Genomic DNA, 52,106 nt, shown 5'->3' on the forward strand with positions numbered 1-52,106 from the left:
GCAGGTTACTAAGGTTGTAATTATATGCACTCGCCAGTCTTGGAATAACAATTTTATTCAACCGTTTAGAACGCATGATCACTTGCCCGGCCGCTACGCTAATATACAGGTCATTCAATGAAATGATTTGCTCTTTTGGTAAATCAGCATGTACCAGAACCGGAATTTCAAAATCCCGGAGGTGCGCCCTGCTGTTGATGTTATCTGAAACGGAATCATCCATAGCGGCGATCTCTGCGAACACAACCTCAGCATTTTTTGCTTGTTCCATTGCAGTGATCATTCTCAGCTCATTGTGAATTTGCTGATGATGAGAAAACCTACCCGCGATGCTCACCGCACTATTGCCGCCTGCATTTTCAATAAATAGATAAGATCCTGCTTGCCGGAACATAACCCATAATGAGGGGGGAAAGTGTTTTACGCTGTCGGGTATGGGCAGTCGCTCAATGTCATTCACCGAAAGGGAGATAGCCCTCTTCTTATCAGCATCAGACATTTTCTGTAAAAGCAACGCACTTACCGCAGTCCAGTTCTTTTTAAAATTTTTCTGACTTTTATCATCTGAAGGGCGTGTTAAGTTACCTTCTTCCATAGCCGATCTCTCCGTTCCCAGGTAACTTATTCCGTATTGAGGATCTAAGGCCAATAGCAATGGGATCTCCGCAGTTTCAAACCTTTTCATAAATTTTTTAGCAAAATTTGACAAGGCACCCTCCTGATCAAGCGCTAATCTATCGAGRACTTTTAATCCTTCCAGGATGTCATCTTGAAAGCTGACTGAAAGGCTTCCCCGTTGCTTGTGAAAAGCAATTGAATAGGATTTCTGATTGTTGGCAGTTGGATCAATTGTTTTTTGTAAAAAACTTCCGGTAATATGTGGCAATGCAGAATGATATAACACTTGCGCCTTGATTAATGTTGCGATTAAAGCTGGACCGTCTTCCTGTTGAAGGCCTTCCCTCAGGAAATTAAGCACTGCCTTGTAATTGCTTGGTTGCTCAAGGAATTTCAATAGTTTTGCAAGTAGTCTTGATTTATAAACCTTCATGAGCTTAAAGGTGGATCTCTCCTCCCCGGAGCTGCACTGGCGAAATAAATAACGGAATTGACTCCCAAGCTTATAAATGGATGGGTTTACATAAATGAGTGTTTCCTCAGTCCAGGCACCAATAGGATCTGCTCCTCCAAAATTAGGAAAAGTGATCAAAAGTTGCTCTGTGTCACGCAGCATAGGTTTGTCGTGCACCTCCCAGTTTAACAGCGATACAGACGCAAATGCACCAAATGGCGTTGCCCTATAGGACATCCTGTTGTAATATTTATATGCAGCCATACGATGTTCAACAGCCAATAATTCATAGGCAAACCCATGTTTCTTCAACTCGATGTACAAGTCAGGACTAGCCATGAACAATGCCTGCTGAAAATCTTTGTCCAGGAGCACCCTTGAAAGGCTTTCAGGACTGAAATTGGAAAATGGCTTCGCAGGCGTTCTGATCAGCAATTTAGGATAAAAAGAATACTTCATTTGACGCATCATACATCCAAGATGCCGAATAAAATCCTCAAAATAAAATAACAAACACCTGAAATACAGGTATTTAAAAATATTAATAGTCAAAAAAGCCAACCTTATCCCTATCAAGTAATCGCTTCATATAAATTTCGGACCAATCGATATAATAATTAAAAAGTTGCAAAAAACAAGATCATAATATTCTTTTCTATTAGTTCAGTTTACAAGCGATTTATTTGAATTAAATCGTTCAACTGCTCAGAATTTCAAAATTGACGAGTTGAATCCCGGGGCTTTGTTTTGCAGTATGCCTTCTATGAAGACGCACGAACCTGGAGATACTAATTTTAGGATCAGTGCCCCGCTCAGTTTCACAGTTTGCTGGTATGCTTTTAAATACAATGACATTCGGGAAGGCTAATTTCCACGGAGATCTCTCCATTTTGAAAAGGAAGGTCTGTTTCCAGACACCTCCTGAAAGCCCTAAATATTGGTTCAACGCCGCCCGAGATCTATTAATTTTCGATCGGATCAGCCTGATGAACTACCTTACCTTTGAGACCTTAACATCATCTAATATTACCGTTGAGCTACCTGTATTTAAAAACCTCACTTTTACTGTCTTCATATGATTCAGGTATTCCGATCCTGTTTTAAACTTTAATGTTTTAACACTAAAGTTATTGGCACCGCTGACTTCAAACTTACTGCCTTTATCCAGCACTCCGGACACTTGCGTAACGTTTTGTACCGTTGCCTCAAGATGGCTTTTCCCCTTCATCCAAAGCTCCAGCTGATAGGCTGTACTATGATTGAGGTATACATATTGTTCTATGTACTGACCCGGATTTAAAAGCAGCGCATGATCTCCATTTCGCTTCACATCTGAAGTCAATTCACCAGTTCCTTCCCAGGGCGACAAATTCTTATTTGCATCAAACCCTGGGTTTGGCAATTCATTTCCTTTCAATAAAGGCCATTGGTATCCCCGGATGTAATCCACCTCCATATCAACTGATCCCCCTGCACCGTAACTTCCCAAAAAGACATTCATAAAATGGTTGGGCGAATAAATCTGGTTTTTATTGTCGTAAGCTTTAATCAGCTTGCCATTAATGTAATGCTTAATGCTCGAGGGCGTCCATAGGACACCATGTGTTACCCATTGGTCAACATGGGTAAAGCCTTCGGCAATATCTGTAGCGAGGTTATGCTGAAAAGCCCCATGCTCATCTACATGTCCGTGCAATACAAACTGGGCGTCCAGGTTCTCAAACACATCAATTTCAAAAACCTGCCCTGCAGGTCTGATGCCTGAGATGCCATCCAATAGGGTCCCCTGCTGAAGATAATATTTCAGATCAGGGCCAGGTGAATCAAACCAAAAGGCTGTATTTACCCCTTGTGGCTTACCCGAGCTGCTCCTTTTAACCCGTACCTCAAAATAACCACCTCTGCTGTTGTCCAGGTAGTTCTCATTTTTCCGCCAATCGTATGTCTGAATGGAAGAGATTTTCCTTCCGCTAGCGGGATAAAAACTGCGAACAGGCACAACGTCATTGGTAAACAAATGAATGCTCCTGCCATTAAAACTCATTCCAGGCTGAGGCAGACTATCGTGAAGCATTAGCGATAGATTGTCTTTTTTGAGAAAATCAATGTTGGAATAATAGTTTGTTGACCACTTATTCCTATTCAGCAAATCGTCATTGAACTCATCATTCCAGAAAACCTCCATCCCGTCAGGAACAGCACTGGAGCTGGCTATGTCCAGGTTCCTAAGTTCATCCCTATCCAGTTGCCATTTTTTCGTTGTCGTTACTTTAGCACAAAGAGGTTTACTGGAACCCGTCTTATTATAGGCTTCCAGCCACACATAATACTGGGTTTCTTCCTTCACATCCTGTATATAATAGCGCTGCAGATTGGACCCTATCGTTGCGCCCGGCAATGCCGGTTTTCGGTTTTGCTCAGACCAATAGACCTTAAAACCCAGCTGATCAGCAGCCCGGCCTGTCCATTCTAGCCGGATCCAGCTCCTGGTACCCAGGGTTTTTAAATTTAAAGGAACTGCAGGGGTCTGTGCAATAGCCCCTGCAGTGATAAAAAGTAAAAAGAATAGAATCCTCATTTTAATTATATCCTGGATTTTGTTTAATCACTCCGTTGCTTTGATTGATCACCACCCTTGGAAGTGGGAGCAATACTTTAAAAGTTTCAGCTGTCCCGGAACCATCGTTTGCTGCACGCTGGATAAACAGGTTCCATCTGATCAGATCGTCCTTTCTCCAACCTTCTGCCCATAACTCAAATAAACGCTCATCCTGAACTTTGGCCAGGAACTGTGCCTTCGACAAACCAGAGGTCAGATTGGCCAATCCGGCTCTGTTTCTAACCGCATTGATATCACTATATGCCTCATCATTAGGTCCACCATTGACTTCGTTAATGCTTTCAGCCAGCATAAGCAACACATCAGCGTACCGGTATACCGGAAAATCAACACCACTGTTCTGTGCGTTTGCTTTAGAGGGATCAGGTGCAAACTTCATCGGTACCGCCCCAATATCACCTGCAGCCCTGGCATCCTTATAGATCACATTACCAGCCGCATCTTTTCCTGTTGGGTATTTACTTAACAGCACTTTAAGTCTCTTATCTGCGTGGTCAAATTTATCATAGGTTTTCCAGGGCATTTTATATCCACCCCAGGCGGTTAAGTTAACCCCCGATGGATCTTTATAGTCTGCTGGCAAAGAATGTGCAAGCCACATATTGGTATACTGATCACCGCCAGTTGGTGTACAAACAATAGCCAAGATGATCTCTGTTGAAGCCCCTCCTTTATTGGCTATACTAAAATTATCCTCGTAATTCGCCTGCAATGAATAACCCATCGTTTTGATCCGCATACCCGTTGATACAGCTTTCTGCCAGTCTTTTTCATGCATATACAGCTTCATCAGGCCCGTTAGTGCCGCTGCCTTAGAGAAGCGCCCGTAATCACCACCGGTAAAACGATCGGGTAAAACGTCAATGGCTTCCAGATAGTCTTTTTCAATCTGTGCTACCGTAACAGAACTTGCCGGTCTGGGCAGAACCGGGGCATTTGGATCTGCTGCAATTTTTGGATCAGTAACAATGTTCACCGGTCCGTAATTGAAATAAATCAACTCAGCATAATGTGCACGGAGCGCCTTTAATTCGGCAATGTAACGTTTTTTCAAAGCTTCATCCATGCTGATATTCTGTATATCTTCCAGGTTAATAGCAATCCTGGAGATGTACGGCATGTAGTTTTTATAATTATGGGTAACCCAATCAAAGTCTGGATTATAATTCAGGCTATTCAGTTTTATCCAATCGCCTCCCCAGGCGCAAACGCCTTCATCCGTGGTCATCATGGCTTGTGTTCTCCAGGCATAGGTGCCGGCAGTCCATCCACCTTGCCAGTCTCCACCCCCTGCAAGCCCCGTATAGGCTGCACTGGTCACCGCTCCGGCCCCTGCTGCCGTTTTAACTACAGAATTCAGATCTCCATAACTGACATAATCTAAATTTTTCTTACAAGAGCCTAAAAAAAGAGCAGCTCCCATTAAACAGGCTGACAATAATGATTTAGACAATTTTGTATTTATATGATTTTTCATGACGATTTTATTATTAAAATGAAGCATTAACACCAAACACATAACTTTTTACCATCGGATAAAAATTCGATGTATCCAGTTCCGGATCAAGTCCAGGGTAATTGGTAATCGTAAAAGGATTCTGAACATCAAAGGAAAGCCTGATCTTAGAGAATACATGCTGTCTTGCCATCAATCGCTCAGGGAGTGAATAACCAAGCGTAATATTTCTGCAGCGCAAGAATGTTGCATTGACTAGCCAGTAATCAGAACCATCCTGGTAACCTCCGTAACTGGCATCATGCAACGAAGTTGGAAAATTGCCTCCTGTATTTTGAAAGCTCCATCTGCTTGTAGAAATGGGCATTGCATTAAAGCCATAAGCATTAGTGGTTCTTTCATTTGCCCGGCCGTTTAGATAAGGTGACCATTTTTTCTGTTTAAGTCCCGACATAAAAATATTCAAGTCAAAGTTCTTATAGCTAAATTTGTTGCCTATTCCAAAATTAAACTGAGGATCCTCGTTACCGATATACATTTGGTCTGCCGCAGTGATCTTTCCGTCAGGACCTGTAAGATTACCTGCAGCATCATAACCATGAATATCTTTAAGAATCACGCCTCCTGGAAGCATTCCCGGCATCTGGCTTGGTGCAGTTCCGTACTGACCTGTAAACAGCCCGACAGATTGGTAACCCAAGAAGGGATTAAATAAAGCACCGCTACCAGATGGCACCTCATATTTTTCTAATACCGACAGGGCTTGAGGAGACCTTTGCACCCAATAGTTCAAATAGTGAGAAAAAGTCAGGTTCGTAGACCAGGTTAAACCATCTCCGGATTCAGAGACAATATTCTTAGTTTGTAAGGATATATCATAGCCCTTAGACCTGGTTTTACCGGCATTGGTATATACACCATTAATCACAAACCCTGTTGGATAAGTTACATAAGCAATTAGGTTTCGGATCGTCTTGCTGTAATAATCAAATGATCCGGTAATTCTGTCATTAAACAAACCATAATCCAATCCAATATTAATTTCGGCAGCAGTTTCCCAGGTTAGGTTTGGATTAGCAGCTCTGGTCAAAGAAACACCGGTATTCAGGCTACCGGAACCAAAATAGGCACTTCGGTCTGGACCGTATTTCGGGAAAGCCGCCCCCTCAAAAGAACTATTTCCGGTCTCCCCGTACCCTGCACGCAATTTCAGGAAAGAGATTTGCTTAACAGCACTTAAAAGCGCTTCATCAGACAATACCGGTGATGTTGCCGTTGTAGGTATAAATCGCCCTTGCAAAATATGATGCCCAGGTTAATTGTCCTTTACTCGACCCTACCGTAGGCTTATCGGCTTGTCCGGATTGAAGCGAATAGTATTGCGTAACATCAGAAAGAAAATTCTGGTTACCAGCATTAAAACCTTCAGTATCTGTCCTTTGATAGGTATAACCCGCCACTGCATTCAGGTTGTGTTTTTCGGAAAGATTCTTGTTGTAAGACAAAGTATATTCAAACAATTTAGACTGACTATCTGATTGAGAGATACTTGCAGACCCATTGGCTTGAGCGCCGTATAAAAAGGTTGTCGGAAAGTAAGATGACCGCTTAGCATTAGACTGATCCAGACTAAAGCTTCCCTTCGCTTTCAATCCTTCAACAATCGTCCATTCTCCATATGCACTGGTTAATAAGCGCGTAGATTTTGTTTTGTCTGTAACAGTTGCATAAGATAAAGGATTGGGAATATTGGGGTAGTAAGGACTTAATGGATAGCTACCATCTGGTCCCCTCAAAGGCACAGAAGGCGCCCAATAAATTGCAGCCGTTACAATTCCCCCATTCTCATTTTGGCCACCAGTTACGGTATTATCAGCCTCTGAATTGGAAGCAATAATGTTTGCACCAATCTTAATTTTATCAGAAACGATCTGATCTATATTTAACCGGCCATTGTATCTTTTATAATCGGTGCCAATGATTACACCTTTCTGGTCAAAGTAATTTCCAGACGCAAAATAAGAGGTTTTACCATTACCACCGGAAAGAGACAGGTTGTGCTGTTGTGTATAGCCCGTTCTTACAATTGCATCCATAGCAGATGGATTGTTGTTGGATGCCCCATCAATCTGCGACGGTGTAAAAACAGGAGTATACGGTGTTACTGTACCTGTCTGTACATTTCCATAGTAAGGGGCAATTTTATTATCTCTGTACCAAATCTCCTGCTTAAGCAGGTTGCGTTGTGTCATGTAATCCTGTTCACCAAAAACCGGGTACATTTTATCTGCCTGCTGACTGCCATAAGACCCTGTGTATTCAATTTTCGCCTTACCTTCTGCACCTCTTTTGGTGGTAATTAAAACCACTCCGGCACCAGCTCTGGCGCCATAAATAGAAGCTGCACTCGCATCTTTCAAAAACTGGACCGATTCAATATCATTTGGATTGATGAAGTTCAAAGGTGATTTATCCACCCCATCTTCTACATATCTCGCGCCACCAACGCTCCCGCCCAGATGGGGTTGTCCCGCAGCATCATTAACAGGAACACCATCCACTACATATAAAACACCAGCATTGGCAAAAGATGGATTACTCCTGATTTTCACGGTAACACCCGCACCTGGTTGTCCTGTAGGCTGTATCACTTCAACCCCAGCAGCCTTTCCTTGCAAAGTCTGCTGGAAACTGGAAGCCACACTGGAATTCAAATCCTTACCTTTCACCTGTACTACCGCACCGGTCAGGTTTTTCTGTTTTACCGCTCCATAACCAATCACCACTACCTCTCCAAGCGCGTTGTTGGTTTGTTCCATGATCACCTCAATGGTTGATTGTCCATCGTAAACAAGCTCCTTTGTCTGAAACCCCACATAGCTCATCACCAGGACATCTCCTTTGATCAGACTCAGCTGAAACTTACCATCGGCGTCGGTAACCGTCCCTCTCTGCGTATTCTTGATCTTTACACTTACTCCCGGAATGGCTACACCAGCCTGATCGGTAATTCTGCCGCCCACATCCACGGATTTAAATACAGGGGTCAATGCTGGGATCAGGGCTCTTGGTTTTGTTTTGATCACCACTACCCGGTCTTTCAGTTCATATCCCAGGGGTTGGTTTGCAAATATGGCCTTAAGCGCTTCTTCAACCGAGACGCCATTCAATTGAATGTCGACGGGTTTTGCCGACTTCAGATTATCCTTGATATAGAAAAAATCATAATTGCTTTGCTGGCGGATCTTTTCGATCACCTTTTTCAAAGAAGCATTTTTTTCGGACAATGTAATTCTCTGGGCACGGCCTGATGCACTGACCTGCATGAGCATTACAAATAATAAAAACGTGGTGATTCGCATAACGAATAAAATTTTCGACAGCAGGCCAGGCATGGGCCCTGCCATCTTGTGAAAAGCATTTAAATTCATACTTTTGTTCTGTTTGGGTTTAACACTAGATTCTAATCAATTTTTCCAGGATGAAAATCCGGATAAGGGTGACCCTGACAATTGGCGTGGAAGTGCTCTAACACTTTCACGTTTTGTTTTTACGGGGCCCTTCTGCATTTGGTTAATGCGGCTGTCGTAGTTTTCTTTTCATGTTTTATTTGGTTAATGGTTAGGTTATTTGCGGAAATATGCCTTGCCTGGCCTAAGTCCTATATTTTACTGACGTATATTTTCCGGCCTTCAATTCTAAACTTGACCAGGCCGGTACTTTGCATGATATCCAATATTTTTGAGACATTCTGGAACCGGGACATGGTACCTTCCATCGTACTGAGCGGGATCTCTCCTTCATAAATGACCTGTACATCATACCATCTGGCAACCTTCCGCATGATCTGATATACATTTTCATTATTAAATTCAAAATTGCCTTTCTTCCAGGCAATGGCCTCATTCACATCCACCACGCTTACCGTTGCAGGACTGGCTTTGCGAATGGCGGACTGTTGTCCTGGCGCAAGCCTGATGTCTTTTTGTCCTTCCAGGTGCACTAGAACAGCGCCTTCCAGCAAGGTCGTTTTTATGGCATCTTCATCGCTGTATGTATTCACATTGAAATGGGTCCCCAATACTTCAACCTCTTGCTGTGGTGTTTTTACAATAAATGGATGCTTTTTATCCTTGGCTACTTCAAGATAGGCCTCGCCGTTCAGCTCCACCTTTCTGCTGGCCAAACCTGAAAAGCTCGCCGGAAATTTGAGGCTTGAAGCTGCATTGAGCCAAACCTTTGTGCCATCAGGCAATACGATCTGGTACTGTCCACCTCTTGGCGTTTCAATGGTATTAAATACAGGATTTTTACCCGCAGTACCCACGTCATCTACCCTGTAAACCAATTGTCCGTCTGCTGTCTTTTTAATACTGATACCAGCTTGATTGGCCAGTTCTCCATCCTTGGCATCTGTAATGCTGATCTTTTTGCCATTGCCCAGTGTGAGAACAGCCTTGTTCGCACCTGGAGACACATCCTGCATTTTAGCTACAGCAGTAGTTATAGTTAACTGCTCAGGGCGGAAAAAATAATAGCCCAATCCTGCCACCAGAAGAATTGCAGCGGCGGAACCCACGCGTTTCCACAATTGATATTCAGGCTTTTGGTATTTTAAAGGAAGGCCGGTGGCGATATGCTCCAGGTTATGGTTCAGGTCATCATCGCTGATCTCATGCGGACTGTTGTCCGCCTGCTGAAGATACCAGCTTTCGAGTATTGCCTTTTCCCGGTCATCCAGTAGTCCGTTCTTATATTTTTCTAACAGCTCGGTAATTTGCTTTTCTTCCATAATCAGCAAGAGGCTGTTTACCCCTTTATAACCTTAAGACGGGGAACCACCTGAAAGGTATTAGAAGAAAAATAAAAAAATTATAAAAAAGGGAAAAGTGAGAGGTAAGAATTGATCTTTAGCTTGAGAATTTTTACTGCATTATAAGCTTGCTGCTTTACTGTTTTATCAGAAATATTCAGTTGTCTGCCAATCTCTTTATAAGACAGTTCCCCCTGGCGGCTCAATTCGAAGACTTTTCTCATCTTTGGGGGAAGAGAAGCAATTTCCTTTTCGATAATCCTGGACAGTTCATTTCCACGAACCTGTTCATCGGTAATGTAATCGCCCTGCTCGACAAAAACTTTGATGGAATCCAGATATTTAGAAGCTACTTTCTGATGGCTGATCAGGTCAAATATCCTATTGCGCACTGCGCTGTAGAGGTAGGAAGACAATGAAGTTCTGAAATTAAGTTCAGCCTTCTTTTGCCAAAGCGTCAAAAAAAGATCCTGAATGATGTCGTTAGCCTCTTCCTGATCATTGAGCAAACGAAATGCATGTTTGTAAAGCAAGCCTTTATATCTCTCAAATATTTCGGTATATGCATACTGATTCCCTTCCTTCAGCAGGTTAGCTAGCTCAGAATCATTAAATTCGCTATAATCAGTCATGAATTGGTCCCTGCCTATAAAGTTATTGAAATATTCAGGCAATTATATAGAACTAAATGAAATATATCAACAACCAGATGGTTTTGTCTCTCATTTTTTCAGCTACCCATCGGAAGCCAACAAAATAACCCTAAGATTTATATACATATACTTGTTGAGAGATTAGCTGTGTCCTCTCTTTCAAAAACAGCGTCAGCCCTTTATCGCTTGATTGCGGCACCAAGTTCCCTGTAACGCTTAAGCAATAAATGACGTGTAATTTATAGACTTGAATACCAGCAGATACAGGGATACAGCTTTTCTTATGTATCCCTGGTACTTCTCCAGCCTGCCCACCTTTGTTTCATCAGCCCGCTGCAAGACCAATGATCTTGCAGCAGGGACGAAAAACAGAAACTAAAAATTACAGACATGTTAAACCTCGTTACCTGGACACAGTACCTTAGCGGACTCCTTATTCTGACACTTGTTTACTATACCTGGATTGCCATCCGGTTTTATCCACAAGCGCTCAGGGCGCTGCTCAGCGGCAAAAAAAACATTCCTTCCCAACCATCTGAGCCTGCTACAGGTGAGCAGCAACTGCCGGCCAATCAAATCCTCCCTGATCAACCAATCACCCCAGCTCAAAACAACGAGGAAACTTTTGACAGGATCGAAAGCCTGATTGCCGGACTCAAATCACAGATCCACCAGAAGGGGCCAGGAACCATGGAAACCAGCTTAACAGAAAAACTCAGAAAGGTGATCCATGACTACCCTGACCTGAAAGATTCGCCATTTCGTCCATCCATCAATGAGATGATCATCAGAGAATGCCAGTTAGCAGAAATCTCCCCACCTGATGAAACCGAACTCCAGCAGCTATGGTAGCGCTGAGCTGGAATTCCCCATGCCCGCTCTGGCCATTGGCGGGCATAGGGGAATAAAGTCTGGCCGCCGCCCCTGCCAAGCGCATTAGCAAAAAAACAGGAAAACAGGGCAGCGTGACGGCCGCCATTTCTGCACCCGGTACGGTGAAGTACCGGGCGACAGAAATTCCATTCCATGAACAAGAAAAAATGATATGAAAGCAATACCCAAACCACATAAAGCCCTGAACTTAAAGAAATACGGGGCAATACTCCTACTCTGTTTAATCCACCTGTACAGTAGTGCCCAGGATGGCAATGCCGGCATTCAAAAGGCAAACGCCGAAGTCAGAAGTTATTTCCAATCCGGGGTCCAGCTGATGTACGCTGTAGGAGCCCTGCTCGGGCTCATCGGTGCAGTTAAAGTCTATCAGAAATGGAGCAACGGTGACCAGGACACCTCCAAAATTGCAGCCGCCTGGTTTGGCAGCTGCATCTTCCTGGTCGTTGTAGCGACCATCATCAAATCTTTCTTCGGCGTTTAATTCCATTCCCATGAAAGAGCAGTTAAAAAAGCAACTCGAGAACTATCTGGTACAGCACAATCCTGAGCTGATCATCAGTCTGCAACATAGGGCCCTGGATCAATACCTCGAAGAAAGGCTAGCGAAGCATCTCCCCTCATTCAACTCCCTTACCATCACCGAAGAGGAGCCTGAGTTGGTTGCCCGGGTCTTGATGAAAGTGCTTACTGCCGACTTAAGGCCTTCTAAATACCAGTACCTGCGCAATCTTTTGAAAGAAGAATTTACAGGAGATTACCTGCAGCTTCGGGAGAACGGCACCCTAACCCAGGAAATTGTCCACCTGATCGCAGTATGCACACCCATTTTCAATTCCATGCATTTCAGTGAGGCAAAACTTAACGACACACTGATTCGCTATGTGGTTTGCCGGCAGATCAACAAATACCTGAATACGACCAAATCTTAACATCAAAGTCATGAACAACAGCGTTTATTCCATCAACAAGGGCATCAATAAAAGCATTGAGTTTAAAGGGCTCAAGGCGCAATACATCGGATATTTTGCCGGTGGCATGCTGATGCTGCTAATCCTTCTTGTCCTGCTGTACCTGATCGGGCTCAATACCTATTTCTGTATGGCCTTTATTCTGGTAACCGGGGCCATCCTGATGATCAAAGTTTACCAATGGAGCAATACCTATGGCGAGCATGGCATGATGAAGGCCATCGCCAGACGAAAAATGCCCAAACTGATCAAAAATCATAGTCGGATTACCTTTCAACACTTAAATCCTACCCGCTCATGAAAGCCAATATCAGCATTATCCTGGACGGCTCACTGTTCCATGTCGACAGTGAAAAACAGCAATTTGTGCAGGCAGCCTACCCAGAAAACAAGATTCCCTTTTCCCAGCTCAAAGAAGAAGGGGGATTTTATTCGATGATCTATGCGATCGTTGAAAAAGTAGCCAAATCCCATTTGCAGCTCATGCGGGAACTCAGCCCCCAGCTCCGGCGCATCATCATTCCCAAAGAGGTATTGCAAAAAGAATTCGGCAAAGACAGCAGCCTGCCGGCACTTTTCAATCAAACCAGTTACCGCCACAACTGGGGCATCCTGATGATTGATGAGGCGATCGACCGGAGGCTTAAAGGTGAATTGCCCACAATCACATTGATGGGAAAACCTTACATCATTGATGTCCGCATGCGGGAACTGCGTCCGGTAGCCCAACCTGCAGCGCGCATCGGGATCAAGGAACTGGAGCTGAGCGCCGACGGGGAGAAACTGCGCTTATTCTTTGATACCAAACAGGGACAACAGATCAGCAAAGAATCGGTTTTAACGCCCTTTCGGGAAGGAATCGTCCTACTGGAAATGCCTAATGAGATCCTGCTGGATCCCGTGGGCGCAGCAAGGCTTTACAAGCTGGAAGACACCGAGTTGTTATCACGCTTTCCCATGAAAATGAGTCACCAGGCCATGGCCACTCCCCTGACCAAACTTGCACATCAGGAAATGGTCGACCTGCAAAAAAAGAAAAACCTAGCCCCTCAGGCACCCAAATTAAAATCCTACATCCAACCCCGTAGGAAAGGAAAAAGCATATGAACACCAAGACACCAAACCTTTTCGACATGCTGCCCATTATGGGTATAGAAAATGACTGTATTCTCTCCAGCCAGGGAGACCTCACCCTGGTCTTCCAGGCGGAGCTTCCGGAGATCTTCAGTCTTTCAGATGCAGAATATGAGGCTTTCCACCAGAGCTGGGTCAAAGCCATTAAAGTATTGCCCAAACACAGCCTGATGCACAAGCAAGACTGGTTCCTGCAAAGTGCCCATCAGGTGCAGGAGCATCTTCCAGGATTTTTAGCTGAAAGCAGTGCCAGACATTTCCAGGGCAGGCCATTCCTGCAGCATGAATGCTACCTCATGCTCTGCAAAAAACCCGCAGGCAGGAAAACCAGCAGCTCGCTGTTCTGCAACCTGCTTAAAAAAACCATTGTGCCCGGCGAGTTTTTGAAACCGGCAGCATTTGACACCTTTCTGGACCAGGTCAGTCAGTTCAAGCGCATCATGGAGGACTGTGGCCTCATTAAACTCAAAAGGCTCAAAGCCCCGGAGCTGGAAAGTTACCGGCGCAAATCAGGCTTAATTGAAAGGTACTGCAGCCTGTGTGAACGTCCCCGGGACTTTCTCTATAAAGACATCTCTTTTGAGGACGGCATACAAATTGGCGACCAGTTTGCACAGCTATATACTTTGGGTGATGCAGCCGACCTGCCTCATCTGTGCGGACCAAGAATCACTTATGATAAATTCTCGACTGACAAAACCAAATTTCCTATCGGTTTCGCCGGATCGCTGGGGATGCTGTTGCCCTGCAACCACATTTATAATCAGTACCTGTTTGTTGATGATCCCCAGGCAAGCTTAAAAAAAATTGAAAATAAACGACTGCGCCTGCAATCCCTGTCGGCTTACTCCCGGGAAAACACCATTGCCAGGGATGCCAGTAATGAATTCTTAAATGAGGCCATCGCTCAGCAGCGCCTGCCAGTAAAAGCACATTTCAATGTACTGCTCTGGACCGGCAACAAAGCAGAACTCCCTGAGCTGAAAAATAAGGTCTGCTCTGCGCTCAATCAGATGGATGCGGCAGCCAAACCTGAGCTGGTTGGTGCCGGACAGATCTGGTGGGCTGGTATTCCTGGAAATGCGGCAGATTTTCCGATGAATGATACCTTTGACACCTTTGCCGAGCAGGCATGCTGCTTTTTAAATCTGGAAAGCAATTACCGAAGTGTAAGCCCCGGTCAGGGCATCCGTTTCAGTGACCGGTTAAACGGCAAACCCGTCTATGTAGACCTGTTTGATGAGCCAAGGACATCGGGTATCGCCTCCAATATGGGCATGCTAGTCTGTGGAAGCTCAGGGGGCGGCAAAAGCATGACCATCAACCATATCCTCAGCACCTTGTACCAGCAGGGAGCACATTGCGTGACGGTGGACATCGGTGGCAGTTATAAAGGGTTATGTGAATTGGTCGGAGGTTATTATTTCACTTACACCGAGGATAACCCCATCCGGTTCAATCCCTTTTTCCTGGCGGAAGGAAACGTACTGGATACCGAAAAAAAAGAAAGTTTAAAGGCGCTGCTCATCTCCTTATGGAAACAGGAACACGATCCTTTCAACCGCAGTGAATATGTGGCCTTATCTAATGCCCTGCAGGGATATTATGACGAATTGAAAAAAGACCAGAAAATATTCCCATGCTTCAACACCTTTTATGATTTCCTGCAAAACCAATATGGCGTTTTACTCAGGCAACACAAGGTAAAAGATAAGGATTTTGACCTGGACAATTTCCTGTATGTCTTGCGTCCCTACTATCAGGGCGGTGAATTTGATTATTTGCTCAATGCCTGGGAAAACCTGGACCTGTTGCAACAGCCTTTCATTGTCATTGAACTGGACAACATCAAGGATCATCCCATCCTGTTCCCCGTAGTCACCCTGATTGTCATGGAGCTGTTCATCTCAAAGATGCGCAAGCTACCGGGTGTCCGCAAAGTACTCACCATAGACGAGGCATGGAAAGCCATCGCCAAGTCCGGGATGGCCGAATTCCTGAAGTATGCCTTTAAGACCATCCGCAAATTCAACGGGGTACCCATTGTCATTACCCAGGAACTGGATGATTTGATCAGTTCACCGGTCATCAAAGATGCCATCATTAACAATGCTGACATCAAAATCCTGATGGACATGCGCAAGTTCCTCCACAAGTTTGACCAACTCCAAAATGCCCTGGGACTATCCGATAAGGCCAAAACGATCCTGCTCTCGGTGAATAAGGACAACAGGGAGATTTTCATTGAGATTGGCGGACAAAGGGCTAAGGTCTACAAAAATGAGCTCTGTCCCGAAGAATATTATGCCTACACCACCGAAGGAAGGGAAAGGGTTCTGGTCAGCACTTCCGCAGAAAAACACGGTAGTATGGAAGCGGGAATAACAGCGCTGCTGAAAGACAAAAACAACAATTAAACTTATGAAAACATTACTGATCACCATTGTTTTGCTGGCAGGCTTGCTGCAACCAAAACCTGTCCAGGCTCAGCTGGTCATTGCCGAAGTCATCAAAACCGGCGTTAAAAAAGTCATCAGAGCCATTGACCTGAAAGTCCAGCGTATGCAAAATCAAACCATCTGGTTACAAAATGCGCAGAAGACATTGGAAAATGCGATGAGTAAAGTCAAGCTGGGAGAGATTTCCGACTGGACCCAGAGGCAGCGGGACCTTTACCAGGACTACTTTGCAGAGCTGAGTAAAGTGAAACAGATCATCAGCGCTTACCACCAGGTCAAAGCGATTGGCGCTGGCCAGATTCGTTTGGTGCAGGCTTATCGCAAAGCCTGGCAACTGTTGAAAAAGGATCCACATTTTTCTCCCGGCGAGCTGGAATATATGGCAAAAGTATATGCAGGAATTCTGCAGCAAAGCGTCCGGCAAATGGATCAGCTCCTATTGGTGGTAGATTCCTTTCAAACCCAGATGAGTGACGCGGCCAGGCTGGAACTCATCAGGCAGGCCTCAGACCAGGCAGATCAGGCCTATTTCGACCTGCTGCACTTCAACCAGCAAAACATCAGCCTCTCCCTTAGCCGGGCAGCGGACCAGAATGACCTGCGCCAGATACAGCGCTTATACGGACTGCAATGATCATCGAAGCCCATCAACGGATCAAAAGGCATGTCGCAGACCTGGAAAATCTGCTTGCTCAGAAAGGCTACCCCGGACCGTTCCTGGCAACCTTTCAACAAGACGGCAAAACGTTTTCAGACAGTCTGAAATACCTGATGCTGACCCATGAAGTGCTCGGCAAAAAACCATCTGAGCTTTCCTTAGTCAGCCAGGACATCAGACTGAAAGCAGGATACCGCGTCAGCTGTATTTTCAGCCTGGATTATACCCGGCAAAGGGGATTCCTGATCAAAAGCATGGACATCATCTGCCTGAATCAAAATGGCCTGACACGGGACTACGACTATCAGCAGATCAACAGCCATTCGGAGTTACCGCAATGCAGCTGGGCCGCGGCCTGGGTGGCCCCAGCTGGTTTAAAAACAAAGCAAAAACACAAAAAAAACCTAACCCGTTAAACATATGAAATCCATATTTTTCACCTTTTCCCTCTTGCTGCTGATTGGATCGGCCGGCAAAGCCCAGACCTGGGCAGAGTTCTTTAAACAGAAAAAAACCCAGCGGCGATACCTGGCGCAACAGGTCGCAGGCCTGCAAGTTTACCTCAGTTTTGCCAGGCAGGGCTATAACATCATTAAAGTTGGGACCAACACCATCAGTGCATTAAAAAAAGGAGACTTTAACCTTCACAGCCTATATTTTTCGGGGTTAAAAAATCCACGTACCAACATAAAAAGCCTAAGCCTGCTCGCTGACATGGTCCAGCTCCAGGATCATATATTCCGCCTCAGCGCCAGCTACCTGAAAGAAGCGGTACAGAAAGAAAGTTTTTCTCCCGATGAGCTGTCCTATCAGCAAAGGGTCTTTCAAAAACTCCGTAGCTCCTGTGCGCAGGCAATGGAAGAATCTTACCAGCTGACCGAAGACCATCAACTGGAACTCAGCGATGCCCAGCGGATCAACCGGCTCAGGGAGCTGCATCACCAGCTGTTGTCGCATCTAAATTTCTGCGAAAGCTTTGTGCAACAAGGTATGTCCCTGGACCAACAAAGGACATCCGAATTAAGGAATATCAATTTGGAACTAAGGTTAAGCAACCTCAATACGGTGTTATGAAAATCCTGCTACTCATATTCCTGCTTCAGCTGACCTGTTATTATGGAAAAGGGCAAAGTCAGGAAGTGCAGCAATTGCTGCTGAATGTTGAAAAACTTGACCAGTTTAAAAAAATACTTAAAGACATGAAAAAAGGTTATACCCTCATCAGCAACGGCTACAATACCGTCCGGAACCTTTCCCAGGGGAACTTCAACCTGCATCGGATCTTTTTAGACGGGCTGATGCAGGTTAGCCCGGCGGTCAGAAAGTATAAAAAGGTGGCCGATATTGTTTCCGGTCAGATGATCCTGGTTGGCCAGTACAAAACCGCTTACCGGCGTTTCCTCCATAGTGGCAGTTTCAGTCCGGATGAGCTGCAGTATATCGCCAGAATCTATGACCGCCTCCTAAAGCAAAGTGTGGACAACCTTAATGACCTGCTGGCGGTCGTCACTGCCGGACGGCTACGAATGTCAGACCAGGAGCGGCTCGCTGCCATTGACCAGATCTATCTGGAGCTGCAGCAAAAGCTAGTTTTTTTGAACAAATTCAATACTTCGACCAGTCTTCTTTCCCTGCAGCGCAGCGCATCGAATCAAGACATTCAATCCAGCCGTGAGCTTTATGGCATCCGGCCCTAGACTTATCCACATGAAAAAAACGACAAAACGAATAGCCCCATTATTTTTTTTACTACTGCCGGCATTTTGCCAGGCACAGGGGCTTGCCCAGGAGATGAACAGCCTGCATGGTGTCCTCGACCAGCTGTATCTGGAAATGATGCCCTTATGCAGTAAACTCATCGGCGTTGCCCAGGGCATTGCCGGTTTCGCAGCCCTTTGGTACATCGGCTCCAGGGTATGGAAACACATTGCCAACGCAGAACCCATCAACTTCTATCCCCTGTTTCGCCCTTTTGTGCTGGGCTTTGCCATTATGATCTACCCTTCGGTACTGAGCATGATCAATGGGGTAATGAAACCTACGGTAACCGCTACTGCTGAAATGATGAGCGGCTCCAATCAGGCGATTGCCAGGCTCCTTAAAGCCAAGGAAAAGCAGGTCAAGGCAAGCGATGCCTGGAAAATGTACATCGGATCGACCGGTGAGGGTGACCGGGACAAATGGTATAAATACACTTATGACAACCAGGATCCCGCAGAAGAAGGAATTCTGGAGGGCCTGGGCAATGAAGTCCGCTTTGCCATGTCAAAGGCCTCCTACAATTTCAGGAATTCAGTGAAAGAATGGATGAGTGAAATCCTGCGGGTCGTGTATGAAGCAGCTGCGCTGTGCATCAACACCCTTCGGACTTTCAACCTGGTGGTCATGGCTATTCTAGGACCGCTGGTATTCGGCATCGCGGTATTTGACGGGTTTCAAAGTACACTGAGTTCCTGGCTGGCACGCTACCTGAATATCTTTCTGTGGTTGCCTGTGGCCAATATCTTCGGCAGCATCATCGCAAAAGTACAGGAGAAAATGCTCATTCTGGATATCAGTGAGATTCAGCAAAATGGAGATACGCTGTTTAGCGCTACGGACACCGCTTACCTGATCTTCCTGCTGATTGGTATTGTCGGTTACTTTACCGTTCCCAGTGTTGCTGGTTACATTGTCAATGCCGGCGGGGCTGGCGCCATGACCCAGCAAATTACCAGCATGGTCTCAGGGGCAGCGGCAGGTACTACCGCTGTTGCCTCCGCGGGCGCCGTTAAAGCAGCCAGCGGGGCGCAGCACCTGATGGGTACAGCACTCGGTCTCAGCGCCGGCGGCTCAGGTACCGATCGGGGCACTGGCGGATCATCCAGAAACACCGGCAGTTACATGCAAGATAAAATACTTGGCTCTTAATTAATCCCAGCGATATGTTTCAGCAAATAAAAAATATTGATACCGCCTTCAGACAAATCCGGACCTTCAGCCTGGTGGTTGTCTTGGCAAACCTGGCTTTCACTTGTTTCTATACTTACCACTCAGACCAGCGGGTCGCCCGGGCGGAGGATCGTGTACTGATTTTGCTCAACGGCAAGGTGGTCAGCGCCATGAGTTCCAACAGAAAAGACAACTTGGAGGTAGAAGCCAGGGATCATGTCGCCACCTTTCACCAGCTTTTTTTCAGCCTCAGCCCTGACGATAAAGTCATCAAGGAGCACATCACCAAGTCCCTGTATCTGGCTGATCAAAGTGCCAAACATGCCTACGACAATCTCGAGGAGAAGGGCTACTATGCAGGTTTGATAGCTGGCAATATCAGCCAATCACTCCAGGTGGATAGCGTTAAAATTGATACCAGGAGCTACCCTTACCCCTTTCGCTGCTATGCTACCCAACAGATTATCCGCCAGACCGGTCAGCTCCGCAGAACACTCATTACTTCGGGCTATCTCCGGGAGGTGATTCGTAGTGACAACAATCCCCATGGCTTTCTAATCGAACGCTGGAACACCCTGGAAAACAAAGACCTGAAAACCACACAACCCTAATCATGAAAAACAACAACGAAGGACAGCGCAAAGCAATGCTGCAAGAGGTTATCGCCAGAAACATCAGCACGGTAATTCTGAAGCTGCAAACGCATTGGGCCAATGGAATGAACCGCTTGTTCAATTGCCTGCCGAGGAAAATAAAAATCGTCACGTTGCTGCTTGCGGCCATTCTCCTCACCGCATGGAACATTACACTGCTTGGTAACACTGGGCTAAAGGCTCAGCCCATTCCTCCTGTTCAAACAAAAAGTGCCCCCATCACCCAGACCCAGCCTTCGGACAGTCTGTTACTGATGGAAAAAATTTATGAATCACGTAAAAAACCACAGAAATGAATCAACTACTCAAATCCCCGGAATTTCTCAACAAACGCAGGTTCTTTACTTTCCTGCCTGTTATCATCGTGCCATTTGCCACACTCCTTTTCGTACTGCTAGGTGGCGGAAAAGGCATTACAAATCATGGAATTTCCACTACTGGCATCAATACCGAACTGCCCGACGCCAAAAACGACACGATAAAGCCGCTCAATAAGATGAGCTTTTATGAAAAGGCAACCGCCGATTCCAATCGACTCGCCCAGCAGTCTAAAACAGATCCTTATTATTCGTCAAATGGTTCAGCCGCCCCGCAGACATTTGACCAGGACCCTTTGCTGCTGAATGGGCATCGTCCTGAGCCTGGCGAGCTACAAGTCTATCAAAAGCTGGAACAGCTTAACAAGGTACTGAATCAGCCAGAGAAAAAATTTTCGGATACTACCTTAAAAAGCAATCCGGTTCCCGTAGCTGAAAACACTCATCAGCTCCAGCAACTGAGCGCGATGATGGACGCTGTGGAAGAAGAAAAACAAGAGGATCCCGAGCTCAGTCAACTCCAGCAACTACTGGAAAAGATCCAGGAGATTCAGCATCCGGAATTGCTGAAGGAGAAAACCCACCCAATTCTGCCCGAAGGCACTAAAATGACCTACACCGCCATTCCTGCCATCATTGCGAAAGACCAGAAGGTCAAACAAGGTACCGTGGTGGCCTTAAGGCTATTGGATTCAGCAGTATTGAATGGACAACACATCCCTAAAGGACATCAGGTTTATGGCAGCTGCGAAATCAGCAACCAGCGAATCAGCCTGCACATTAAAAGCATCGGGCTTGGCTATGCCATCATCCCTGTTGACCTGGTGGTATATGACCTGCAAGACAGTATGGAAGGCATCAATGCACCCGAAGCCGTAATTACGGATGCGCTCAAAGAGGGTTCCGATAATGCCATCCAGGGCCTGCAGCTCATGGGGATGGAGCAGAATCTAAGTACACAGATTGCCGGGGCAGGCATCACTACTGCCAAGGGATTGTTCGGAAAAAAAATAAAGCGCATCAAAGCAAGGCTCAAAGCCGGCTACCAGGTACTGTTAAAAGACAATCAATCACATTAATTAATTAAATCCAAAAATCATGAACAAGAAAAATGTAGAATTCCTGAAAGACCAGATCAAATACACTGGATTTGGTGAAGGCTATGAAAGCCAGCTGAATGAGAAGATCGGCAAAGAACTCAAAGAATTTCAACTCTTAAACCGCACAGAATTCGGCAATGATGTGGTGGTCTCCAGGTTGGATTTCAGTCGTTCAGAGTCAAGCGACCTGTACTTTTTTAACCGTTATGAACTCACATTCAGACCTCCGCACTCCCAAGAGCTGATGAGCCAAACCTTTCAAATCGGCAAGGAGAACAACATCACCCAGAAAGAGGCCTATAACCTGCTAAGCGGGAGATCCGTTTTCAAGGAGTACAGCAAAATGGAGAAAGACCTGATCCAGGACAAATACGTCACTACAGGTGAGAAATACAATGCCTGGACACAGCYGAACTTTAAGGAAACCGATAAATACGGAAACTACAAATTCCAGACTTTTGGGGACAATTATGGCTTTGATCTGCAGCAAGCATTGGAAAAATTGCCCATTGCAGAACTTGGGGACGAAACAACAGCTGCAAGACTGCTGCAATCGCTCCAAAAAGGTAACCTGCAATCGGTAAACTTCGTTGAAGATGGTCAATTGCAGCAGCATTTCCTGGCCGCCAATCCCCGATTTAAAAGTGTTGACGTATACGATATGAACCTGAATAAATTGTACCTCAACCAGCAACAGGGGAAAGAACAAATAAATTCCCAGGCAACATCCCTGGAAAACAAGACACCCAGACCCAGGGTAAAAAAGTCCGGTCCCACCATGTCTTAGCAAACAAGAATTCCAAACCGCTCACGCCAACACTGGCGTCAGCAAATCACAATATCCAAGAAAGAATGGAAGCAACAGTTATTTTAAAGCAATTTCTGGAAAAAATCGAACACGACCCACGAATCAGGACCACACACATTGCCGTTTACATGGCGCTTTATCGGCACTGGATTCAAAGCGATCACCCCGCTTTCATCCGGGTAAAAAGCAAGCAGCTCATGCCGCAGGCAAAAGTATCCAGCAGTGCAACCTGGCATAGCGCCATCAGGGCTCTGGATGAATATGGGTATATACTCTACCAGCCCAACTTCAATAGAATGAGTTGCAGCAAAGTAATGATGCTGGATTTCTCCACCGCACCCTAGTTTGAGATACATTTAGCGCAATTGTCCTCAGACTGTAAACGAGCCAAGCTGCTGTGACGGCCTCTGGAGCCGGGCTATGTCCTCTTAAAAAAGATATCAAAATGGTTTATTCCGTCAGCGCACACTTTTTATTGTTTCCGGTCCAGGACATCTTTGATTTTATTCGCATGTTCCATCAGCTCGGTAAGGTATGCCCAATTCTCCTTCTCAATGCAGGATTTGAATTTCCTGAGCTGAGTAATGTGTTCATTTAACACATCAAGTACGTTTTCCTTATTTTGTTTAAATATGGGCATCCACATGGCAGGACTACTTTTGGCCAGCCTTACTGTACTTTCGAAACCCGCACTGGCCAGTTCAAATATGGCATTTTCTTCTTTCTCTTTTTCCAGCACCGTATTGGCCAGGGCAAAGGAAGTAATATGGGAAATATGACTGACATAGGCCACATGTACATCATGATCCTTTCCGCCCATGTATACATTGTACATGCCAAGTAATTTATACAACCGTTCTACTGTTTCAAGAGCATCCTTATCGCTTTCCCCTGCATCACAAATGACGTTGGCCCGACCGTCGAACGCATCCAATGTTGCCGCTTCCGGGCCACTGAATTCTGTTCCCCACATGGGGTGCGTGGCGATATACCTTCCCCTATTCGCATGCCCCTTTACGGCCTCCAGAAGAGAGGTTTTAGTGGAACCGGTATCCAGTACAACCTGGTGTGTTACAAGATCTAAGATATGAGGTAGTAATTTCTCACATACGCTTACCGGAGCACTAAGTATAACCAGGTCGCTGCTTGCTATTGCGCTGTCCAGATCAGCCACTTCATCGACAATCCCAAGTTCCAGTGCCTTCTGCGTATGTGTCTGCTGATTATCCACTCCTATCACTTTTGAAGCGAAGCCCCTATGCTTTAACACCATGGCCATGGAACCGCCGATAAGTCCAAGACCTACAACTGCTATTTTCATCTGTTTAGGTATTTTTTTTATTGTGAGTATATGCGTTATTTATACGAGTTACTGATCCGGCCTATCGCCTGCTCAAACCTGGAAAGATCGCCACAAAGACTGATCCGGATGTACCGATTTCCCTGACTGCCAAATATGCCTCCCGGGGTCAGAAAAACATTTGCTCCGTAAAGGATTTCATCGCTAAGGGCATAAGCATCCGGGTAATGATCAGGTATTTTTGCCCAAACAAATAAACCAACCTGTTTAAGCTCATAGCTGCAGCCCAGAATATCAAGTATACGATATACCTTATCTCTCCTTTGCGAATAGATGCTGTTGATAGAATTGTACCAGTCAGTCCCAAGACTTAAAGCCTTTGCTGCCGCCATTTGCAGCGGCTGGAACATTCCGCTATCCATATTACTTTTAAACCTCAACACCTCTTCAACCCGTTCTTTTGATCCGCAAAGCATACCGATGCGCCAACCCGCCATATTATGAGATTTACTCAAGGAGTTCAGTTCCAGTACCACTTCTTTAGCACCAGGCACCTCCAAAAGGCTTACAGGATGATCATTTAGAATGAAGCTGTATGGATTATCATGTATCAGCAGGATTTGATTTTCTTTTGCAAAGCGTATCAGGTTTTCAAACATCCCGGCATTTACCTGCTGCCCGGTAGGCATGTGCGGATAATTCACGAACATTAGCTTCACCTTGCTCAAATCCGTAGCGGCCAGTGCCTGGAGATCGGGATACCAGTTTCGCTCCTCCTGTAAGAGATAAGTTACAGCTTTGCCTCCTGCCAGTTTAACTGCACTGGCATAAGTAGGGTAACCGGGATCCGGGATCAATGCTTCCTCACCCTCATTCAAATAAGTCATACAGATGTGCATGATCCCTTCTTTAGAGCCAATCAGGGGCAATACTTCGGTGTCAGGATCAAGCGTTACCCGATACCACTTTTGATACCAATCTGCAAAGGCCTGTCGCAATGCAGGTATGCCTTTGTATCCCTGATAACCATGTACACCTGGCTTTGCAGCCTCTTCCTGCAATGTCCTGATCACATCCGGATGTGGTGGGAGATCGGGACTCCCGATGCCTAAGTTAATGATGTTTTTGCCTTCTTTATTCAGGGATTCTATCTCCCTAAGTTTTTGGGAGAAGTAGTATTCACTAACCCCCTCCATTCTTTTTGCAATCATGATTAAAAATTACTTTTACCCCGAAACAGTGATAACCGAATTAATTCAGACAGTAAATATCTATAGATTCGTTTTGATGTTGATCTGTAAAAAACTGTTTTCTTTCAAGCCATAAAAATAGGTTTTTAATCGAGAAAATTAAGTCATAATTTTTACATAAGAAATTTCATATGAGTAAATTTAGTTGTATAGCTTTATCATAAAATTCAGCTACCCAATATTTCGATGAAAATCAATGCGAAGCCCTTATTGATCACGTTAACTTTAGGTATTTTAACTGCAATAGGCTCGATCTCCATTGACATCTATTTACCGGCATTTGGTGTAATGGCCAATTACTTTAAAGTACCAATTGTTCGTATTGAAGGTACCGTAACATTGTTTCTGTTCGGCATGTCCTTTGGCCAATTGTTTATTGGTCCCATGTCTGATGTGTGGGGCAGAAAAACCCCTTTAAGAGTGGGGTTAGCAGCGTATGTCCTTTGCAGCATTTGCTGCGTAATTACCAGTTCTTTCCCTGTATTTCTGACACTAAGGTTTATCCAGGGGCTTGCAGGAAGCGCTTGTCAGGTCATCTGCAGGGCATTGGTAGGTGATATTTATAAGGACAAAAATGCAGCCCATGTATTCACTGTTTTACAGATCATAATGGGGGTTTCGCCAATATTGTCGCCAATAGCCGGCGGGATGTTAGCCGAAGCATCCACCTGGAAATACCTATTTCTAATTATGGCAGTTGTTTCGGGAGCAGGACTAATAGGATGTTTAACTATTTTACCCGCAGGAAAACCTCCGGCTGCTGATAAAAAATTCTACCTTCCTGTCATATTCAAAAACTATATCTATTGCATAAAACATCCCGCATTTATTAATTATGCAATAGTAAGAGCCATTAGCAATAGCGCAGCATTCTCCTTTATTACGGCTTCGCCATTTATATTTACACAGATTTATGGGTTAAGCAAAAAGCAGTTCGGCTTTGTGTTTTCCGGTTTTGCGATAGGAATAATTGCTACCGGAATACTCAACACCAGACTGCTGAAACATTTTGAGGTTCAAAAAATCACAAAACTTGCAATGATGTGCCAATTGGTTACAGGTTTAATAATGATAATCGTATTATATTTTAATGGGCCTTTCGCTGTTTTATTGGCATTGATCTTTATATTTTTAGCTATGCTTGGCTTGATTCTACCCAACACTACTTCTTTATATATCGGAGCCATTCCATCATTCAGCGGATCAGCTTCTGCACTGGTAGGAGCCGTAAGTTACCTATCTGCTTTTTTGATCACATCAATACTAAGTATACTTTACAATGGTACAGCCTACCCCATGATCTTAATGATGTATTGTTGTGCCGTTGTGGCTTATTTATGTTTGCAGCATAAGCATCTGGAAAGGTAGTGACCTTAGGCAGTTCTATATTTCGATGGTGACAACTCGGTATGTTTCCGGAAAAAATTATTGAAATGCGAGGGTTCTTCAAAACCCAGACAATAGCTGATTTCAGAAATGTTCCAGTCTGTATGTTTCAACAACGCTTTAGCTTCGCTTGCAATCCTGTTTGCAATATAGTAGCTGGTCGTCTTCCCGGTCGTCTCTTTTATGGCCCTGTTAAGGTGGTTAACGTGAACGAACAGCCTTTCAGCAAAGTCTTTGGCCGAACGCATATTAAATCGTTGTTCAGCCGATACAATCGGAAACTGACGTTCCAGAAGCTCCGAAAATACAGCAGTAATTCTGGCATTGGCATCATTGGTATGATACAGGTTTTCGGTAGGCTCCAACTTTAGCGCATAATGGATCATTTCGGTTACATAATTCAACAACAGGTCCCGTTTGTATTTATAATCAGATTCCATTTCCTTGATGATCTTTTTAAAGATCACTGAAACTTCCTCTTTTTGCTGCTCATCAAGAATATAGCATGGTTTTCCACCAATGGTAAACATGGGGAGGTCATTTAAGCTACCTCTCAATTTTTCACTATAAAAGGCTTCTTTGAAAATACAAAAGAAGCCTCTATTTTCCTTCGATGCACATTCCATTTTATAGGGTACCTGCGGGTTGAAAAAGATGAGTGCAGTACCATCGATCTTTATCGTTTTGTCGGCATAATGATAAAGGTTGGATCCGGTAACCAGGCTGATCTTGAAAAAATCCCTACGTGCATATTCAACAGTTGAATTTCCTTCCGGAGTACTGATGTCTTCCAATACAAAGGCATTAAAATCGCCAATTGCTTTTTGTGCATCGCTGGCAACGCCTGCGAATTTGTGCCTGTAAAAATCTTCTAAAGTTTCTATTTCAGCCATATGTTTTTTACCTGATCAAAAATAAAGATATTCCTGCAATTAATAACCTGTTGTCAACCTGCTATTCAAAGCCGGTGGCCTTACCAATATATGCCAGCTGTTCCATTTCTTTTTGTACAAATGCTATCTTAGCGTTGGCAAATTCGTAGGCATCCTCACCAAGAAACAAATGAACCGGAGGGTTTTCCATGTCTGCTACGCTGATAAAGGCTGCAGCAGCTTTTTTCGGATCACCAGGTTGATTCCCGTTAATATCCTGTTCGTGGGCAGCCTGAACCGCTCGTACCTCAGCATACTCCTGCATTTGATTTGATGGTACATTTAGCGAGGAATCACTTAGAAAATTGGTCCTGAAATATCCTGGTGATACTACCGTTACTTTTACACCAAAATTTTTCACTTCTTCTCTCAATGATTCTGAGAAACCGTGAACTGCAAATTTTGTAGCACAGTAAATTCCAAAGCCTGGGAAAGCCCCTGTAAAACCCCCAATAGATGCGATGTTAAATATGTGCCCGGAACCTTGTTTACGCAGATATGGCATTGCTTTTCTAATCACATTTAAAGAACCAAAAACGTTAACATCAAAGTTTTGCCTGCTTTCCGCATCTGTCAATTCCTCAAGTGCGCCCGCTAAGCCATAGCCTGCATTGTTAACAATAACATCCACCGTCCCGAAGCGCGCAACCACCTGTTCGATTGCAGATGAAACATTTTCTTCATTCCTGATATCAACCGATAAGGGAAGAAAATTGTCATTTTCCTCACCTATCGCATTTTTTAAATCCTCAATGCTTCTTGAAGTTGCAGCTACTTTTTGTCCTTGTTCCAATAACTGTATTGCAAGTGCTAATCCTAACCCCTTCGAAGCTCCTGTAATGAACCATACTTTTTGAATTGTTTTATCCATGATTATTGCTTTTTAATTTATGTAAACAAAGGTAAGCCCTCATGGAAACGCAATGATTGCAGAGAACAAATGAATACTTGCAAAATTCAAACAATCGTCCTGTTACAAAATGAGATGGTGGAAGCACTCGGAATACTTAAAAAGGTAATCCAATAATGTTTATTGGATTACCTCATTTTCGGATTTAGTTAGGCAAAAGCAGTCTTCAGCTCATTACTCACCCGTACCTTTCTGTATCGGTTAAAAGCAATAAACAGTATGCCCATAACCAGAATCAAAGAAATGTTTGCTATCCCCAGTAAAGTCTGGCTTTTAACAGCATATAAATTTGCAAACCCATAGCTAAATACCGAGCTAACCATATACATGGCACCACCGGTAAGTCCGCTTGCAACACCTGCATTTTTTGAAAAGCGGCTAAGGCAATAACCATAAATGATGTTGAAAATAAAACCACCGCACATATGTATACAGATCGTGAAGCCTATCAATGTATAAATATTACTACCAAAAGGAACTGTCAATATCATAAGGAACACTAAACTCACCTGTACGATAAGAGCGGTAACAACCTTTTTAGCCAGGGGCTGTTTAATAAGCGATTTGGCAATGATCCCACCAGTCATGATAGAAAAACCAGATAACAATGAACTATAGCCCGTAGTAACAGCAGAATAACCAAATACACTTTCTATAATAAAGGGGCTCGACAAACTGTAAATAACCACCATGCCAAAGCAAATGCCAATAATCGCCAAACCAAGGATAAAATCGGGTGTTTTTAGCATGCCACTATAAGTCTGTGCAATTGACCTGATCTTAAACGGATAAAAATGTTTTAAAGATTCGCCGCTGTAGATGAGTTCCAAAATTAAAAATAGAAGCGACAACACACCAAGGAAATAGAAGTTAGATTGCCAGCCAAAGACACTTTGCAAGTATCCCCCTAAAAATGGCGCCATAATGGGAGCACATGCCCAGATAATGGCAAACAAGCTGATGTAATGCTTTAATTTATCTCCCGAATAGATATCAACAAAATAGGCACGCTTTCCTACTACAATAAAGGCAATGGTGATACCCTGAATAATACGCATTGCATAAATAACATAAATATTGGGTACAATGGCAATAACAAAACTGGTCAGCGAAAACAGTGCGAGTGATACAATACCGATCCTAAAACGTCCGAAGCTATCCAATATGCTTCCAATAAAAATCTGGCTTACGCCTATACTAAACATAAATAGTACCAACGAAAGCTGAATAGCGGATGCTGAAACATGCAAGTCTTTTGCCATCGCCGGAAGTGAAGGCAAATAAATATCTGTAGCAAATCCCGACAATGGAATCAACGACAGGGCTAGCACAGTACTAAATCCCTGGTGATTTTCTTTTAAAGTTTTCATTGTTTTCTGCTATCAATTGCTTCCGTGTGCGGCTTCAGAAACAGCTTTCCACTCTTCAAAGCTGGCCAGGCGTTCCTCATAAACTTTTCTTACCGAAGGATATGCAAATGACCCTAACAATAACCTCAGTGGTGGATGAGGTGCATCTACTAATTTAATTATGGCTTCTGCAGTGGCTGCTGGTTGTCCAAAAAAACCAGGAACGGACACCGCTTTCTGAAATGCATCTTTTACCGGACCATATATCTCCATTGGTTTTGCCTGAAAAGCCGACTCGCCGGACCAGTCTGTTGCATAGCCATTAGGCTCTACCAAAGAAACGTTAATGCCAAAGGCTTTCACTTCCAAAGCAAGTGTTTCAGTTAAACCTTCTACAGCAAATTTGGAAGCATTGTAAATCCCCAATACCGGAGCTGCTATTAAACCTAAATAACTTGATACCTGAATAATGTGTCCGGCCTTCTGCGCGCGCATAATCGGTAACACCGCTTGTGTTACCCAAAGCACGCCAAAGAAATTTGTTTCCATTTGGCTCCTTGCTTCTTGTTCAGAAGTTTCCTCAACGGCTCCAAACAGTCCATACCCAGCATTATTGATCAGTACATCAATTCTTCCAAAATGTTCCTTCGCCCTATTTACGGCTTCAACGCAGGCCTGGCGATCGTTAACATCCAATTGAACAGGCAATACCTGATCCCCAAATTGATCGCTCAGGCCCTGAAGCGCTTCGATGTTCCTTCCTGTAGCTACTACCCGATCACCACGTTTTAGAAATGCCTCTGCCCAGATTTTTCCAAATCCCCTGGAGGCTCCTGTGATTAAAATTACTTTTGACATTGTTTCTTATATTAATTGTTAAAACTCAGCACACAAAATAGACCAATCGGTCTTTAATTTGACAAAAAAATTATATTAAATACGACTCAAATTCAAGTTTGATGGCCTCGTGGATAATTCGCATTTGCTCATCACTTTCTAATACCCTTCTGAACAAAATAGCACCTTCAATCATGGCAAAAACTTTTATGCTAAAGTTCTTCGGATTCACCGTGGCTGATATTTCATGATGGGCAATACCATCAGATATGATATCAAAAAATCTTTTTTGCGAGGACCGGATTGCTTTCTTTACATATTCTTTCATATTAGGATGGGTATCATCAGACTCAACGCCAAAGTTCAGAATAGGGCAACCTCCCTCGGTGTTTTGAATCTCTGTATAGGCATCCAATAAATTTAAAAATTTTTCTTTCGCGGTTCCTCCACGCAACACAGCTCTATTCAATTGATCGGCAAGCTTCTCTGTCAGGTATAAAAAGGACGCTACACATATTTCATCCTTACTTTCGAAGTTTCCATAAATACCACCTTTGGCCAGTTTTGTTGCCTCCATGATGTCACTAAGCGAAGTACCGGCCATTCCTTTTCTGTTGATAATGGAAGCCGATTTCTCGATAATAAATTTCCTTGTCCGCTCTGCCTTATTCATTACTTAAATATTAGAGGAAGCAAAAATAAACCATTCGGTCTATTTTAACAAATGTTTTCATCTTTCTATTGTAAAATTGCTCATAAAATGGGTAATCCAGTAGTCTACGGACCATGCGCCACTCCCCTTAATGATAATGATAAGCAGGATTGATAAGAGCAATATAAAATATTCAATGCCTTCCCCCTTTTTCCTGCCAGTCCAGTTCATCGCCCAGCCATCAGGGGCGTGCACCACAATGGCCGCAGCAAAGATGATAAAATTACCTAGCGCGGCTACCCTGCCAAGGCATCCAATAATCAGTCCTATACTCCCCAATGTCTGGGCAACAATGACCAGACAGGCTATTAATACAGGAACCTTCTTAGCTTTAAAATCTGCTAGCGTTCCTTTAATGCCTATTCCTCCTCCCAATGGCGGAAACCATCCAAAGAGCTTTTGCATGCCATAAGGCAAAATGATTACGCCGGCCACCACCCTAAGGATGAGGGGAACATAATCATTGCCGGTATAAAAGATGCTGTCTATCATAAGGAGAGAATAAGCTAAAGTTAGCATATTAATTAATTTTCATTCGTTTCTCAAGATCATTTCCAAATGAATTATGATCTTGACTATTCTTGCTACCTTTAGTGTAAGATTGTTAAAACTACCCCTTCCAGAAATTATGTTGTCGAGTACGCTTATAGAAAAAGAGATTAAGGATTCCTTCTCTATCCATTTTTTTGCAGATAGACAATATGAACACCCATCGGCATCTCGGCTTGCTTATAACCGGATAATTCTTGTCAGTACCGGGCTTGGCACGCTAAAAATAGATGACCATACGTTTAAAATTTCATCGTCCGAACTTTTTCTAATTTCAAAAGGGCAGGTCGTAAATTTTAAAAAAGGCAGCAAATTTACTGGTTACGAGCTCAGTTTTGGTGATTGCTTTTGGGAAAAAGCTCCTTCAAGCGCCAATAATTGTAAGGCTGTACTGTTCAACAATGCCTCTGCAAACCAAATGCTCCCACTCATAAAAGAAGACCATGAAGAACTTAGTTCGCTGTTCAAATCTTTATGGAATGAATTCGCAAGAGAAGAATATATCAATAAGTTGGATGCAATGGCTGCCTATCTAAAAATTATCATGATAAAAATAGCTAACGTAAACGCATCCCTTGCAAGTGGAATCGACAATTATGAGAATCAGCTCTACAGACAGTTTATTGAATTGATAAGTGCACATTATCAAAGCTCACATGAGGTAGCAGAATACTCGAAACTTTTAGGTATTTCTGCCCGAAAACTGGCCGATCTATCAAAACGTTGCAGTGGTAGAGGAGCCAAGGAACTCATAAATGGACAGCTTATTGCAGAAGCAAAAAGGTCTTTACAGTTCTCCTCTATGCCAATTAAAGAAATTGCACTTCAATTGAACTTTGCAACGCCGGACCAGTTCAGTCATTTTTTTAAGAAGAACGTACAGGTATCGCCCAAAGATTACCGGATGCTTTTTACAAACCTTGGTAGGTGATCATCTAACCAATTACACATTTGCAGCTTTTAACATGTGATTAACGGATTTTAACATTCCCTATGCCATAAGACGGCGGTAACTTTGGGAAAACAAAAAGACGATGTCAGTTAATAAATTAAAAACGGTTGCAGGTATAAGCATTCCCGATAGCAGCATTGCCAATCAGGCAACAGAACTTTTATTAGAACATGGAACAGAATTCATCTACAATCACTCTTTAAGGGTATTTCTTTTTTCTTCTTTAAATGGAAAAAGAAACCAGCTAAAATATGATCAGGAGTTGTTATATGTGAGCTCGGTATTCCACGATTTAGGTTTAACACAACACTACAGCAGCCCTGATCTGCGTTTCGAAGTAGACGGAGCTAACGCCGCGCGCGATTTTCTTAAAAGTCATGGCCTACCGAAAGAATCTTTGCAGTTGGTTTGGGATACTATTGCTTTACATACTACGATAGGTATTGCAGAACACAAGGAACCCGAAGTAGCGCTGATGTATTCAGGCGTCGGCTTAGATGTAATGGGAGAAGGATATGAGCACCTCAGCGAAGAGAACAGAATTGAGATCATAAGTGCCTTTCCACGTAATGATTTCAAGAAAAACATCATCCCAACTTTTTTTAGTGGGTTTGAACATAAAACAGAGACCACTTTTGGTAATATCAAAGCTGATGTTTGTGCGTATATGACCCCAAATTTCCATCGTAAAAATTTCTGCGATTGCATTTTACATTCGCCATGGAATGATTAATAAGGGTCAATAATTATTGCTTTCACAATTGTGAAAGCAATAATATAACTAGTTGATATGCACGCTAGCTATTCCTTTTTCCAATGCATGATCCTGTATGCCTGGCAATGAGGTTCCTTCTGCACGAATTACGGTGATATCTGTCATCCCCAAAAAGCCCAGAATAGTTCTCATGTAAGGTTCAACATAGTCGATTGATTTTAGTGGCCCTTCTGAGTAAATCGCTCCTGAGGACAGGGCTATATAAACTTTTTTGTTCTTGACCAATCCCTCAGGGCCATTTTCATCGTATTTGAAAGTGAGGCCGGATCTGGCAATATGATCTATCCATGCTTTTAAAGAAGAGTGAATACTGTAATTGTAAATCGGAGCACCGATCACAATCACATCCGCTTCCATGATTTCTTTAATTGCTTCATCTGAATGTTTAACGGCTGCTAAGAGCTCTGGTGTTCTATTTTCAGCCGGCGTAAAAAAGGAAGCTAAATGCGATTCTTCCAGGTGTGGAAAGTGTTTTTCAAGGAGATTGCTTTCCTGAACGGTACTGTCTGGGTAAGCTGCCTTAATCTTTTCAACAATGGCGTTTCCTAATTTAATGCTAAAAGAGGCATCGCCTCTTGGACTTGATATAACATGCAATATCTTTTTCATGAATTTATGATTTATTGTTGTCAAATCTATATACATTTGCTTACAAAAGATTAGTAGTATACAAAAGGTTAGCACTAATATTTTGTTTAGTAAACTGTAAATCAATTAATTATGCACGAAACACTGCAGCCAACTTCAAATGAATGCACAAGCAGACTGGCTTCTATCTCTGACGCACTTTATGTGATTGGAGGGAAGTGGAAGCTTAGGGTTATAGTCTCACTTCGTGAGAACAATAAGCGGTTTAACGAGATCCAGCGAAGTGTTGAGGGGATATCTGCACGGGTGTTATCAGCTGAACTTAAAGAACTGGAAATAAATGGTTTTGTAAAAAGAGTGGTTCATCCGCAAACTCCAGTGGTGGTTGAATATCAGTTGACACCATATGCTGATACTTTAAGCGGTGTATTGGAAACCCTGTCCGATTGGGGGGCAATGCACCGAAATAAATTGAGAAGCGAACGCTAGAAAAGGAAGAACTGAAAAATTCTCCCTTTTCGTACTCCTTAAGTTGTCTGTCAGATATTATATTTTGATGCTATTCTTTTGGAAGACAGTTATCGATTCGGGTCGCTTTTTTATAAATCTCTTCTGCCGAGCTCTTCATAATTTCCTGACAGGTCAATTTTCCTGCCCTATTAAATTGAATATAGTTTATTTTTCCCTCCTCTACAGTAAATTTCAACGGTTGAGATTTCTTTCCAGTGGAGATTCCACCACTGGCTACAGAGACCGTATGATCACCAACAGCAATATCGTGAATAGAAAACTGTTTGTTCTTTATTTTACAAACCAGTTTATCATCAATATATACCCTATAGTTGATTAAGGAACCCTCATATCCCGTAGATCTTATAATATAGACCTGTCCCATTTTTTCCTGAGCCATGGCTTTTTGAGAGATTGAAAAAAAGAAAATCAGATAGATTAATACTTTAATTGTTTTCATAACGCAGCATTAAGATGTTAATAGATCTTATAAAATTACAAAAAACTATAATTAAAATCGTAGTTTGCTTTATAAACGCTAAGTGATATTAAATGAAAATAATCATTACCAATATTCTATTCCTGCTTGTTCCAACCTTCATTTTCAGTAACCAGTTAGCACCCAATATTGAAAAACTCGAATGCGAACAGCTTTCAAATCCAATAGCTATTGAGCATCAACATCCTGGGCTAAGCTGGCAAATGGCATCGGAGTATCGAGCAAATAGTCAAACGGCATACCGGATAATAGTGGCAAGCAGTATCTCTTTATTACAGCAAAATAAAGGTGATTATTGGGATAGTGGCAAGATAAATTCTGTAAACTCAACCCAGGTTTTCTACAAGGGTAAGCCCTTAGCGTCCAGAAAAAAGTTGTACTGGAAAGTGATGATTTGGGATGAAAAAAATATGGCCTCTAATTGGAGCCAGACAGCTTCGTGGTCTATGGGATTATTAAAAGCCGCAGACTGGCAAGGGAAATGGATTGGCGCCTTCGAAAATCCATTTCCCGATTCGGCGATTACTTATCCCTCTCCCTTTTTTCGTAAAGAATTCACAGCCGAAAAAAAAATAAAACAAGCTATAGTTCACATCAGTGGCCTGGGGTTTTATGAATTGTTTTTAAATGGAAGGAAAGTTGGGGACCAGGTGCTGGCTCCTGCGGTTACCAATTATGATAAAAGACCACTCAAGAAATTACTTTATCCTTATGATGATCAGTCTACCCAACGTGTGCTATATAACAGTTTCGATGTTACCAATTATCTGCTTCAAAAAAACAACGCGATTGGAATACAACTTGGCAATGGATGGTACAATCAACGAGATCGAAGGGTTGAAGGCGATATGTGGTACGATGCGCCAAGGTTAATTTTTCAACTTGAAATAGAATATGCAGACGGAAGTCGCAAAATCATCGGATCCGATAAAACCTGGAAAACAGCAAACGGGCCCTTATTGAAGGATGGTATTTTTACCGGGGAAAAATACGATGCACGATTAGAATTAGGAGAATGGAATAAAATCGGTTATTCCGATGTGCAGTGGAAACCGGCAATCTTAGTGCGTTCACCTACCGGTACTTTACACCCACAGCTAGCACCTTTTGATAAAATTACCAGAACGCTGATACCTGCTTTTGAGGGTAAAACAAAAGACTCTGTTTATTCCTATCATTTAGATGAAACGATATCAGGCTGGGCAGCAATAACTGTTCAAGGAAAAGCAGGCAGTCGGATTAAAATCAGGTATATCAGCGAGGAAGGTGATGATTATGGTCAGTTCGACAGCTACGTCTTGAAAGGGAAAGGGATAGAAAACTGGGAGCCAAAATTTACATGGCATGCTTTCAGAAGAATTGAATTAATTACCCAGGATGTAAGCCTTGACAAGGAGAGTTTAAAAATAAAAGAAGTCCACACGGATGTAAAATCAAATGGAAACTTCGAATGTTCAAACCCATTTTTAAATAAGATAAATACAGCCTATATCAAAACACAAAATGCAAACTTCCATGGAAGTATCAGCAGCGATTGTCCTCATAGAGAAAGACTAGGCTATACAGGAGATGGGCAGGTGATCATAGAAAGTTCCATTCTCACCTATGATATGCGTCAGTTTTATCGCAAATGGTTCAACGATATGGACGATGCCAGAAATAAAAAAACCGGATTTGTTACGCACACAGCCCCTTTTGGCGGTGGCGGAGGTGGGCCGGCTTGGGGGTCGGCCTATGTAATTATGCCCTGGACCTATTTTTCTTATTATGGAGATACCACAGTTTTGGCCGAGCATTATACCGGCATGAAACAATGGGTGGAATACCTGCAAACCAGAACCGACAAAGACGGATTAATAACCAGAGAAGAACCTAACGGATGGTGTTTAGGAGATTGGTGTACGCCCAACAATATTCAAATTCCGGCACCTTTGGTTAACACAGCCTACTTTTATCATGTTACCAATATCATGACAAAAGTGGCAAAGACATTGGGTAAAAATGATGATTCTCAAAAATTTGAGAACCTTGCAAATGAAATAAAAACAAATTTCAATAAAGCGTACTATAACACCTCCAAACAAACCTACTGGGAAGGCAGGCAGGGTGCTGATGTATTTGCCCTAGCTTTTGACCTGGTACCAAAGGAGAACTATGAGATCGTTTTCAACTCGTTACTAGCGCATCTAAAGGAAATTAATTACCATTTTGATACAGGTATTTTAGGAACTCCCCTGCTGATAAAAGTGCTTTCACAAAATAACCGGGATGATATTGCCTACCAAATTATGAATCAAAAAGATTCCCCGGGCTTTGGTTATTTACTGGACAGCAAAAACAGCACTTTATGGGAATCGTGGAATGGCGATGGCTCCAGGTGCCACCCTATGTTTGGAAGCGTGGTGGAATGGTTTTATTCAGGTATTGCAGGGATAAAAGTTGATCCGGCAAGTGTGGGTATGAAACATTTTTTAATTCAGCCAAAACTTATAACCGATTTAAATTATTGCAAATCCTCATACAATAGTTCATTTGGGAAAATACGTTCAGAATGGAAACGAGATAATGGAAAGCTGCAGGTATTGATTGAGGTCCCTAAAAATAGTTCAGCAACTTTTGTTTTACCTGCAAATAAAACGAAGATAAAGTATGATTCCGGACAAAGCACTTTCGCAAAAGAAACCAACAATAAATATCAGATCGAATTTCAATCAGGTGTATATAGCTTTGAGATAATATAAAAACAGCTTTGTTCTTAGATTGATATTCAACTAAATTTTAATTATTTTACGATATGAAATTACTATTAACGCTCTTATGTACTGTCATTTACCTTACTGGCTTGGCTCAGGAAAAATCACAATCAGATACGACCGTATATGAATTTACGGTCGTTCAGGTAATGCCTAAATTTAAAGGTGGCATGAAAAAGTTTTATGAAGCGGTAAATGCTAACCTGGAATACCCTAAAGGCGCCAAGGAGGCTGGAATTAAAGGCCGGGTATTTTTGTCATTCATCGTTGAATTGGATGGACGTATATCTAACATCAAAGTTGATAGAAAACTTGGTCATGGCTGTGATGAAGCTGCAGTAGCGGCAGTTCAAAAAACATCGTTTACTGAACCAGCCTATTACAAGGACAAACCAGTGCGTATGTTGCTAAACATGCCTGTTGGCTTTGGTATTTAATCCAGCAGTTGAATTTTTCTATTCCACTTTATCTGGGCTTCTTTATCTGCACCATGATTGGTTTCTTCATCATATTGATGCTGCAGTTTTTCGAACTCCTGATAAAACTTCTTGTAATTGGCTTTGATCTCATTCTTATAATTTTTGGTGTAATGGCTCCCATTTAGGGCATCCTGAACCTTCTTTCCAATAAAGAACCCGATAACAATGTGCCCCTGTTCATGAGCGATTAACTGATCTAAATTCTCATTTTTTATTCTCGATTTGTCGAGGTAACTCCGGGAACTGTTAGGACTGATCGTCAGGGCGACCTTTACTTTCACATCTTTTGAACGTCGCGTACCCTCTATGTTAAAACCGTAACTGTAATCGATATAGGTCATGCTTGCAAAGGATGTATTATTGGGCACAGGACCTTTGAAAAAGCTAATGTCAATTACCGGAATGTCTTTAGAAATATTGCTTTGCGCAAAAGAATGCGCCTGCGCCAAAAGCAAAAGAATAAATACAGATCTTTTTAGCAAAGAAACAAAGGGGAAAAATAACTTGATATCCATAGGAGATTACCATTATGATGACGCTCAATAAGGCCAATAATGATGCCAGTCATCTTTCACCTTTTTCCAACCATCACTAAACACAAACCGAAAGCTGGCTACTTCTGATAAACACGTACATAATCAACTTCAAAACGGTTGGCGAATTTGGTGTTTTCAAGCCCACCTCCATTGGTACCTCCCATGGCCAGGTTCAACAGCATGTAATGAGGTTGTTTAAATGGATGTGTATTACTGCCATCTTTATTGTAAAGACTATCCATATCTACTTTAATCAGCAGCTGCTCATCTATATATAAGGCGATGTCTTTTTCTGTCCAGTCCATTCGCCAGATATGGAATTTTGAGACCCATTCGGGTCCACCCAATTCTATGATGGACTTGGAATTGCTGTGCCATTCCGCCTGATATTTTTTTGAAGTCCCAACAGCAATATTGGCCAGTAATTTCCCTCTGTAATATTCCATCATGTCTATTTCGCCATTGGAAGGCCATTCTCCGGATACACCGAGCGTCCACCATGCCGGCCAAAGCCCGGAGCTTACATCAATTTTACCCCGCATCACAAAACGACCATATTGCCAGGAATGTTTACCGGCGGTTTTTATGCTTGACGAAGTATATTCCGCATTTTCTCGGTTACTTCTCCAATCCCCGGATTCCTTTTTAAAACCTGGGTTAGGTCTGGTTTCCTTTCTTCCTTCAATAACAAGCAGCCCGTTTTCACACCAGGCATTATCCTGTTGATACCATTGGGCTTCTTCGTTGCGTACAAAGCCCTGCTCGTGCGTCCAACTTGTAGCATCAGGTTTACCATTGTTGTTAAATTCATCTGCCCAGACCAATTTATAACCTTCTTTTGTGTAAATCGATTCCGGATCCGCTTTCTGCGCGGATACATTTACCGTTCCGCCAAGGGCAAAAGCAAAAAGGATGCAAGTCATTTTATTTACCATATTCATTTCTAATACAAGTGATATGCATCCCTTAAGGTAATCATTCTGAGTTTTATTCCAACATTTTAACCCATTCTATAGAAAAATTCGTCGGCTACGATTTTACCATCTTTAACTTCATACACACAAATCTCGCTCATCGGCATTCTACCATGCTCTTTATAGGTGGCGTCTATATCCATAACTATAGAAAAATGGTTGTCCGCAACAAGCGGATCTGAGGTCGATGCACTATGAATTTCTGCTACGCTTTGTTCCCAATGCAACGTTTTATTTTTAACGGCCTCCTTGCCTTCCGTCAATTCCATCGGAGATCCTTTCGGCTCTTTACTAACTACATTGTCTGCATACAGTTCATCAATGGCCTCTGCGTGCTTGCCTTCACGGCAAAGCTGTACTAATTTGTCAGCTACTTCCTGAGTATTCATACGATTATATTTAAGTTATCTCTAAGTTATTACAAATCTGCCTTTTAATTGTTTCCCAAATGTTACGTTTGGGTTATTTTGGCAGTGATCGGAAATAAAAACCAGAATGCTGTAGATGGAGCTTTTTTATAAAGATTTGATAACAATCTATTCAGAAAAACTTTTGCTGATCGAATCCAGATAAGTTTCATTGTTGGACCGTTTGAAAACAATGTCCTTACATTGGTTGAATTGAACGAATGCTTTTAAAGCTTGAACAAACTTTTCAATAATGCGCTGCTCAAGATCCACGGATTCAAAATGGATGTTATGAACGATCAGCATTTTTTGTTTGCGGTCGGCTTTGGCATCCATCCTTGCGATAAAAGTTTCCCCTGCCAGTACAGGAAGTGAAAAATAACCGTACAGGCGTTTAGGGGCAGGCACAAAACATTCGATCTGGTAATCGAAATTAAAAAAGTCCTTTAAGCGGTGACGGAAGACATTGAGGATGTCGAAGGGCGAAAGAATGAAAACATCGTTGGAAAGTTTAACGTTAATTTCCTGATCGGGGAGCATATAGAGCGGGCCTTTCAAGCCTTCTACAATTACCATTTTTACTTTTCCTTCCTGAATAATTTTTTCCAGTTCCTTTTTAACCAGGTTGCCTTTCACACGACGGGCACGCCAGGCCATTTCCTTGGCAGAACAGATACCCAGTGCGCCTAGAGTGCGATAGATCACAAAACGAGCGTATTCCTCATCTGTAGGCATGCTGAGGTCTGTTTCCTCCGGCACTAAGTTAAAGGGTAAATCATAGGTTTTCTGAAAGGCTTTGGTCCGGCTGATCATCAATTTGCCGTTCAGGTAAAGTCTTTCCAAGGCAACCTTAGCGGGTCTCCAGTCCCACCAGCCGGAGCTTGCTGCTAAGCGGTCGTTCTCGAAATCTCCAACCATTAGCGCCCCTTCCCTTTCCACCCGGTCCAGAATCTGTGTCATTAAATTAACTTCCGGCTTAGTGAGCGGTTTTCCTTGTGTTTCAAAGGCCTTTTTTACAGGCAGGGAAAAGCGGAAATCCCCCATCGGAAGATAACCTGCATCTGAGCTGAAGTATTCATAAATTCGGCCATCCTCGCTAAGGTTGGCCAGCCATTCTGTTTGATAATCCGGTATACGTGCAGCCATCACATGATGATGGGCACGTTCCACAACATAATTTGTATCCAACTGCACAAAACCGAGATGATCAATTACGTTATAAACAGCTTCTACTCCAGTTCCGAATTGTGCTTTTCGGGCGAGCCCGGCGGCATCAAGGATGATCTTCCGTGCCTGTGACTGGGTAAGGACAATAGATTCCATCTAAAACCTTAAAGCTGATAATCAAAATGCACCACATCCTCCTGGATCCCACCCGTCGACCGGTAAAAGTCGATAGCATGCTGGTCTGCAAGATCGGCCTGCACAAAAACAAACTTACATCCATGCCCCTTGCAAAACGACTTGAGCTCCTCTATTAGCCTCCTGCCAACACCTTTGCGCTGCCATGCTACTTCAACAGCCAAATCGTATATATAAACTTCAGGGGCAGCATAATATATGGAAGGCATCATGTAAGCTGTCATTCCACCAACTACGTTTTCATAATCGTCAAGCGCACTAAAAAAAACGATCTGCTGATTTTCCAGCAAGGTTTGCAAATAGGCAACCGATGGCATTTCAAAATTCTGCATTTCAAATACCCGCTCATATACCCCAACCAGGGCCAATAGCTGTTTGATATCTGAAGATTCTAATTTCCGATAAGTAATTTTCATAAACGTATAACGTAAATTCCCGGACTACCCACCAAGATACTAATACATTTCTATYTTGAGATGATTTCAGGACTGCTGATTGTTTTAATGATAAACCTGTTTGTCAGTTCATTTTCATCAGGAAATCCGCAATCAAATTTAATGGTATGCTTTCCAGACTTAAGGCGTGGAATGGGCTGTTTTAATGCAATTTCGTTCTTAAAACTCCCCTTATTATCATAAATTTTAAGAGTTGTTCCATTGCATACAACTGAGTTTCCTGCTTCATATTCGCCCGGCAATTCAAGTTTAAAATATCCATCTAATTCAATCCACGGATTACTGATTACACCTTCTTTTCCCATAAAAGTAAGGGTAAAATTTAAGGGTTGTTCTGCATTACCATTTACAAACTGCCATTCCGAAAAGGTTGGTTGTCCAGGCTGAAGCACCTGCTTAGTATGTTCAAATTTGAATTTTTTAAATGGATATAGTTTCCAACCCTGGTTATTATGTTCCAGATGAAAATCGTTTTCCGGATTCTTTAATCTTGTCAATTGATCAGGAGAGAAAATTTTCTTTTTATAAGCATCCTGCCAAAGCTTGATCAGAGCTAATAGCTGAGTAGTATTTGGATTTTTTTGCAAATTTTTATAGCGTGCAACCAAAGCAAAACCTGCATGGTAACCGGCAGCTCTTGCCATCATCCATTCGATGTCATCTGCCGTTGTTGTTGAAGAAAGTAAAAACCATCCCAGCATATTAGGCATGTAATTTCTTTCCAAAAAAGGTTGGTTTTCCAAACGAAAATCTCCCTGGGATTCACGAAATCCGCCATACCATGGTTCTCCCCAGTTCCAATAATGACAAATATGCCAATAATAATGACTGGAACGACTTGTGCCGTTAACCAAGGTCTGCTTGGTATCCTTGAAAACCTTTTCGGCAAAAGCCTGCATACCATAATCACCTTCCCCCGAGGATAGACATCCTTCATGACCATCAAAATCCATTTGGCTAACCCCAGTTTCAGTAAAAAAACGACCTAAAATCCCTGCAATTTCCTGTTGAAGGCTAAAATTTGTAAAAAGCGTGTTATAGGGATAATCCATCATCATCCCTACTGCTGCCCCTTTTTCCTGAGCGGATGCTTTTGTTCCATAAGCACCTCGCTGGCAATCCAACAATTTGAATGGGCGTTCTGATGTCACTTCACGGAAACGGATAATTTCTTCACCGATTTGAACAGCATGTAATGTACTTGGCTTTATGTTCTTAAAATACTCATTAGATTCAACAACAATTTCAGTAGCAGACGATGTGATGTTTTCTGTTAGGATGGAGGAACCAGTTAAAGCAAGGCGCTTGTCGGGCAGCGGTGTAACATAAGGATCATTCGTATTGATAAAATTACTAAGTGTGTGTACACCTATACGAATCCCTTTTTTTGATGCTTTATCAACACAAACTTTCATTCCCGCATTCCCATTTGGGAAACTTGCAGGATTTAAAACAAAATGGCCCCAGGATTGAAACGGACTTTCATGGTAAACGGACATGAGTTCTGCCTGTTTTGCATAATTCAATAAGGTATCTATATTACTTTCATCAAAATCCGTAATCATGTAGGCCCTCCCGGTTTCAGGGGACTGTTTATGCCAAACCCCGTTAATCAATGGATGTGGAAGCCCCTCGGCAAGCTCAATTGTTCCAATACGAGATAGCACTTGATTTTCGGAACATCCAAAAAGGGCAATCTTTGAACCTATTGTAGTTTCATTGGGTATTGCATTAACCGGCATATTCGGATATTGATTCCAAACCGTGATTTTGCGGTCTTTTGATCGATCCAGACTGAATGCCTGTAAACTACTCCCATAGGACTGACTAACCGCCACCGAACCTCGCGAATAATCCGCCCCTTCAGCATTTTTTAAAACACCTCCAATGGTTTTTACGTTTAATGATTGAAGCCCGATCGCATATTCACCATCACGTACCACCCCAACCACTTCTCCAATCGTTTGCCCAATAATAGTTGGATATGCGCCCCAGACAACTGCATTTACTTTATCTTTTGTGTTCAAACGAATTAATTCGAAAACAAGGTGGGTTTTCTTTTGGACAACTTTTATTTCTGCGGAAACCTTGGCCTTCATAAAATTCAGGATAATGACACCTGATTTACTATTAAATACAGCTTGAGCCGGCTCTTCCCATTCCTCGGCGACACGAACACTTAATAAAGGGGCCTTTTCTCCGATAGCAAGGTAATTTTTTCCAGTCTTAGGATTTAGCATTGCGGCGACCTGACCAGTCTGGGAAATGCTGAGGCTCAGATCGTCTGTTTTTAGATTGATTTGCTGCGCAGATGCATTAAAAAATTGGACCAAAAGTGTAAAAATAACCAGGACTGTTTTTTTCATGAATAAAAAGGAATCTAATTTATACTTCGGTTTTCACCAGTAAAAGAAATGAAATTGAATAAATAATAAAGCTAAAATATAAATTGAATCCCTGATAAACTATTCAAATTTTGACACTTGTTGATGCTTTTTTGACCTATGGCGCTGAAGTTATGGCTTTCAATTTTGAACTTTTTGAACAAGATGCATATCAAAAGATTTTTGTTTCTTTTGCTTTTCGTAATGGCAAAAGCGCCGGCGTGACCCAGGCTTGAAATCTTACTCAATTTTTTGGTAAGCCACCGGATAGCGCTTTCTGAACATCGCGTAGGTCGCACTGACCATCACTAAGGCTACCACGGCATCTGTGGCTGTCCCAACACCAATGACGGCTACTTTTGACCCGAATGCGAAGATAATATCAAAGAAGATTCCGGCAAATACCCATTCTTTTAATCTCAGCAATTTGTCGGGAATCAGGAGCACGATGACGCCCGATATTTTAGCCACCCCCAGCAGGTAAATAAAATGCGCAGGGTAACCAAGTTGCTGGGTAATTTCCCAAACCAAAGCATTTTTGGTCAGTTCAAAGAATCCGCTTGCACCGAACCATAGGGAAGTTAAAACGATGCCGATCCAGAAGGTTATGTTTGTTGTTTTAGTATTCATGATTTCTATATTTATGTACTGTCTTACTTAATTGTTTGCAATTTATTTTACCTTAATGTCTTTAAATTCGCCGGCGGTGAATATTGCCCTGGTGGCGCTGTGTATGACGCTGCTTTTTCTATCCTGCAGCAGACCGATGATTTCCCATCCTGTTGCGCTGTATGCTTTGGGTAGTTCAATGCTAATCTGGCCTTTTTCGGGTTGATCCAGCTGGAAAGTCTGTAAGCTCCTTACAATCTGCACATGACTCAATGTACGGCCTTCATTTTCCCCACGTTTGATCTGATGAACTGCGTTCTTTTGAACGATCGCGATCAGCAGTTCATCGTCAGTTGTTTTTCCGGTTACCTGGTAATCGAGGCTCATTTTTGCGCCCTGCTGCTTGCCCTGCAGTTGCAGTGTGTTGACTGCGCTACCGCTAATGCCACTTGCTATGGCATAATTCATCGCTGACGCATTGGAACCTACGAATTCCGTTTTACCATTAACCACTACTTGCGGTGTGTAAACCTGTGCGCGAAGCTTGCTTGCATACTGATACTGACGTTTGCTGTAATCCGGATTGCTAAACACATCACGCCAGCCCTGGTTATCCCAGTAATCTACATGGTAAGACAAAGCATAAACGGGTTTGTCTCCGGCTTCGCGCTGCACTTTAGCCAATAGCTCGTCTGCTGGCGGACAGCTGGAACAGCCTTCGGAAGTAAAGAGTTCGAGAACGACGAAGCCATCCCCTTTTATCGTTTGTGAGATAGATGATTTGGAGGCCATTGATCTATTGGCCAGGGTCGCGGTCAGCAATAAGATGACGGCTAATGCGCAAAGCATGGTGAGTTGTATCCTTTTCATAATTTGAATCTTTAATTTGATCCAAACTTAGGGACTAAGGATACCCAAAAACAGGAGATTCGGATTGAATCGGACAATTGGGATCGCCACATAGACAGGGCGCCCCTTCAATTGGATTGTTGTTAACGGTTCTCCATCCAGGATAAGAAAGAGGTCGATTTTTCTTTATTGATAAGCAGTTTATCCGGAGTTTCGATTACCAATTTCACATATAGCTTACGCAGGAAATAATGCTCAATCTCCTTAATTGCACTGAAGTTGATCAGGTATTGTCGGTTCACCCTAAAAAACTGCTTTTGTGAAACCGAGCCGGTAACCTGATCCAGGGATTGGTTCAGGGAAAATTCTTGTCCGTCGAAGCACATGATCGAAGTGGACTCATTCCGGATGTAGAAATAGGCGATTTGTGCGATCTGTACTGTGGTATATTTCTGGTGCTTGAATACCAGGAAACTCGTCTTCTCCGCAGGTTGAACCATCTGGATCAGCAGGTCGCTCAGATCCGGAATCGTCTTTTGCTGAAAGAAGTTTTTCAGGTCATCCACTTTTTTCATGGCCCCGGCAATATCTTCTTTTGAAAATGGCTTCAGCACGTAATCCACTCCGTTACGCTTAAAAGCCTCAAGCGAATACTCGTCAAAGGCTGTACAAAAAACCACCGGGCAGCTAATTGTTACCGATTTGAAAATCTCAAAGCTGAGGCCATCTGCCAGCTGAACGTCCATGAAAATCAGGTCGGGCTGTGGTCCTTTGGATAACGCCGCTACCGACTCTTCTATACTTTGGTACGCGCCCGTGATTTTGGCATTGGGTCGGAGTTCCCGGAGTATATTTTCCAATGATTTGGCGGTTCGTAATTCGTCCTCAATGATGATGATGTTCATAGATTAATGGAAGTTTGATTTGAAATAATTGCTGGTCGTTCAGGATCTCCACTTTCCTGTCCAGCAAATGACTGTACTTGAGTTCAATATTTTTGAGACCAACTCCCAGAGAGCTTTCCTCATTATTCTTTAGCTGTATCTGATTCTCCACTACCAGCATTCCTGCTTCGCGGTAGATACTGATGTTTAATGGCCGATGTAAGGAGACGATGTTATGTTTCAGGCAATTCTCCACAAGCAGTTGTAGGGTAAAGGGCGGAATAAGCGTTTCCAGCACTTCATCATCCAGTTTGCTGGTAAATATAAAACCATCATCAAACCTGGCCTTTTGCAGGAAAAGGTAGGCGTTGAGGATATCCATCTCTTCACGAACGTGAATGAGATCCAGCTTGCGGCTCTCTAAGGTGTATCGGTAAAAGTTAGCCAGTTTCAGGATGAAATCTACCGACTGCTCATCATTGCTCTCCACCATGGCTTTCAGGGTATTCAGACTGTTGAAAAGGAAATGCGGATTGACCTGTTGTTTGAGCAGGTCATACTGCGCGCTGAGGTTGTCGTTTCTGAAGCGCTCCAACTCCATATTTACGTGTTGGTTCTCATAGTTCTGCTGCAGCAGGTTTAAAAACATATAGAAGACCAGGTTAATCAAGATCCCCCGAACCTCTACCATCAGCATCGTGGGGCCAAATTCAATATGGGAAAGTATTAGCTGCTGGATATAAGCCAGTGCGAGCATTACAGCGAGTCCGAATAACAGGGACTTCAGTAGTTTACGGTAAGAGATCTGCTGACCCTGGGTCTTATTGCTTTTTCGCGAAAGCATATAGATATTGAAGTACCACATCGTTACCGCAAAAGCCGCTGTGATACCTGCATTCACCGCAGCTTCTAAAAGATTGAACTGATGGGAAGCAAGTTGAGGCACTGAAGACAATACCCCCAGCACGATAGAACTGCTCCATATAATGGTATTTGATATCTTGAAATTCATTTTTTTCATGGATAAGCCAGGTGAGGTTAATCTGCCATTCTTATTTTTTCACGATGCTGCTTGCCCCACCGGATCATCTCCAGGATAATGGCCCCAAAAGAAAGGCAATAGTCTGTTTCACTGTATTCGACCAGCACTGGTGTTGAGGGTGTGACGGTTCTTTTGATCAGTTTATTGGCTTCCATATCCTTCAATTCCCTTGAAAGCATCCGGGTAGTGATACCCGGAATGCTTCTTTGTATGTCGCGAAAGCGCCTGTTCCCGTTACAGATCGAATTGATGATCATTAGCCTCCATTTTCCGCCCATGACGTACATGGTATCCTGCAGTGCCTGGATTTCTTCCTTTTGATTTCTGGGATCGGAAAGTATTTCTCCCGACTTACGGATAAGTTCTTCATTACTCATGATGTACTACTGGTTAAGGATTGCTTGCAAGATACTAAGATACGAAAGCTTATAAACTCATTCCCCCGTCCATCACGATTTCCGCACCGGTGATAAAACCGGAAGCCTCTCCGGCGAAATAAGCCACCATTTTAGCAACATCATCCGCAGCACCTATTTTCCGGAGCGGAATGCGCTCAATCATCCAGTCATCCAGGCCTTGTCGGCTGGCCTGGTCAAGCCCGAGTTTATTTAGAATCTCGGTCTGCGTTGGTCCTGGACTTACCGCATTCACACGTATCCCCCGCGGAGCCAATTCTACAGCTGCGATCTTCATTATTGAGTTCAGCGCCGTTTTGCCCGAGCTGTAGATAGAGGAGTTGGCTCCGCTCATGCTCGCCACGTTCGAGGAGAGGAAAACTACCGACGCACCATCGTTGCATTTTCAATCCCTGCACCTGCCAAAACTCCTGCATTAATGAACAGGATATCGATCCTGCCAAATTGTGCGCTCACTTTTTCAGCAAGTTCTTCAATAGCCGAGACCCGGCCCTGATCACTCACAAAACCGTTTACACCCAGGTCTGCAGCCGCTTTTTGCAGCGCATCTTCGCGTCTTCCGGTAATGATGACTTCCGCGCCCTGTAATTTTAATTCTTTCGCAGTCGCATATCCGATGCCACTGTTCCCTCCTGTGATAAGGGCTATTTTTCCTTTTAGCGTTTCCATATTTTTCTATTGTAAATTTGAACAAAAGTAAAATGCATTTGGTATAATTTTGTTACCAGTATAATCAATGATACCAGATAAACCATTATTCCTGACATCATTCCGACAATACCATAGCATCATTTTATTTGTTCATATCCAGTGGTTTATACGGCTACTGAAATTTCTACATTGATATTGTTTCTGCTTGCTTTTGAATAAGGACAGGTCTGATGAGCAGCTGCTACGATGCTGGTTGCTTCTTCAACAGAAAGACCTGGGAGGTTAACCTGTAACCTGGCCTGTAAGGCAAAGCCCTCTTCTCCTGTTCCCAGGTCAACTTCAGTGTCTACAGAGGTTCCTTCCGGAAGTTTGATTTTTGCAGCAGCGGCATTGTGTTGCATAGCGCCGATGAAACAGGCAGACCAGCCGGCAGCGAACAGTTGCTCGGGATTGGTACCTTTGCCAATACTTCCCGGAGTAGACAGCTCGATGTCTAAACGCCCATCTGTGCTCTTTGCTTTACCTTCTCGACCTCCGGTGATGTGGACTTTTCCAGTATATAATACTTTAGTGATTGCAGATCCGCCAGTGGCGGTTAAAACTGTTTGATTTTTCATTGTATTTGAATATTTAAATTTTTGAATGATGATGATTGTGAGTTATTCATGTTTATCGGGCCCATGTGGCAACCTCAAGGATAGCATCCGCGAAAGCTTGCGGGGCTTCCTGCGGAAGGTTATGGCCAACGCCACCGTTAATGTTATGGTGTGCATATTTTCCTTTAAAGCGAATGGCATAGACGCTCGGATCGGGATGCGGCGCTCCGTTGGCATCCCCTTCCAGGGTTACTGTAGGCACGGTAATGTAAGGAGCAGTAGCGAGTTTAGATTCCAGGGCATCATATTTAGCTTCTCCTTTAGTGATCCCTAATCTCCAACGGTAATTGTCAATCACAATTTGTACGTGATCAGGGTTTTTGAAGGATGCTGCAGAACGGCTATAAGTCTCCTCGCTGAATTTCCAGGTGGGCGAAGCCGTCTGCCAGATCAGTTTATTGAACTCAGCGGTATGTGCCTGATACCCTGCCTGGCCACGATCTGTAGCAAAGTAGTACTGGTACCACCAGGACAGCTCGGCTTGTGGTTTAAGCGGCGCCCTGTTACCAGCCTGGCTGCCGATCAGGTAGCCGCTCACAGAAACCAGTCCTTTCACGCGCTCTGRCCATAATGCGGCCATGATATCTGCGGTACGTGCACCCCAATCAAATCCGCCGACGATGGCATTTTTGATTTTCAAAGCATCCATAAAGGCAATCATGTCCACGGCAAGGGCAGATTGCTGACCGTTACGTGGCGTTGCAGCAGACAGAAAGCGCGTGCTGCCATAACCGCGCAGGTAAGGGATGAGCACCCTATAGCCTTTAGCGGTCAAGATTTCGGATACCTCTTTGTAACTGTAAATGTCATATGGCCAGCCATGAAGGAGCAGAACGGGCTCACCATTGGCCGGACCCGCCTCTACATAACCAATATTGAGTACACCTGCCTTTATTTGTTTGATGTGATTAAAAGGGTCCTCGAGCTGCCTGAGCGTACTGTTCTCAGCTATCGTGATTGGTTTTGCTGTAGCTGAAGAAAATAAAATCAGCTGTAGCGCTGCAAATATAAAGGCTAGTCTTCCTAAGCAGTGGCGAGGGGATATAGATTGATCTTTCATTGTATTTTATAGTATTTGTTGATTGATAAGGTAAATTTAGTGCTGCCGGGACCTGAGAAAAATCATAACCGGGCTGAAGTAGACAAGCTTAAACGCCAACCAGGCATTTGGGGGGTCGAACGTTTAAGTTCAATTTACTCCGATGGTCGTTTTTTCTTTTTCAACTGAATGGTGATCATACCGCAGCTTTGTGGATCCCGTTCAAATCTCGCCGTTGATATTGCGAGTACGGAAGCGAAGGCGATCATAGCTGCCGCAAGCCGCCTCCTGATTTCAACTGCCAGGTCCCGGGCCGAAAATAAGATGATGCTAATTTTCATAATTACTGTTTATTAGGTGATTTGATACCCCAAAACTACCAGGACAGGCTATGAAAAAACGAGTAAAAAACCTTGGGTCAGACAAATCGGGCCATGACCCAGACAGCCTGGTGGCTGAATTTTCTCCGAAAGCAATCTTCAAAAAAATCCCCCAAGGGATTTTCGATTTGGCTTCTTTATAGGAATATATTAAATTTAGCAACGACCAACTTACAAAGCCAGTTAGCATCCCCACCGTTTATGAAATTTTTTGTACTATTTATTTTGTCTTTCCTATTGGTATCTGCCCTACCATTTCTCTGGAATCAATTTTCATTTGTTAAAGCAGGCTTTCCCTTTCCCTACCTGCAAAGAATGACCTTTGAGAATTCAGAATTCACATCCACAACAATCTCGTTTGTAAGGGTAAATTTTGCGTATGATTTGATTTTAGTAGGGATTTTTGTTTGGGCATTCTATAAATTCAGCGCAACCATAAAAGGTAACACTTCATCTAAGCGTCCTTTTGAGAAATAAATGAATGAGAAAAACCTTAATTTTAATTTTAATTGCAATCGCCACAATTGCCTCAATTTATACCCTGGTCCATTATATTAAAATGGATGGATTTTCATTCTCCTGGATTCTGAACTTCATGTTGATGTTGTTTGTGGTTGTTTTTACCGCAGTACTAAAAAGTCCACTTGGTTCTTCCTACTTTAACGAAAAGGAATGGGAACGGAGAGGAAAAACATATGAATATCTCGGAATTAATTTTTTCAGAAAATTATTGGTTTGGATTGGCTGGGAAAAGGTGATCAGAAAATCAAACCCCATAGAAAAAAACACCAAAGCTTTAGTGAATTTGCATTATCAGACAAAAAAATCTGAACTAGACCACTTAATTATTCTGCTGATCGTCCTGGGGTTTAATGTTTTTGTGGCATTCGAATATGGAGTGCTCAAATCTTTATGGTTACTCATATTAAATGTCTTACTAAACCTTTATCCCATTTTCCTTCAACGATATAATCGGCCAAGAATAAAACGAGCTATAAATTTAAGCAAACGAGCTATCTAATTTGATCGCCTCTTTTAAAAGCTTTTTTATTGGATTTTCATCAATTTCCTCTGCGGTTTGATAGATTTTGTAAAAAATTTGCTTGTTTGTTCCATGAGACAGAAAGTGATCATAGTCATTTAAT

General features: G+C 43.1%; 57 protein-coding genes. 24 read left to right on the top strand and 33 right to left on the bottom strand.

Going from position 1 to position 52,106, the window contains the following annotated elements:
• The 7 genes from AC1DDX_RS00945 to AC1DDX_RS00975 all read right to left on the bottom strand — a co-directional run.
• Positions 1 to 1,531: lantibiotic dehydratase (locus tag AC1DDX_RS00945; RefSeq protein WP_477621711.1), on the bottom strand; the 1,531-nt coding region annotated here is incomplete at its 3' end.
• Positions 1,532 to 2,063: 532 nt separating this feature from the next.
• Positions 2,064 to 3,650 (bottom strand): family 16 glycosylhydrolase, encoded by a 1,587-nt coding sequence (locus AC1DDX_RS00950; RefSeq protein ID WP_448633424.1) that lies wholly within the window; start codon positions 3,648 to 3,650, stop codon positions 2,064 to 2,066.
• 1 nt (position 3,651) lies between these two features.
• A complete protein-coding gene (locus AC1DDX_RS00955) occupies positions 3,652 to 5,169 on the bottom strand; it encodes a RagB/SusD family nutrient uptake outer membrane protein (protein ID WP_477611778.1) in 1,518 nt (505 codons plus the stop codon).
• Between the two features lie 13 nt (positions 5,170 to 5,182).
• On the bottom strand, positions 5,183 to 6,448 hold the full coding sequence (locus AC1DDX_RS00960; RefSeq protein WP_477621712.1) for a TonB-dependent receptor domain-containing protein: 1,266 nt from the start codon (positions 6,446 to 6,448) through the stop codon (positions 5,183 to 5,185).
• Entirely contained in the window at positions 6,399 to 8,510 is a 2,112-nt protein-coding gene (locus AC1DDX_RS00965) for a SusC/RagA family TonB-linked outer membrane protein (RefSeq protein WP_477621713.1), read from the bottom strand. The genes AC1DDX_RS00960 and AC1DDX_RS00965 overlap by 50 nt, the downstream gene beginning before the upstream one ends.
• Before the next feature lie 299 nt (positions 8,511 to 8,809).
• Positions 8,810 to 9,940: a FecR family protein gene (locus AC1DDX_RS00970; RefSeq protein ID WP_477611780.1), complete on the bottom strand. Its 1,131-nt coding sequence runs from the start codon at positions 9,938 to 9,940 to the stop codon at positions 8,810 to 8,812.
• Positions 9,941 to 10,020: 80 nt separating this feature from the next.
• On the bottom strand, positions 10,021 to 10,593 hold the full coding sequence (locus tag AC1DDX_RS00975; RefSeq protein ID WP_477611781.1) for an RNA polymerase sigma factor: 573 nt from the start codon (positions 10,591 to 10,593) through the stop codon (positions 10,021 to 10,023).
• A gap of 411 nt (positions 10,594 to 11,004) precedes the next feature.
• On the opposite strand from AC1DDX_RS00975, the gene AC1DDX_RS00980 reads away from it, so the two are divergent.
• The 16 genes from AC1DDX_RS00980 to AC1DDX_RS01055 all read left to right on the top strand — a co-directional run bounded on the left by AC1DDX_RS00980 (position 11,005) and on the right by AC1DDX_RS01055 (position 22,880).
• Positions 11,005 to 11,466, top strand: a complete 462-nt coding sequence (locus AC1DDX_RS00980; RefSeq protein ID WP_477611782.1) for a hypothetical protein — start codon at positions 11,005 to 11,007, stop codon at positions 11,464 to 11,466.
• A 193-nt stretch (positions 11,467 to 11,659) separates the two neighbouring features.
• Positions 11,660 to 11,989, top strand: a complete 330-nt coding sequence (locus AC1DDX_RS00985; RefSeq protein ID WP_477611783.1) for a DUF4134 domain-containing protein — start codon at positions 11,660 to 11,662, stop codon at positions 11,987 to 11,989.
• A gap of 10 nt (positions 11,990 to 11,999) precedes the next feature.
• Positions 12,000 to 12,437, top strand: a complete 438-nt coding sequence (locus tag AC1DDX_RS00990; RefSeq protein WP_477611784.1) for a hypothetical protein — start codon at positions 12,000 to 12,002, stop codon at positions 12,435 to 12,437.
• A 10-nt stretch (positions 12,438 to 12,447) separates the two neighbouring features.
• The gene (locus AC1DDX_RS00995) at positions 12,448 to 12,777 is read left to right on the top strand and encodes a DUF4133 domain-containing protein (protein ID WP_448633416.1); all 330 of its coding nucleotides are present in this window, start codon (positions 12,448 to 12,450) and stop codon (positions 12,775 to 12,777) included.
• Positions 12,774 to 13,583 (top strand): hypothetical protein, encoded by an 810-nt coding sequence (locus AC1DDX_RS01000; protein ID WP_448633415.1) that lies wholly within the window; start codon positions 12,774 to 12,776, stop codon positions 13,581 to 13,583. Before AC1DDX_RS00995 ends, AC1DDX_RS01000 begins: the two co-directional genes overlap by 4 nt.
• A complete protein-coding gene (locus tag AC1DDX_RS01005) occupies positions 13,580 to 16,027 on the top strand; it encodes a TraG family conjugative transposon ATPase (RefSeq protein WP_477611785.1) in 2,448 nt (815 codons plus the stop codon). The genes AC1DDX_RS01000 and AC1DDX_RS01005 overlap by 4 nt, the downstream gene beginning before the upstream one ends.
• 4 nt (positions 16,028 to 16,031) lie before the next feature.
• The gene (locus tag AC1DDX_RS01010; protein ID WP_477611786.1) at positions 16,032 to 16,703 is read left to right on the top strand and encodes a conjugal transfer protein TraI; all 672 of its coding nucleotides are present in this window, start codon (positions 16,032 to 16,034) and stop codon (positions 16,701 to 16,703) included.
• Positions 16,700 to 17,143, top strand: a complete 444-nt coding sequence (locus AC1DDX_RS01015; RefSeq protein ID WP_477611787.1) for a hypothetical protein — start codon at positions 16,700 to 16,702, stop codon at positions 17,141 to 17,143. Before AC1DDX_RS01010 ends, AC1DDX_RS01015 begins: the two co-directional genes overlap by 4 nt.
• Positions 17,144 to 17,147: 4 nt before the next feature.
• Positions 17,148 to 17,801: a hypothetical protein gene (locus AC1DDX_RS01020; RefSeq protein ID WP_477611788.1), complete on the top strand. Its 654-nt coding sequence runs from the start codon at positions 17,148 to 17,150 to the stop codon at positions 17,799 to 17,801.
• Entirely contained in the window at positions 17,798 to 18,424 is a 627-nt protein-coding gene (locus tag AC1DDX_RS01025) for a TerB family tellurite resistance protein (protein WP_448633408.1), read from the top strand. Before AC1DDX_RS01020 ends, AC1DDX_RS01025 begins: the two co-directional genes overlap by 4 nt.
• Before the next feature lie 10 nt (positions 18,425 to 18,434).
• Positions 18,435 to 19,637 carry a conjugative transposon protein TraJ gene (gene traJ / locus AC1DDX_RS01030; protein WP_477611789.1) on the top strand — a complete coding sequence of 401 codons (1,203 nt, stop codon included), beginning with the start codon at positions 18,435 to 18,437 and terminating at the stop codon, positions 19,635 to 19,637.
• A 14-nt stretch (positions 19,638 to 19,651) separates the two neighbouring features.
• Positions 19,652 to 20,269: a conjugative transposon protein TraK gene (traK, locus tag AC1DDX_RS01035; protein WP_477611790.1), complete on the top strand. Its 618-nt coding sequence runs from the start codon at positions 19,652 to 19,654 to the stop codon at positions 20,267 to 20,269.
• Between the two features lie 2 nt (positions 20,270 to 20,271).
• On the top strand, positions 20,272 to 20,607 hold the full coding sequence (locus AC1DDX_RS01040) for a hypothetical protein (RefSeq protein WP_288879740.1): 336 nt from the start codon (positions 20,272 to 20,274) through the stop codon (positions 20,605 to 20,607).
• Positions 20,604 to 21,707 carry a conjugative transposon protein TraM gene (gene traM, locus AC1DDX_RS01045; RefSeq protein ID WP_477611791.1) on the top strand — a complete coding sequence of 368 codons (1,104 nt, stop codon included), beginning with the start codon at positions 20,604 to 20,606 and terminating at the stop codon, positions 21,705 to 21,707. Before AC1DDX_RS01040 ends, traM begins: the two co-directional genes overlap by 4 nt.
• A 19-nt stretch (positions 21,708 to 21,726) precedes the next feature.
• Positions 21,727 to 22,515 carry a hypothetical protein gene (locus AC1DDX_RS01050; protein WP_477621714.1) on the top strand — a complete coding sequence of 263 codons (789 nt, stop codon included), beginning with the start codon at positions 21,727 to 21,729 and terminating at the stop codon, positions 22,513 to 22,515.
• Between the two features lie 65 nt (positions 22,516 to 22,580).
• Entirely contained in the window at positions 22,581 to 22,880 is a 300-nt protein-coding gene (locus AC1DDX_RS01055) for a hypothetical protein (RefSeq protein ID WP_172660865.1), read from the top strand.
• Positions 22,881 to 23,008: 128 nt separating this feature from the next.
• On the opposite strand, the gene AC1DDX_RS01060 is transcribed toward AC1DDX_RS01055, so the two are convergent.
• Complete coding sequence (locus AC1DDX_RS01060) at positions 23,009 to 23,857, bottom strand: prephenate dehydrogenase (RefSeq protein ID WP_172660866.1); 849 nt, start codon at positions 23,855 to 23,857, stop codon at positions 23,009 to 23,011.
• A gap of 35 nt (positions 23,858 to 23,892) precedes the next feature.
• Positions 23,893 to 25,047, bottom strand: a complete 1,155-nt coding sequence (locus AC1DDX_RS01065) for a pyridoxal phosphate-dependent aminotransferase (protein ID WP_172660867.1) — start codon at positions 25,045 to 25,047, stop codon at positions 23,893 to 23,895.
• Between the two features lie 225 nt (positions 25,048 to 25,272).
• Here AC1DDX_RS01065 and AC1DDX_RS01070 point away from each other — a divergent pair, with 225 nt between their 5' ends.
• Positions 25,273 to 26,454, top strand: coding sequence for a multidrug effflux MFS transporter (locus AC1DDX_RS01070; protein WP_172660868.1), 1,182 nt, complete (start codon positions 25,273 to 25,275; stop codon positions 26,452 to 26,454).
• A 5-nt stretch (positions 26,455 to 26,459) separates the two neighbouring features.
• On the opposite strand, the gene AC1DDX_RS01075 is transcribed toward AC1DDX_RS01070, so the two are convergent.
• The 6 genes from AC1DDX_RS01075 to AC1DDX_RS01100 form a co-directional block, all read right to left on the bottom strand.
• Entirely contained in the window at positions 26,460 to 27,365 is a 906-nt protein-coding gene (locus AC1DDX_RS01075; RefSeq protein ID WP_172660869.1) for a helix-turn-helix domain-containing protein, read from the bottom strand.
• Positions 27,366 to 27,426: 61 nt separating this feature from the next.
• Positions 27,427 to 28,275, bottom strand: coding sequence for an SDR family oxidoreductase (locus AC1DDX_RS01080; RefSeq protein WP_337715782.1), 849 nt, complete (start codon positions 28,273 to 28,275; stop codon positions 27,427 to 27,429).
• Between the two features lie 188 nt (positions 28,276 to 28,463).
• Complete coding sequence (locus AC1DDX_RS01085) at positions 28,464 to 29,684, bottom strand: MFS transporter (protein ID WP_337715784.1); 1,221 nt, start codon at positions 29,682 to 29,684, stop codon at positions 28,464 to 28,466.
• Positions 29,685 to 29,696: 12 nt separating this feature from the next.
• Positions 29,697 to 30,521 (bottom strand): SDR family NAD(P)-dependent oxidoreductase, encoded by an 825-nt coding sequence (locus AC1DDX_RS01090; RefSeq protein ID WP_337715785.1) that lies wholly within the window; start codon positions 30,519 to 30,521, stop codon positions 29,697 to 29,699.
• A gap of 70 nt (positions 30,522 to 30,591) precedes the next feature.
• On the bottom strand, positions 30,592 to 31,173 hold the full coding sequence (locus tag AC1DDX_RS01095) for a TetR/AcrR family transcriptional regulator (protein ID WP_172660873.1): 582 nt from the start codon (positions 31,171 to 31,173) through the stop codon (positions 30,592 to 30,594).
• Between the two features lie 57 nt (positions 31,174 to 31,230).
• Complete coding sequence (locus tag AC1DDX_RS01100; protein ID WP_337715787.1) at positions 31,231 to 31,704, bottom strand: DoxX family protein; 474 nt, start codon at positions 31,702 to 31,704, stop codon at positions 31,231 to 31,233.
• Between the two features lie 73 nt (positions 31,705 to 31,777).
• Here AC1DDX_RS01100 and AC1DDX_RS01105 point away from each other — a divergent pair, with 73 nt between their 5' ends.
• The gene (locus AC1DDX_RS01105) at positions 31,778 to 32,692 is read left to right on the top strand and encodes an AraC family transcriptional regulator (protein WP_337715789.1); all 915 of its coding nucleotides are present in this window, start codon (positions 31,778 to 31,780) and stop codon (positions 32,690 to 32,692) included.
• A 103-nt stretch (positions 32,693 to 32,795) separates the two neighbouring features.
• On the top strand, positions 32,796 to 33,446 hold the full coding sequence (locus tag AC1DDX_RS01110) for an HD domain-containing protein (protein WP_337715791.1): 651 nt from the start codon (positions 32,796 to 32,798) through the stop codon (positions 33,444 to 33,446).
• A 48-nt stretch (positions 33,447 to 33,494) separates the two neighbouring features.
• Here the strand turns inward: AC1DDX_RS01110 and AC1DDX_RS01115 are convergent, their stop codons facing one another.
• Positions 33,495 to 34,097 carry an FMN-dependent NADH-azoreductase gene (locus tag AC1DDX_RS01115; RefSeq protein ID WP_172660877.1) on the bottom strand — a complete coding sequence of 201 codons (603 nt, stop codon included), beginning with the start codon at positions 34,095 to 34,097 and terminating at the stop codon, positions 33,495 to 33,497.
• A 111-nt stretch (positions 34,098 to 34,208) separates the two neighbouring features.
• Here AC1DDX_RS01115 and AC1DDX_RS01120 point away from each other — a divergent pair, with 111 nt between their 5' ends.
• On the top strand, positions 34,209 to 34,565 hold the full coding sequence (locus tag AC1DDX_RS01120) for a winged helix-turn-helix transcriptional regulator (protein WP_172660878.1): 357 nt from the start codon (positions 34,209 to 34,211) through the stop codon (positions 34,563 to 34,565).
• A 70-nt stretch (positions 34,566 to 34,635) separates the two neighbouring features.
• Here the strand turns inward: AC1DDX_RS01120 and AC1DDX_RS01125 are convergent, their stop codons facing one another.
• On the bottom strand, positions 34,636 to 35,046 hold the full coding sequence (locus AC1DDX_RS01125) for a DUF2846 domain-containing protein (RefSeq protein WP_172660879.1): 411 nt from the start codon (positions 35,044 to 35,046) through the stop codon (positions 34,636 to 34,638).
• 92 nt (positions 35,047 to 35,138) lie between these two features.
• On the opposite strand from AC1DDX_RS01125, the gene AC1DDX_RS01130 reads away from it, so the two are divergent.
• Both AC1DDX_RS01130 and AC1DDX_RS01135 read left to right on the top strand, forming a co-directional pair.
• Positions 35,139 to 37,826, top strand: coding sequence for a family 78 glycoside hydrolase catalytic domain (locus AC1DDX_RS01130; RefSeq protein ID WP_337715793.1), 2,688 nt, complete (start codon positions 35,139 to 35,141; stop codon positions 37,824 to 37,826).
• A 53-nt stretch (positions 37,827 to 37,879) separates the two neighbouring features.
• The gene (locus AC1DDX_RS01135; protein WP_172660881.1) at positions 37,880 to 38,275 is read left to right on the top strand and encodes an energy transducer TonB; all 396 of its coding nucleotides are present in this window, start codon (positions 37,880 to 37,882) and stop codon (positions 38,273 to 38,275) included.
• Here AC1DDX_RS01135 and AC1DDX_RS01140 read toward each other — a convergent pair.
• The 6 genes from AC1DDX_RS01140 to AC1DDX_RS01165 all read right to left on the bottom strand — a co-directional run bounded on the left by AC1DDX_RS01140 (position 38,272) and on the right by AC1DDX_RS01165 (position 44,417).
• Positions 38,272 to 38,832 carry a DUF922 domain-containing protein gene (locus AC1DDX_RS01140; RefSeq protein WP_337715795.1) on the bottom strand — a complete coding sequence of 187 codons (561 nt, stop codon included), beginning with the start codon at positions 38,830 to 38,832 and terminating at the stop codon, positions 38,272 to 38,274. The two genes, AC1DDX_RS01135 and AC1DDX_RS01140, sit on opposite strands and share 4 nt — an antisense overlap.
• Positions 38,833 to 38,930: 98 nt before the next feature.
• Positions 38,931 to 39,776, bottom strand: coding sequence for a glycoside hydrolase family 16 protein (locus AC1DDX_RS01145; protein WP_477611792.1), 846 nt, complete (start codon positions 39,774 to 39,776; stop codon positions 38,931 to 38,933).
• Between the two features lie 77 nt (positions 39,777 to 39,853).
• Positions 39,854 to 40,216: a nuclear transport factor 2 family protein gene (locus AC1DDX_RS01150; RefSeq protein WP_172660884.1), complete on the bottom strand. Its 363-nt coding sequence runs from the start codon at positions 40,214 to 40,216 to the stop codon at positions 39,854 to 39,856.
• Between the two features lie 147 nt (positions 40,217 to 40,363).
• Entirely contained in the window at positions 40,364 to 41,557 is a 1,194-nt protein-coding gene (locus tag AC1DDX_RS01155) for a winged helix-turn-helix domain-containing protein (protein WP_337715797.1), read from the bottom strand.
• A gap of 8 nt (positions 41,558 to 41,565) precedes the next feature.
• Positions 41,566 to 42,012, bottom strand: coding sequence for a GNAT family N-acetyltransferase (locus AC1DDX_RS01160; RefSeq protein WP_337715799.1), 447 nt, complete (start codon positions 42,010 to 42,012; stop codon positions 41,566 to 41,568).
• A 50-nt stretch (positions 42,013 to 42,062) separates the two neighbouring features.
• Complete coding sequence (locus AC1DDX_RS01165; protein ID WP_477621715.1) at positions 42,063 to 44,417, bottom strand: hypothetical protein; 2,355 nt, start codon at positions 44,415 to 44,417, stop codon at positions 42,063 to 42,065.
• Between the two features lie 110 nt (positions 44,418 to 44,527).
• Here AC1DDX_RS01165 and AC1DDX_RS01170 point away from each other — a divergent pair, with 110 nt between their 5' ends.
• Positions 44,528 to 44,671 (top strand): hypothetical protein, encoded by a 144-nt coding sequence (locus AC1DDX_RS01170; protein ID WP_448633391.1) that lies wholly within the window; start codon positions 44,528 to 44,530, stop codon positions 44,669 to 44,671.
• 4 nt (positions 44,672 to 44,675) lie between these two features.
• On the opposite strand, the gene AC1DDX_RS01175 is transcribed toward AC1DDX_RS01170, so the two are convergent.
• From AC1DDX_RS01175 to AC1DDX_RS01220, 10 genes are all read right to left on the bottom strand, one after another.
• On the bottom strand, positions 44,676 to 45,065 hold the full coding sequence (locus AC1DDX_RS01175; RefSeq protein ID WP_172660888.1) for a DoxX family protein: 390 nt from the start codon (positions 45,063 to 45,065) through the stop codon (positions 44,676 to 44,678).
• A gap of 42 nt (positions 45,066 to 45,107) precedes the next feature.
• A complete protein-coding gene (locus tag AC1DDX_RS01180; RefSeq protein ID WP_337715802.1) occupies positions 45,108 to 45,914 on the bottom strand; it encodes a DUF1223 domain-containing protein in 807 nt (268 codons plus the stop codon).
• A 122-nt stretch (positions 45,915 to 46,036) separates the two neighbouring features.
• Positions 46,037 to 46,753 (bottom strand): LytR/AlgR family response regulator transcription factor, encoded by a 717-nt coding sequence (locus AC1DDX_RS01185; RefSeq protein ID WP_337715804.1) that lies wholly within the window; start codon positions 46,751 to 46,753, stop codon positions 46,037 to 46,039.
• Positions 46,754 to 46,778: 25 nt separating this feature from the next.
• Positions 46,779 to 47,789: a sensor histidine kinase gene (locus AC1DDX_RS01190; RefSeq protein ID WP_337715806.1), complete on the bottom strand. Its 1,011-nt coding sequence runs from the start codon at positions 47,787 to 47,789 to the stop codon at positions 46,779 to 46,781.
• Between the two features lie 26 nt (positions 47,790 to 47,815).
• Positions 47,816 to 48,196 (bottom strand): winged helix-turn-helix transcriptional regulator, encoded by a 381-nt coding sequence (locus AC1DDX_RS01195; RefSeq protein WP_172660892.1) that lies wholly within the window; start codon positions 48,194 to 48,196, stop codon positions 47,816 to 47,818.
• Between the two features lie 49 nt (positions 48,197 to 48,245).
• Positions 48,246 to 48,569: an SDR family oxidoreductase gene (locus AC1DDX_RS01200; RefSeq protein WP_477621716.1), complete on the bottom strand. Its 324-nt coding sequence runs from the start codon at positions 48,567 to 48,569 to the stop codon at positions 48,246 to 48,248.
• A 26-nt stretch (positions 48,570 to 48,595) separates the two neighbouring features.
• A complete protein-coding gene (locus AC1DDX_RS01205; protein ID WP_477621717.1) occupies positions 48,596 to 48,904 on the bottom strand; it encodes an SDR family NAD(P)-dependent oxidoreductase in 309 nt (102 codons plus the stop codon).
• Between the two features lie 146 nt (positions 48,905 to 49,050).
• A complete protein-coding gene (locus AC1DDX_RS01210; RefSeq protein WP_337715810.1) occupies positions 49,051 to 49,503 on the bottom strand; it encodes an organic hydroperoxide resistance protein in 453 nt (150 codons plus the stop codon).
• Positions 49,504 to 49,555: 52 nt separating this feature from the next.
• A complete protein-coding gene (locus AC1DDX_RS01215) occupies positions 49,556 to 50,602 on the bottom strand; it encodes an alpha/beta fold hydrolase (protein ID WP_477621718.1) in 1,047 nt (348 codons plus the stop codon).
• A 134-nt stretch (positions 50,603 to 50,736) separates the two neighbouring features.
• Positions 50,737 to 50,922 carry a hypothetical protein gene (locus AC1DDX_RS01220; RefSeq protein WP_337715813.1) on the bottom strand — a complete coding sequence of 62 codons (186 nt, stop codon included), beginning with the start codon at positions 50,920 to 50,922 and terminating at the stop codon, positions 50,737 to 50,739.
• A 520-nt stretch (positions 50,923 to 51,442) separates the two neighbouring features.
• Between AC1DDX_RS01220 and AC1DDX_RS01225 the strand changes: the two genes are divergently transcribed.
• Positions 51,443 to 51,982, top strand: a complete 540-nt coding sequence (locus tag AC1DDX_RS01225; RefSeq protein ID WP_337715815.1) for a glycosyl-4,4'-diaponeurosporenoate acyltransferase CrtO family protein — start codon at positions 51,443 to 51,445, stop codon at positions 51,980 to 51,982.
• Positions 51,983 to 52,106 lie beyond the last annotated feature (124 nt).

The sequence above is a fragment of the Pedobacter sp. 10L46_2 genome (genome assembly GCF_056395165.1).

What these genes read in the sequence shown, in the direction of transcription:
- AC1DDX_RS00950 (WP_448633424.1), bottom strand. Translation starts at nt 3,650, where the DNA reads ATGAGGATTCTATTCTTTTTACTTTTTATCACTGCAGGGGCTATTGCA.
- AC1DDX_RS00955 (WP_477611778.1), bottom strand. Translation starts at nt 5,169, where the DNA reads ATGAAAAATCATATAAATACAAAATTGTCTAAATCATTATTGTCAGCC.
- AC1DDX_RS00965 (WP_477621713.1), bottom strand. Translation starts at nt 8,510, where the DNA reads ATGCGAATCACCACGTTTTTATTATTTGTAATGCTCATGCAGGTCAGT.
- AC1DDX_RS00970 (WP_477611780.1), bottom strand. Translation starts at nt 9,940, where the DNA reads ATGGAAGAAAAGCAAATTACCGAGCTGTTAGAAAAATATAAGAACGGA.
- AC1DDX_RS00975 (WP_477611781.1), bottom strand. Translation starts at nt 10,593, where the DNA reads ATGACTGATTATAGCGAATTTAATGATTCTGAGCTAGCTAACCTGCTG.
- AC1DDX_RS00980 (WP_477611782.1), top strand. Translation starts at nt 11,005, where the DNA reads ATGTTAAACCTCGTTACCTGGACACAGTACCTTAGCGGACTCCTTATT.
- AC1DDX_RS00985 (WP_477611783.1), top strand. Translation starts at nt 11,660, where the DNA reads ATGAAAGCAATACCCAAACCACATAAAGCCCTGAACTTAAAGAAATAC.
- AC1DDX_RS00990 (WP_477611784.1), top strand. Translation starts at nt 12,000, where the DNA reads ATGAAAGAGCAGTTAAAAAAGCAACTCGAGAACTATCTGGTACAGCAC.
- AC1DDX_RS00995 (WP_448633416.1), top strand. Translation starts at nt 12,448, where the DNA reads ATGAACAACAGCGTTTATTCCATCAACAAGGGCATCAATAAAAGCATT.
- AC1DDX_RS01000 (WP_448633415.1), top strand. Translation starts at nt 12,774, where the DNA reads ATGAAAGCCAATATCAGCATTATCCTGGACGGCTCACTGTTCCATGTC.
- AC1DDX_RS01005 (WP_477611785.1), top strand. Translation starts at nt 13,580, where the DNA reads ATGAACACCAAGACACCAAACCTTTTCGACATGCTGCCCATTATGGGT.
- AC1DDX_RS01010 (WP_477611786.1), top strand. Translation starts at nt 16,032, where the DNA reads ATGAAAACATTACTGATCACCATTGTTTTGCTGGCAGGCTTGCTGCAA.
- AC1DDX_RS01015 (WP_477611787.1), top strand. Translation starts at nt 16,700, where the DNA reads ATGATCATCGAAGCCCATCAACGGATCAAAAGGCATGTCGCAGACCTG.
- AC1DDX_RS01020 (WP_477611788.1), top strand. Translation starts at nt 17,148, where the DNA reads ATGAAATCCATATTTTTCACCTTTTCCCTCTTGCTGCTGATTGGATCG.
- AC1DDX_RS01025 (WP_448633408.1), top strand. Translation starts at nt 17,798, where the DNA reads ATGAAAATCCTGCTACTCATATTCCTGCTTCAGCTGACCTGTTATTAT.
- traJ (WP_477611789.1), top strand. Translation starts at nt 18,435, where the DNA reads ATGAAAAAAACGACAAAACGAATAGCCCCATTATTTTTTTTACTACTG.
- traK (WP_477611790.1), top strand. Translation starts at nt 19,652, where the DNA reads ATGTTTCAGCAAATAAAAAATATTGATACCGCCTTCAGACAAATCCGG.
- AC1DDX_RS01040 (WP_288879740.1), top strand. Translation starts at nt 20,272, where the DNA reads ATGAAAAACAACAACGAAGGACAGCGCAAAGCAATGCTGCAAGAGGTT.
- traM (WP_477611791.1), top strand. Translation starts at nt 20,604, where the DNA reads ATGAATCAACTACTCAAATCCCCGGAATTTCTCAACAAACGCAGGTTC.
- AC1DDX_RS01055 (WP_172660865.1), top strand. Translation starts at nt 22,581, where the DNA reads ATGGAAGCAACAGTTATTTTAAAGCAATTTCTGGAAAAAATCGAACAC.
- AC1DDX_RS01060 (WP_172660866.1), bottom strand. Translation starts at nt 23,857, where the DNA reads ATGAAAATAGCAGTTGTAGGTCTTGGACTTATCGGCGGTTCCATGGCC.
- AC1DDX_RS01065 (WP_172660867.1), bottom strand. Translation starts at nt 25,047, where the DNA reads ATGATTGCAAAAAGAATGGAGGGGGTTAGTGAATACTACTTCTCCCAA.
- AC1DDX_RS01070 (WP_172660868.1), top strand. Translation starts at nt 25,273, where the DNA reads ATGAAAATCAATGCGAAGCCCTTATTGATCACGTTAACTTTAGGTATT.
- AC1DDX_RS01075 (WP_172660869.1), bottom strand. Translation starts at nt 27,365, where the DNA reads ATGGCTGAAATAGAAACTTTAGAAGATTTTTACAGGCACAAATTCGCA.
- AC1DDX_RS01080 (WP_337715782.1), bottom strand. Translation starts at nt 28,275, where the DNA reads ATGGATAAAACAATTCAAAAAGTATGGTTCATTACAGGAGCTTCGAAG.
- AC1DDX_RS01085 (WP_337715784.1), bottom strand. Translation starts at nt 29,684, where the DNA reads ATGAAAACTTTAAAAGAAAATCACCAGGGATTTAGTACTGTGCTAGCC.
- AC1DDX_RS01090 (WP_337715785.1), bottom strand. Translation starts at nt 30,521, where the DNA reads ATGTCAAAAGTAATTTTAATCACAGGAGCCTCCAGGGGATTTGGAAAA.
- AC1DDX_RS01095 (WP_172660873.1), bottom strand. Translation starts at nt 31,173, where the DNA reads ATGAATAAGGCAGAGCGGACAAGGAAATTTATTATCGAGAAATCGGCT.
- AC1DDX_RS01100 (WP_337715787.1), bottom strand. Translation starts at nt 31,704, where the DNA reads ATGATAGACAGCATCTTTTATACCGGCAATGATTATGTTCCCCTCATC.
- AC1DDX_RS01105 (WP_337715789.1), top strand. Translation starts at nt 31,778, where the DNA reads ATGATCTTGACTATTCTTGCTACCTTTAGTGTAAGATTGTTAAAACTA.
- AC1DDX_RS01110 (WP_337715791.1), top strand. Translation starts at nt 32,796, where the DNA reads ATGTCAGTTAATAAATTAAAAACGGTTGCAGGTATAAGCATTCCCGAT.
- AC1DDX_RS01115 (WP_172660877.1), bottom strand. Translation starts at nt 34,097, where the DNA reads ATGAAAAAGATATTGCATGTTATATCAAGTCCAAGAGGCGATGCCTCT.
- AC1DDX_RS01120 (WP_172660878.1), top strand. Translation starts at nt 34,209, where the DNA reads ATGCACGAAACACTGCAGCCAACTTCAAATGAATGCACAAGCAGACTG.
- AC1DDX_RS01125 (WP_172660879.1), bottom strand. Translation starts at nt 35,046, where the DNA reads ATGAAAACAATTAAAGTATTAATCTATCTGATTTTCTTTTTTTCAATC.
- AC1DDX_RS01130 (WP_337715793.1), top strand. Translation starts at nt 35,139, where the DNA reads ATGAAAATAATCATTACCAATATTCTATTCCTGCTTGTTCCAACCTTC.
- AC1DDX_RS01135 (WP_172660881.1), top strand. Translation starts at nt 37,880, where the DNA reads ATGAAATTACTATTAACGCTCTTATGTACTGTCATTTACCTTACTGGC.
- AC1DDX_RS01140 (WP_337715795.1), bottom strand. Translation starts at nt 38,832, where the DNA reads ATGGATATCAAGTTATTTTTCCCCTTTGTTTCTTTGCTAAAAAGATCT.
- AC1DDX_RS01145 (WP_477611792.1), bottom strand. Translation starts at nt 39,776, where the DNA reads ATGACTTGCATCCTTTTTGCTTTTGCCCTTGGCGGAACGGTAAATGTA.
- AC1DDX_RS01150 (WP_172660884.1), bottom strand. Translation starts at nt 40,216, where the DNA reads ATGAATACTCAGGAAGTAGCTGACAAATTAGTACAGCTTTGCCGTGAA.
- AC1DDX_RS01155 (WP_337715797.1), bottom strand. Translation starts at nt 41,557, where the DNA reads ATGGAATCTATTGTCCTTACCCAGTCACAGGCACGGAAGATCATCCTT.
- AC1DDX_RS01160 (WP_337715799.1), bottom strand. Translation starts at nt 42,012, where the DNA reads ATGAAAATTACTTATCGGAAATTAGAATCTTCAGATATCAAACAGCTA.
- AC1DDX_RS01175 (WP_172660888.1), bottom strand. Translation starts at nt 45,065, where the DNA reads ATGAATACTAAAACAACAAACATAACCTTCTGGATCGGCATCGTTTTA.
- AC1DDX_RS01180 (WP_337715802.1), bottom strand. Translation starts at nt 45,914, where the DNA reads ATGAAAAGGATACAACTCACCATGCTTTGCGCATTAGCCGTCATCTTA.
- AC1DDX_RS01190 (WP_337715806.1), bottom strand. Translation starts at nt 47,789, where the DNA reads ATGAATTTCAAGATATCAAATACCATTATATGGAGCAGTTCTATCGTG.
- AC1DDX_RS01195 (WP_172660892.1), bottom strand. Translation starts at nt 48,196, where the DNA reads ATGAGTAATGAAGAACTTATCCGTAAGTCGGGAGAAATACTTTCCGAT.
- AC1DDX_RS01200 (WP_477621716.1), bottom strand. Translation starts at nt 48,569, where the DNA reads ATGAGCGGAGCCAACTCCTCTATCTACAGCTCGGGCAAAACGGCGCTG.
- AC1DDX_RS01205 (WP_477621717.1), bottom strand. Translation starts at nt 48,904, where the DNA reads ATGGAAACGCTAAAAGGAAAAATAGCCCTTATCACAGGAGGGAACAGT.
- AC1DDX_RS01210 (WP_337715810.1), bottom strand. Translation starts at nt 49,503, where the DNA reads ATGAAAAATCAAACAGTTTTAACCGCCACTGGCGGATCTGCAATCACT.
- AC1DDX_RS01220 (WP_337715813.1), bottom strand. Translation starts at nt 50,922, where the DNA reads ATGAAAATTAGCATCATCTTATTTTCGGCCCGGGACCTGGCAGTTGAA.
- AC1DDX_RS01225 (WP_337715815.1), top strand. Translation starts at nt 51,443, where the DNA reads ATGAGAAAAACCTTAATTTTAATTTTAATTGCAATCGCCACAATTGCC.